Annotated in this window: 54 protein-coding genes, 1 tRNA gene and 1 pseudogene (2 of these 56 running past the window's edge); 24 read left to right on the forward strand and 32 right to left on the reverse strand. The window is 73.6% G+C overall.

Annotation, left to right across the window (positions count from 1 at the left end; translation table 11 throughout):
• Positions 1-720 carry the 3' portion of a hypothetical protein gene (locus K1Y72_RS06400; RefSeq protein ID WP_220164150.1) on the forward strand. It extends 39 nt beyond the left edge of the window, so only the last 720 of its 759 coding nucleotides appear in the window; its start codon lies beyond the left edge, outside the window; the stop codon is at positions 718-720.
• Positions 721-817: 97 nt separating this feature from the next.
• Here K1Y72_RS06400 and K1Y72_RS06405 read toward each other — a convergent pair whose 3' ends face one another.
• Entirely contained in the window at positions 818-2,434 is a 1,617-nt protein-coding gene (locus tag K1Y72_RS06405) for an alkaline phosphatase D family protein (RefSeq protein WP_220164151.1), read from the reverse strand.
• A gap of 230 nt (positions 2,435-2,664) precedes the next feature.
• Between K1Y72_RS06405 and K1Y72_RS06410 the strand changes: the two genes are divergently transcribed.
• Together K1Y72_RS06410 and K1Y72_RS06415 are read left to right on the forward strand one after the other, a co-directional pair.
• Positions 2,665-2,817, forward strand: coding sequence for a hypothetical protein (locus K1Y72_RS06410; protein ID WP_220164153.1), 153 nt, complete (start codon positions 2,665-2,667; stop codon positions 2,815-2,817).
• Between the two features lie 105 nt (positions 2,818-2,922).
• Positions 2,923-3,204: a chitin binding peritrophin-A domain-containing protein gene (locus tag K1Y72_RS06415; protein WP_220164156.1), complete on the forward strand. Its 282-nt coding sequence runs from the start codon at positions 2,923-2,925 to the stop codon at positions 3,202-3,204.
• Positions 3,205-3,214: 10 nt separating this feature from the next.
• Here the strand turns inward: K1Y72_RS06415 and K1Y72_RS06420 are convergent, their stop codons facing one another.
• The 6 genes from K1Y72_RS06420 to dnaK all read right to left on the reverse strand — a co-directional run bounded on the left by K1Y72_RS06420 (position 3,215) and on the right by dnaK (position 12,427).
• Positions 3,215-5,452 (reverse strand): protein kinase domain-containing protein, encoded by a 2,238-nt coding sequence (locus K1Y72_RS06420; RefSeq protein ID WP_220164158.1) that lies wholly within the window; start codon positions 5,450-5,452, stop codon positions 3,215-3,217.
• Positions 5,453-5,533: 81 nt separating this feature from the next.
• Positions 5,534-8,128 carry an ATP-dependent chaperone ClpB gene (gene clpB, locus K1Y72_RS06425; protein ID WP_220164160.1) on the reverse strand — a complete coding sequence of 865 codons (2,595 nt, stop codon included), beginning with the start codon at positions 8,126-8,128 and terminating at the stop codon, positions 5,534-5,536.
• A 105-nt stretch (positions 8,129-8,233) separates the two neighbouring features.
• Positions 8,234-8,683 carry a heat shock protein transcriptional repressor HspR gene (locus tag K1Y72_RS06430; RefSeq protein ID WP_220164163.1) on the reverse strand — a complete coding sequence of 150 codons (450 nt, stop codon included), beginning with the start codon at positions 8,681-8,683 and terminating at the stop codon, positions 8,234-8,236.
• 5 nt (positions 8,684-8,688) lie between these two features.
• Complete coding sequence (gene dnaJ, locus K1Y72_RS06435) at positions 8,689-9,864, reverse strand: molecular chaperone DnaJ (protein WP_220164165.1); 1,176 nt, start codon at positions 9,862-9,864, stop codon at positions 8,689-8,691.
• 86 nt (positions 9,865-9,950) lie between these two features.
• Positions 9,951-10,571 carry a nucleotide exchange factor GrpE gene (grpE, locus tag K1Y72_RS06440; protein ID WP_220164167.1) on the reverse strand — a complete coding sequence of 207 codons (621 nt, stop codon included), beginning with the start codon at positions 10,569-10,571 and terminating at the stop codon, positions 9,951-9,953.
• Positions 10,572-10,573: 2 nt separating this feature from the next.
• Positions 10,574-12,427, reverse strand: a complete 1,854-nt coding sequence (gene dnaK, locus K1Y72_RS06445) for a molecular chaperone DnaK (RefSeq protein ID WP_220164169.1) — start codon at positions 12,425-12,427, stop codon at positions 10,574-10,576.
• Between the two features lie 315 nt (positions 12,428-12,742).
• Here dnaK and K1Y72_RS06450 point away from each other — a divergent pair, with 315 nt between their 5' ends.
• The 3 genes from K1Y72_RS06450 (at position 12,743) to K1Y72_RS06460 (ending at position 14,695) form a co-directional block, all read left to right on the forward strand.
• The gene (locus K1Y72_RS06450; protein ID WP_220164172.1) at positions 12,743-12,949 is read left to right on the forward strand and encodes a hypothetical protein; all 207 of its coding nucleotides are present in this window, start codon (positions 12,743-12,745) and stop codon (positions 12,947-12,949) included.
• Between the two features lie 106 nt (positions 12,950-13,055).
• On the forward strand, positions 13,056-13,649 hold the full coding sequence (locus K1Y72_RS06455; RefSeq protein ID WP_220164174.1) for an RNA polymerase sigma factor: 594 nt from the start codon (positions 13,056-13,058) through the stop codon (positions 13,647-13,649).
• Between the two features lie 2 nt (positions 13,650-13,651).
• Positions 13,652-14,695 carry a CU044_5270 family protein gene (locus K1Y72_RS06460; RefSeq protein ID WP_220164176.1) on the forward strand — a complete coding sequence of 348 codons (1,044 nt, stop codon included), beginning with the start codon at positions 13,652-13,654 and terminating at the stop codon, positions 14,693-14,695.
• A gap of 112 nt (positions 14,696-14,807) precedes the next feature.
• Here K1Y72_RS06460 and K1Y72_RS06465 read toward each other — a convergent pair whose 3' ends face one another.
• The 3 genes from K1Y72_RS06465 to K1Y72_RS06475 all read right to left on the reverse strand — a co-directional run bounded on the left by K1Y72_RS06465 (position 14,808) and on the right by K1Y72_RS06475 (position 18,002).
• Positions 14,808-16,349: a 3-hydroxyacyl-CoA dehydrogenase gene (locus K1Y72_RS06465; protein WP_308286931.1), complete on the reverse strand. Its 1,542-nt coding sequence runs from the start codon at positions 16,347-16,349 to the stop codon at positions 14,808-14,810.
• 217 nt (positions 16,350-16,566) lie between these two features.
• Entirely contained in the window at positions 16,567-17,259 is a 693-nt protein-coding gene (locus tag K1Y72_RS06470; protein ID WP_220164180.1) for a hypothetical protein, read from the reverse strand.
• 164 nt (positions 17,260-17,423) lie between these two features.
• On the reverse strand, positions 17,424-18,002 hold the full coding sequence (locus K1Y72_RS06475) for a TIGR03086 family metal-binding protein (RefSeq protein ID WP_220164183.1): 579 nt from the start codon (positions 18,000-18,002) through the stop codon (positions 17,424-17,426).
• A 270-nt stretch (positions 18,003-18,272) separates the two neighbouring features.
• Between K1Y72_RS06475 and K1Y72_RS06480 the strand changes: the two genes are divergently transcribed.
• Positions 18,273-20,417 (forward strand): (Fe-S)-binding protein, encoded by a 2,145-nt coding sequence (locus tag K1Y72_RS06480; protein ID WP_308286932.1) that lies wholly within the window; start codon positions 18,273-18,275, stop codon positions 20,415-20,417.
• Positions 20,418-20,545: 128 nt separating this feature from the next.
• Positions 20,546-21,274 (forward strand): ZIP family metal transporter, encoded by a 729-nt coding sequence (locus K1Y72_RS06485; protein ID WP_220164185.1) that lies wholly within the window; start codon positions 20,546-20,548, stop codon positions 21,272-21,274.
• 3 nt (positions 21,275-21,277) lie between these two features.
• On the opposite strand, the gene dcd is transcribed toward K1Y72_RS06485, so the two are convergent.
• On the reverse strand, positions 21,278-21,853 hold the full coding sequence (gene dcd / locus K1Y72_RS06490) for a dCTP deaminase (RefSeq protein WP_220164188.1): 576 nt from the start codon (positions 21,851-21,853) through the stop codon (positions 21,278-21,280).
• A 111-nt stretch (positions 21,854-21,964) separates the two neighbouring features.
• Here dcd and K1Y72_RS06495 point away from each other — a divergent pair.
• Positions 21,965-22,038 (forward strand) — tRNA-Gly (locus K1Y72_RS06495).
• A 363-nt stretch (positions 22,039-22,401) separates the two neighbouring features.
• Here the strand turns inward: K1Y72_RS06495 and K1Y72_RS06500 are convergent.
• Together K1Y72_RS06500 and K1Y72_RS06505 are read right to left on the reverse strand one after the other, a co-directional pair.
• Positions 22,402-22,788, reverse strand: coding sequence for a hypothetical protein (locus K1Y72_RS06500; protein WP_220164190.1), 387 nt, complete (start codon positions 22,786-22,788; stop codon positions 22,402-22,404).
• The gene (locus tag K1Y72_RS06505) at positions 22,781-23,014 is read right to left on the reverse strand and encodes a hypothetical protein (protein WP_220164191.1); all 234 of its coding nucleotides are present in this window, start codon (positions 23,012-23,014) and stop codon (positions 22,781-22,783) included. The genes K1Y72_RS06500 and K1Y72_RS06505 overlap by 8 nt, the downstream gene beginning before the upstream one ends.
• A gap of 320 nt (positions 23,015-23,334) precedes the next feature.
• On the opposite strand from K1Y72_RS06505, the gene K1Y72_RS06510 reads away from it, so the two are divergent.
• Positions 23,335-24,816, forward strand: coding sequence for a helix-turn-helix domain-containing protein (locus K1Y72_RS06510; protein ID WP_220164192.1), 1,482 nt, complete (start codon positions 23,335-23,337; stop codon positions 24,814-24,816).
• A gap of 62 nt (positions 24,817-24,878) precedes the next feature.
• Positions 24,879-25,193, forward strand: a pseudogene (locus tag K1Y72_RS37555) (flavoprotein); the annotation flags it as partial.
• Between the two features lie 356 nt (positions 25,194-25,549).
• Here K1Y72_RS37555 and K1Y72_RS35975 read toward each other — a convergent pair.
• Entirely contained in the window at positions 25,550-25,828 is a 279-nt protein-coding gene (locus K1Y72_RS35975; RefSeq protein WP_258572091.1) for a hypothetical protein, read from the reverse strand.
• Positions 25,829-26,001: 173 nt separating this feature from the next.
• Here K1Y72_RS35975 and K1Y72_RS06520 point away from each other — a divergent pair, with 173 nt between their 5' ends.
• Complete coding sequence (locus K1Y72_RS06520) at positions 26,002-26,262, forward strand: hypothetical protein (protein WP_220164195.1); 261 nt, start codon at positions 26,002-26,004, stop codon at positions 26,260-26,262.
• Between the two features lie 134 nt (positions 26,263-26,396).
• Here K1Y72_RS06520 and K1Y72_RS06525 read toward each other — a convergent pair whose 3' ends face one another.
• The gene (locus K1Y72_RS06525; protein WP_220164196.1) at positions 26,397-26,726 is read right to left on the reverse strand and encodes a hypothetical protein; all 330 of its coding nucleotides are present in this window, start codon (positions 26,724-26,726) and stop codon (positions 26,397-26,399) included.
• Between the two features lie 257 nt (positions 26,727-26,983).
• On the opposite strand from K1Y72_RS06525, the gene K1Y72_RS06530 reads away from it, so the two are divergent.
• Complete coding sequence (locus tag K1Y72_RS06530; RefSeq protein WP_220164197.1) at positions 26,984-27,562, forward strand: TetR/AcrR family transcriptional regulator; 579 nt, start codon at positions 26,984-26,986, stop codon at positions 27,560-27,562.
• 8 nt (positions 27,563-27,570) lie between these two features.
• Positions 27,571-28,089 carry an SDR family oxidoreductase gene (locus K1Y72_RS06535; protein ID WP_308286933.1) on the forward strand — a complete coding sequence of 173 codons (519 nt, stop codon included), beginning with the start codon at positions 27,571-27,573 and terminating at the stop codon, positions 28,087-28,089.
• Between the two features lie 46 nt (positions 28,090-28,135).
• On the opposite strand, the gene K1Y72_RS06540 is transcribed toward K1Y72_RS06535, so the two are convergent.
• Positions 28,136-29,404 (reverse strand): lipase family protein, encoded by a 1,269-nt coding sequence (locus tag K1Y72_RS06540; RefSeq protein ID WP_220164198.1) that lies wholly within the window; start codon positions 29,402-29,404, stop codon positions 28,136-28,138.
• A 239-nt stretch (positions 29,405-29,643) separates the two neighbouring features.
• Here K1Y72_RS06540 and K1Y72_RS06545 point away from each other — a divergent pair, with 239 nt between their 5' ends.
• Positions 29,644-31,431, forward strand: a complete 1,788-nt coding sequence (locus tag K1Y72_RS06545) for a 5'-nucleotidase C-terminal domain-containing protein (RefSeq protein ID WP_220164497.1) — start codon at positions 29,644-29,646, stop codon at positions 31,429-31,431.
• 9 nt (positions 31,432-31,440) lie between these two features.
• Here K1Y72_RS06545 and K1Y72_RS06550 read toward each other — a convergent pair whose 3' ends face one another.
• A complete protein-coding gene (locus K1Y72_RS06550) occupies positions 31,441-32,223 on the reverse strand; it encodes an SAM-dependent methyltransferase (RefSeq protein WP_220164200.1) in 783 nt (260 codons plus the stop codon).
• A 262-nt stretch (positions 32,224-32,485) separates the two neighbouring features.
• Between K1Y72_RS06550 and K1Y72_RS06555 the strand changes: the two genes are divergently transcribed.
• The 3 genes from K1Y72_RS06555 to K1Y72_RS06565 all read left to right on the forward strand — a co-directional run bounded on the left by K1Y72_RS06555 (position 32,486) and on the right by K1Y72_RS06565 (position 33,672).
• Positions 32,486-32,695: a hypothetical protein gene (locus tag K1Y72_RS06555; protein ID WP_220164536.1), complete on the forward strand. Its 210-nt coding sequence runs from the start codon at positions 32,486-32,488 to the stop codon at positions 32,693-32,695.
• Between the two features lie 112 nt (positions 32,696-32,807).
• Positions 32,808-33,215 (forward strand): ATP-binding protein, encoded by a 408-nt coding sequence (locus K1Y72_RS06560; protein WP_220164202.1) that lies wholly within the window; start codon positions 32,808-32,810, stop codon positions 33,213-33,215.
• Between the two features lie 109 nt (positions 33,216-33,324).
• On the forward strand, positions 33,325-33,672 hold the full coding sequence (locus K1Y72_RS06565) for an STAS domain-containing protein (RefSeq protein WP_220164204.1): 348 nt from the start codon (positions 33,325-33,327) through the stop codon (positions 33,670-33,672).
• A gap of 75 nt (positions 33,673-33,747) precedes the next feature.
• On the opposite strand, the gene K1Y72_RS06570 is transcribed toward K1Y72_RS06565, so the two are convergent.
• From K1Y72_RS06570 to K1Y72_RS06580, 3 genes are all read right to left on the reverse strand, one after another.
• Positions 33,748-34,530 (reverse strand): choice-of-anchor P family protein, encoded by a 783-nt coding sequence (locus K1Y72_RS06570; protein WP_220164207.1) that lies wholly within the window; start codon positions 34,528-34,530, stop codon positions 33,748-33,750.
• Between the two features lie 38 nt (positions 34,531-34,568).
• Positions 34,569-35,384 (reverse strand): L,D-transpeptidase, encoded by an 816-nt coding sequence (ldt-CoaP, locus tag K1Y72_RS06575; protein WP_220164209.1) that lies wholly within the window; start codon positions 35,382-35,384, stop codon positions 34,569-34,571.
• Between the two features lie 397 nt (positions 35,385-35,781).
• Complete coding sequence (locus K1Y72_RS06580; protein WP_220164211.1) at positions 35,782-36,270, reverse strand: MarR family transcriptional regulator; 489 nt, start codon at positions 36,268-36,270, stop codon at positions 35,782-35,784.
• A gap of 97 nt (positions 36,271-36,367) precedes the next feature.
• Between K1Y72_RS06580 and K1Y72_RS06585 the strand changes: the two genes are divergently transcribed.
• The gene (locus K1Y72_RS06585; RefSeq protein WP_220164214.1) at positions 36,368-37,516 is read left to right on the forward strand and encodes a PP2C family protein-serine/threonine phosphatase; all 1,149 of its coding nucleotides are present in this window, start codon (positions 36,368-36,370) and stop codon (positions 37,514-37,516) included.
• A 25-nt stretch (positions 37,517-37,541) separates the two neighbouring features.
• Here K1Y72_RS06585 and K1Y72_RS06590 read toward each other — a convergent pair whose 3' ends face one another.
• The 8 genes from K1Y72_RS06590 to K1Y72_RS06625 all read right to left on the reverse strand — a co-directional run bounded on the left by K1Y72_RS06590 (position 37,542) and on the right by K1Y72_RS06625 (position 44,718).
• On the reverse strand, positions 37,542-37,991 hold the full coding sequence (locus K1Y72_RS06590; RefSeq protein ID WP_220164216.1) for a response regulator: 450 nt from the start codon (positions 37,989-37,991) through the stop codon (positions 37,542-37,544).
• Complete coding sequence (locus K1Y72_RS06595; RefSeq protein WP_220164218.1) at positions 37,984-39,681, reverse strand: sensor histidine kinase; 1,698 nt, start codon at positions 39,679-39,681, stop codon at positions 37,984-37,986. The genes K1Y72_RS06590 and K1Y72_RS06595 overlap by 8 nt, the downstream gene beginning before the upstream one ends.
• Entirely contained in the window at positions 39,678-40,883 is a 1,206-nt protein-coding gene (locus K1Y72_RS06600; protein WP_220164220.1) for a PP2C family protein-serine/threonine phosphatase, read from the reverse strand. Before K1Y72_RS06600 ends, K1Y72_RS06595 begins: the two co-directional genes overlap by 4 nt.
• Before the next feature lie 390 nt (positions 40,884-41,273).
• A complete protein-coding gene (locus tag K1Y72_RS06605) occupies positions 41,274-41,582 on the reverse strand; it encodes a hypothetical protein (RefSeq protein WP_220164222.1) in 309 nt (102 codons plus the stop codon).
• A gap of 98 nt (positions 41,583-41,680) precedes the next feature.
• Entirely contained in the window at positions 41,681-42,094 is a 414-nt protein-coding gene (locus tag K1Y72_RS06610) for a gamma-glutamylcyclotransferase family protein (protein WP_220164225.1), read from the reverse strand.
• Positions 42,084-43,589 carry a pentapeptide repeat-containing protein gene (locus tag K1Y72_RS06615; RefSeq protein WP_220164227.1) on the reverse strand — a complete coding sequence of 502 codons (1,506 nt, stop codon included), beginning with the start codon at positions 43,587-43,589 and terminating at the stop codon, positions 42,084-42,086. Before K1Y72_RS06615 ends, K1Y72_RS06610 begins: the two co-directional genes overlap by 11 nt.
• 83 nt (positions 43,590-43,672) lie before the next feature.
• On the reverse strand, positions 43,673-44,311 hold the full coding sequence (locus tag K1Y72_RS06620) for a DUF3618 domain-containing protein (protein WP_220164229.1): 639 nt from the start codon (positions 44,309-44,311) through the stop codon (positions 43,673-43,675).
• Positions 44,308-44,718 (reverse strand): phage holin family protein, encoded by a 411-nt coding sequence (locus K1Y72_RS06625; protein WP_220164231.1) that lies wholly within the window; start codon positions 44,716-44,718, stop codon positions 44,308-44,310. The genes K1Y72_RS06620 and K1Y72_RS06625 overlap by 4 nt, the downstream gene beginning before the upstream one ends.
• A gap of 271 nt (positions 44,719-44,989) precedes the next feature.
• Here K1Y72_RS06625 and K1Y72_RS06630 point away from each other — a divergent pair, with 271 nt between their 5' ends.
• Positions 44,990-47,074 carry an RNA degradosome polyphosphate kinase gene (locus K1Y72_RS06630; protein ID WP_220164233.1) on the forward strand — a complete coding sequence of 695 codons (2,085 nt, stop codon included), beginning with the start codon at positions 44,990-44,992 and terminating at the stop codon, positions 47,072-47,074.
• Positions 47,067-47,969 (forward strand): NUDIX hydrolase, encoded by a 903-nt coding sequence (locus K1Y72_RS06635; protein WP_220164235.1) that lies wholly within the window; start codon positions 47,067-47,069, stop codon positions 47,967-47,969. Before K1Y72_RS06630 ends, K1Y72_RS06635 begins: the two co-directional genes overlap by 8 nt.
• Here the strand turns inward: K1Y72_RS06635 and K1Y72_RS06640 are convergent.
• Entirely contained in the window at positions 47,966-49,492 is a 1,527-nt protein-coding gene (locus K1Y72_RS06640) for a CYTH and CHAD domain-containing protein (RefSeq protein ID WP_220164237.1), read from the reverse strand. The genes K1Y72_RS06635 and K1Y72_RS06640 overlap by 4 nt on opposite strands.
• A 145-nt stretch (positions 49,493-49,637) precedes the next feature.
• Here K1Y72_RS06640 and K1Y72_RS06645 point away from each other — a divergent pair, with 145 nt between their 5' ends.
• On the forward strand, positions 49,638-51,284 hold the full coding sequence (locus tag K1Y72_RS06645) for an SDR family oxidoreductase (protein WP_220164239.1): 1,647 nt from the start codon (positions 49,638-49,640) through the stop codon (positions 51,282-51,284).
• 198 nt (positions 51,285-51,482) lie between these two features.
• Here the strand turns inward: K1Y72_RS06645 and K1Y72_RS06650 are convergent, their stop codons facing one another.
• Both K1Y72_RS06650 and K1Y72_RS06655 read right to left on the reverse strand, forming a co-directional pair.
• Positions 51,483-52,223: a putative protein N(5)-glutamine methyltransferase gene (locus tag K1Y72_RS06650; RefSeq protein WP_220164241.1), complete on the reverse strand. Its 741-nt coding sequence runs from the start codon at positions 52,221-52,223 to the stop codon at positions 51,483-51,485.
• A 470-nt stretch (positions 52,224-52,693) separates the two neighbouring features.
• Entirely contained in the window at positions 52,694-53,152 is a 459-nt protein-coding gene (locus K1Y72_RS06655; RefSeq protein WP_220164499.1) for a GNAT family N-acetyltransferase, read from the reverse strand.
• 149 nt (positions 53,153-53,301) lie between these two features.
• Between K1Y72_RS06655 and K1Y72_RS06660 the strand changes: the two genes are divergently transcribed.
• Positions 53,302-53,631, forward strand: coding sequence for a WhiB family transcriptional regulator (locus K1Y72_RS06660; RefSeq protein ID WP_220164243.1), 330 nt, complete (start codon positions 53,302-53,304; stop codon positions 53,629-53,631).
• On the opposite strand, the gene K1Y72_RS06665 is transcribed toward K1Y72_RS06660, so the two are convergent.
• Positions 53,632-54,591: an NADPH:quinone oxidoreductase family protein gene (locus K1Y72_RS06665; RefSeq protein ID WP_220164245.1), complete on the reverse strand. Its 960-nt coding sequence runs from the start codon at positions 54,589-54,591 to the stop codon at positions 53,632-53,634. It abuts the gene before it with no gap.
• Between the two features lie 107 nt (positions 54,592-54,698).
• On the opposite strand from K1Y72_RS06665, the gene K1Y72_RS06670 reads away from it, so the two are divergent.
• Positions 54,699-55,247: the 5' portion of a rhomboid family intramembrane serine protease gene (locus K1Y72_RS06670; protein WP_220164247.1), read on the forward strand. It continues 81 nt past the right edge of the window; the window shows 549 of its 630 coding nt (coding positions 1-549); it begins with the start codon at positions 54,699-54,701; its stop codon lies off the right edge, out of view.

The following is a 55,247-nucleotide window of genomic DNA, read 5'->3' on the forward strand; positions in this document are numbered from 1 at the left end:
CCCGAACCCCGGCCCGACGACCTGCGCGAGCGGTGGCGGACGCGGAGCGCCGGCGGCGGCTGGTCGCTGCCCGCCGACTGGTGGACGCCCGCCGTGGAGACGGTCGTCTCGGCGGTCTGCCAGGGCGAGGGGATGGGCGTCGCGTGCGTGCGGCTCGGCCGGGCGCGGGGCCGCGCCGGCGTCGGCATCGGCGAGACGCTCGACGACCTCGGCGCGCTGTTCGCCGAGCTGCGCTGGCCCGACCCGCCCCTCACGCTGGTGCGCTGCGCCGCCGAGGGCTGGGTCGAGGCGGGCCTGCCGCCGCCCGCCGCGACCTGCGAGGACCCGCTGACCGGCCTGATGACGCCCGCCTACCTCGGCAGCCGGCTGACCGAGCTGTACCGGACGGCCGCCGCGCTCGGCGGCGCGCCGGGCACGGCCGCCGCCGACACCCACGCCCTCATGCTCGTCGAGCTGCCCGGCGGCCTGGAACCGTGGCGGCGGCTCGCCCGCGCCGTCGTCGTCGGCCACGAGCTGCGGGCGCTGTTCCAGGGCGGGGAGACGCTCGCGCTGCTCGGCTCGGGGCGCGTCGCCGCGCTCGTCCCGGCCGGCCTGGACCGGCCCGTCGCCGAGGTGCGGCGCGCGCTCGCGCTCGCCGTCGGAGAGACGGACCTGGTGGTGCGGTCCGAGCCGATGCCCGCCACGCTGCCGGCGGCGCTCGACCTGGTCCGCACGCCCTGACCGCCACCGGCGCCGGCGCCCCGCGAGGGGCTGGGGGGACGGCGCCGGTGGTCATCGAGGGGGCCCGCCGCGGCGAGGGGGCGCGGCGGGCCCTCCCTCACCCGGTGACGCGCACCTGCGCGAGCCGCTTCACGGCGGTCTCGGAGGCGGGCGTGTCCCACTGGACGCGGCACTCGCGCCCGTCCACGCGCACGGTCGCGACGGCGTTGTCGAACCAGGGGCCGTCGGTCAGCCGCCACTTCAGCGGCGGCCGCGGCACCTTGGCCCAGCGCGCCAGCAGGCGCGGGATCACCGCGAGGCCGCGCATCGTGCCGACGCGCTGCGCGAACCGGAAGCTCGGCGGCAGCGGGTTGCGCAGCGGCGAGCAGACGAGCTGCACGATCTCGGACGCGGTGCCGGGGGAGGTCACCCGCGCCACGTAGGAGTAGTGGACGTCGCCCGACAGGAACGCGATGGTCGCGGGCGCGGCGCCGCGCTCGCCCCGGCCGACGGCGACGATGTCGCGGGCGACCCGCTCGAAGGACGCGCCGAACGCGCCCCAGTGCTCCAGGTCGGCGCCCTGCCGCAGCTTCTCGCCGTAGGTCCCGGCGCGGCGCCCCCAGGCGCCCTCGGCGACGGCCTCGTTCCACGCCTCGGCGTGGTGGATCGTGGGCGCCAGCAGGTAGGGCAGCGAGCTGGCGACGAGCAGGTGGTCGACGCCGCCCTGGAGCCGCCCGTCGAGCCAGGCGAACTCCTCGTCGTCGAGCATGCCGCGGCGCTCGGGGGTCAGCAGCCGCGAGCAGCGGCTGTCGACGACGACGAGGCGGGTGCCGCCCCAGTCGTGCGCGTAGCTCCACCGGGCGGAGGACGGCTCCTTGTCGGCGCGCTCGGCGAACGCGTCCAGCAGCGCGCCGGCGTCCTCGCCCTTCTCGGCCGCCTCGCGGACCGCCCGGTAGACGGCGTCGCCGGCGCGCTCCGCCGGGTCGAGGTTCCCGAGGTGCTGGTAGACCCAGTAGGAGGCGATGCCGCCGACGATGCGGTCCCGCCACCAGGACGTCTCCCACATCTGCCGCCGCCACGTGTGGGAGGTGTTCCAGTCGTCCCGGACGTCGTGGTCATCGAAGATCATGAAGGTGGGCAGGGTGGACAGCAGCCAGCGGACCGCCGGGTCCTCGCGCCAGGCCAGCGCGTACAGGCGGGTGTAGTCCTCGTAGTCGGCGATCTCGTCGACCGGCTCCTGCCCGGCGGGGCGCCGGGCGTGCACGAACTGCCGCATCTCGTCGCTGATCTCGTCGGCGTACACCTGGTCGCCGACCATGAGCAGCGCGTCCGGCCATTCGGCGGTGCCCTCGGTCAGCCCGTGCGCGAGGGCCGACAGGACGTCCACCCCGTACATCTCGACCGTTCCGGGCGACCGGCGGCAGGACCCGAACGACAGGGCGAGGCCGCTGCCGGGGTCCAGCGTCCGCAGCGCGCTCGGCGGGAACCGGGTGCTCTCCTCCGGCCAGACCCGCTCGCCGTCGAGCGCCACCTCGTAGGGGATCCGCGCGCCGGCCGGCAGGCCGCCCACCTCGACCAGCGCGTAGTGGTGCCCGTGCACGGTGAACGTCGGCGCCGCCGCGTCGACGCCGTCGCCGGTGACGCGCACCTCGCACGGCCGGGCGGTCTCCACCCAGATCGTCGCGGTGTGCTCGCCGACGTGCCGGAGCAGGGGCCCGATTACCAAAGCGGTCATTCCGCCTCTCTAGCGGACCGCGCCCCTCCCCGTCCAACGGTTCGAAGGACTTACCTCCGTGCGGTCCGTACTCAGCCGCGTCCCATCGGCTACGCCGCGCTCGTCATCGCGGTGACGGGAGTCACCGGCGGCGGGTGGAGGTAGCCCCACCCCTGTTCGGGGGCCCCGCCTATGTCGGGCCGGGACCGCGACGCTTAGCGTCGGAGGGACGGGTGAGGTGAGGGGGTTCCATGGAGGCTCAGAACCGGCGGCGCGGCGGCAGGGCGCGGCGGAGGACGGTCGCGGCGCTGGCCGTCGCCGCCCTCGCGGCCGCCACGGCGGCGCTCCCGCCGTCGCACCGGCCGCTCGACCGCCTGCCGATCCCGCCTTCCGCCCATCGGTGAACCATCCGTGACCGATCGGGCACCCTTCGTGTTTAGCGGCGCCGGCCGCCGGGTACTCGTCCGCCGGGCGCCGGCGGACGGCGCCCGGTACCGAGAGGTGGTGCGATGCGGAAGTACACCCCGTTGCTGGTGGCCGCGGCCCTGCTGGCCGCCGCCACGCCGGCCGCGGCGGCCCCGCCGCCGAAGCCGGACGTGCTGGACGGCCCCTGCCCGCCGCACGGCAGCCGCATCGACGACTGGGTGTACATCACCGACCCGGGCGACCCGGCCCGCTTCTACCAGTGCGGCGGCGACGGGATGCTGATCACCTTCCAGTGCGGCGCGGGCACCGTCTTCGACCGGCGCCTGGCCTTCTGCGACTTCCCCGAGCGCGCCCGCCGCACCTGACGGGCCCGCCTCACTCGTCCAGCCGCCGCGTCGCGACGGCCGCGCCCTCGGCGAGCAGCCCCGCCGCGCCCTGGTCGGGACGGCCGAGCAGGGACAGCAGGATCCGCCGCGGCGACGGCCGCCCGGCCGGGTCCAGCCGCAGCGCCGCCTCCACCAGCGCGGCGAGCGCCGGCGAGGCCAGCCGGTGGAAGTCGCCGAGGTCCTGCACGCCGTTGACCTTGTTGTACATGATCTCCGGGATGGGGCCGGAGCCGTGCGGCGGCCGCCCGATCGCCGCGTACACGAGCGTGCACGCCCACGCGAACACGTCCGCGGCCGGGCCGACGTTGCCGCCGCGGAACTGCTCGGGCGCCATGTAGGCGGGCGTCCCGATGATCTGCCCGGTGACCGACGCCGAGGTGTCCAGGGCCCGCGCGATGCCGAAGTCGATGACGCGCAGCCCGTCCGGCGCGAGCAGCACGTTGTCGGGCTTGAAGTCGCGGTGCACGATGCCCGCCTCGGCGATCGCGGCGAGCGCGGTGATGGTGCCGATCGCCAGCCGGTCCAGGGCGGCGCCCGCCCGGGTGCCGCCCTCCTCGATCGACTCGCGCAGCGACGGCCCGTCCACGAACTCGCTCACCACGTACGGGCGGCGCCCCTCCACGCCCGACTCCAGCACCTGCGCGGTGCAGAACGAGGCGACCCGCTGCGCCGCCGCGACCTCCCGCTCGAACCGCTCGTGCGCGGCCGGGTTGCGGGTCACCTCCGCGTGCAGCATCTTGATCGCCACCAGGCCGCCGGCCGGCGCCTCGCCGAGGTAGACGACGCCCTGCCCGCCCTCGCCGAGCCGCCGCACGATCCGGTAGCGGCCGAGCTGGCGCGGGTCGCCCGGCCACAGGTTCTCCTCCCGGACCGGGACCGGGCCGGCCGGGGCGGGCAGCCCGGCGAGGTCGACGAGCACGCCCGCGACGTCGCCCGCGGTGAGCTCGGTCGTCGCCGGCGGCCGCGCGCGGTGCCGCTGCAGCGCGTCGTGCAGCGTCGCGAGGTGCGCGGCGTTGCCGGCGACCGCGTCGGTCAGCAGGTCCAGGTAGGCGTCGGGGGCGTGCGGCCGCTCGGCGGCGGCCGGCAGCATCGTGGTGTCCATCCGCAGCTGCGCGGCGGCCTCGTCCAGCAGGTCCAGGGCCTTCTCCGGCTGGGCGCCCGGCAGGTGCCGCGCCGACAGCGCGGCGGCCGCGACGAGCGCGTCGTCGCCGATCTCCAGCCGGTGGTGCTCCTCGTAGCGCGGCCGCATCGCGCGCAGCACCGCGAGGACGCTGTCGGCGCTGAGGTCGCTCACCTGGAGCAGCCGGAACCGGCGCATGAGGTCGGGGTGCCGGCGCAGCCAGGCGGTGTGCGAGCCGGGCGTCATCGTGGCGACGACGCGGAAGCCGCCGTGCTCCAGCAGCGCCGCGAGCGCGACGGCCGCGGGGCCGTCGGCGTCGGCGGACGACAGGTTGTCCAGCACGAGGATGCCGCCCCGCAGGAGGCCGGGCAGCTCGTCCAGCCGCTCGCGGGCGGCGGGGCCGGTCCCGCCGAGCACCTTCGGGTCGAGCGCCGCCATCCGCGCCGGCGCGACCAGCGTCGCGAGCGCGTTCAGCATGGCGCGCTTGCCGATGCCCGCCTCCCCGACGAGCAGCGGGTTCGCCCGGTCGCGCCGGTTGAGGACGCTGATCAGCCGCCGCAGCTCCTCGTCCCGGCCGAACGCCGGGCCCGCGCCCTCGGCGAGGTCGGTGAGGTGCGGCGGCAGCGGCTCGGGCGCCGGGACGGGCGCCGCGGCGGGCGCGGGCCCGGGGACGAGCGTCGCGGCCTGGGCGCGGGCGATGCCCTCCCGCAGCCGCCGGGTGTCGGCGCCCTCCTGCCCGAGCAGGAACCGGCAGATGTTGTCGGCCTCGAACAGGCCGATCAGCAGGTGCGCGGACTCGATCCGCGGGTCGCCGAGCTCGCGCGCGTGCTGCGCGGCGATCGTGGTGACGAGGACGCCGCTGCGCGCCAGCCGGGCGTCGCGGCCCGCCGCCCCGCCGGGGCCGGGCGGCAGCGCCTCGACCCGGCGGAGCGCCGCCGCGCGCAGCGCCTCGGGGTCGGCGCCGATCGAGCGGAGCAGCGCCGCCGCCTGCCCGGCCAGCGACGGCAGCAGGTGGATCGGCTCGGCCAGGGCGCGGCCGGACGCGGTGGCCAGCGCCACCGCGTCCAGGATCGCCCGCTCCGCGCCGCCGCTCAGTTGGATGGTCACGCTCGTCGGCTCTCCGCCCGGGGGAAATGATCCGTTCCAGGTGTCATTGTGCCCCCTGGGGGAGCGGCCCGCCCGGCCCGGTCAGGCCGTCGGGACGCCCTGGGCGGTGCCGACGGTGAGCCGGTCGGCCGCCGGGTCCAGCTCGACCAGCACCTCGTCGCCGTCGCGGACCGCGCCCGACAGCAGCGCCCGCGCGAGCTGGTCGCCGATCGCGGTCTGCACCAGCCGGCGGAGCGGCCGCGCCCCGTACAGCGGGTCGTAGCCGGTCAGCGCGAGCCACTCGCGGGCGGCGTCGGTGACCGTCAGCGTGAGCTGCCGGTCGCGGAGGCGCCGCGCCAGCGCGTCGATCTGCAGGTCCACGATCCGGGTCAGCTCGGCGGTCGACAGCGCGTCGAACAGGATCACGTCGTCGAGCCGGTTCAGGAACTCCGGCTTGAACGCCGTGCGGACCGTCGCCATGACCGACTCGCGCTTGGCGGCGTCGGGCAGGTCGGGGTCCACCAGGAACTGCGACCCGAGGTTGGACGTCAGGATCAGGATCGTGTTGCGGAAGTCGACGGTGCGGCCCTGCCCGTCGGTCAGCCGGCCGTCGTCCAGGACCTGCAGCAGGACGTCGAAGACCTCCGGGTGCGCCTTCTCCACCTCGTCGAGCAGCACCACCGAGTAGGGGCGGCGCCGGACGGCCTCGGTGAGCTGGCCGCCCTCCTCGTAGCCGACGTAGCCGGGCGGGGCGCCGACGAGCCGCGCCACCGAGTGCTTCTCGGCGTACTCGCTCATGTCGATGCGGGTGATGGCCCGCTCGTCGTCGAACAGGAACTCCGCGAGCGCCTTCGCCAGCTCGGTCTTGCCGACGCCGGTCGGGCCGAGGAACAGGAACGACCCGGTCGGCCGGTCGGGGTCGGCGACGCCCGCGCGGGCGCGCCGCACCGCGTCCGACACCGCCTGCACGGCGGCGGACTGGCCGATGAGGCGGCGGCCGAGCTCGTCCTCCATGCGGAGCAGCTTCTCGGTCTCGCCCTGCATCAGCCGCCCGGCGGGGATGCCCGTCCAGGACGCCACCACGTCGGCGATGTCGTCCGGGCCGACCTCCTCCTTCACCATCGCGTCGCGCTCGTCGGCGGCCTGCGAGGCCTCCTGGAGCCGCTTCTCCAGCTCGGGGATCTCGCCGTAGGTGAGCCGCGAGGACGTCTCCAGGTCGCCGTCGCGCTGCGCCCGCTCGGCCTCGCCGCGGGCCGCGTCGAGCCGCTCCTTGATCTCGCCGACGCGGTTCAGCGACTCCTTCTCGCGCTGCCAGCGGGCGACGAGCCCGTCCAGCTCCTCCTGCTTGTCGGCGAGGTCGCGGCGGAGGCGCTCCAGCCGGGCCTTGCCGGCGTCGGTGGCGTCCTTGGCGACGTTCAGCTCCTCCATCTTCAGCCGGTCCACGGCGCGCTGCAGCTCGTCGACCTCGACGGGCTGGGAGTCGATCTCCATGCGGAGCCGGGACGCCGCCTCGTCCACCAGGTCGATGGCCTTGTCGGGCAGGAACCGGGCGGTGATGTAGCGGTCCGACAGCGTCGCCGCGGCGACGAGCGCCGAGTCGCTGATCTGCACCTTGTGGTGCGCCTCGTAGCGGCCCTTCAGCCCGCGCAGGATCGCGATGGAGTCCTCCACCGACGGCTCGCCGACGAGGACCTGCTGGAAGCGGCGCTCCAGCGCCGGGTCCTTCTCGATCCGCTCGCGGTACTCGTCCAGCGTCGTCGCGCCGATCATGCGCAGCTCGCCGCGCGCCAGCATCGGCTTCAGCATGTTGCCGGCGTCCATCGCGCCCTCGGCGGCGCCCGCGCCGACCATGGTGTGCAGCTCGTCGATGAACGTGACGACCTGCCCGCCGGACTCCTTGATCTCGGTGAGCACGGCCTTCAGCCGCTCCTCGAACTCGCCGCGGTACTTGGCGCCCGCGACCATCGAGGACAGGTCCAGCGAGACCAGCCGCTTGCCGCGCAGCGACTCGGGCACGTCGCCCGCGACGATGCGCTGCGCGAGGCCCTCGACGACGGCGGTCTTGCCGACGCCCGGCTCGCCGATCAGCACCGGGTTGTTCTTGGTGCGCCGCGACAGCACCTGCACGACGCGGCGGATCTCGGTGTCGCGGCCGATGACGGGGTCCAGGCCGCCGGCGCGGGCCCGCTCGGTGAGGTCGACGCCGTACTTCTCCAGCGCCTGGTAGGTCTCCTCGGGGTTCTCCGAGGTGACGCGCTGGTGCCCGCGGACCTTCTCGAACGCGTCCAGCAGCGCCTGCGGCGTCGCGCCCGCGTCCGCCAGCAGCGTCGCGACGGGGCCGCCGTCGGCGGCGAGGCCGACGAGCAGGTGCTCGGTGGAGACGTACTGGTCCTGGAGCTCCTCGGCGCGGTGCCCGGCGGTCGCGAGGACCCGCTGGAGCTGCCCGGAGATCCGCGGCTCGGGGACGGTGGAGCCGCTCGCCTTCGGCAGCCGCGACAGCTGCTCCTCGGCCAGCCGGCGGACCACCGCCGGGTCGGCGCCGACCGCCTCCAGCAGCGGCGCGGTGGTGCCCTCGGGCTGCGCGAGCAGCCCCGCCAGCAGGTGCGCCGGCTCGATCTGGGGGTGGCCCTCGGAGGCGGCCCGCCGGATCGCGACCGACATCGCCTCCCGGCTCTTCAAAGTCATCTCGTTGTTCATGTCTGCAAGCTCCCCGTGATGAGAAACCGGTGCCGGGCCCCGCCGCGCGGCGGGACCGGGCGCGCGCCACCTGCCGGTGCGCGGAAGATCGGGTGGGGCCGGGACCTAGTCCTGGCTACGTTCGTGCCAGACGACGACGCTGGTGCGGCGGATCGGGACCAGGTCGGAACCGGGGGCCCCGCCGGTGTCACCGCCGCGCCGCTGCTGCTGCGCGAGGCGCGCGGCGACGGCCCGCGTCGATTCGAGTTCGCTCGCCATCTCCTCCAGGGCGCGGTGCGCCTTGGCCAGCTCGTCGTGGAGCCGGACGTTGTCGCGCTGGAGATGGAGGATGTGCTTGATGCCCGACAGGTTGACGCCCTCCTCCTGGGAGAGCCGCTGGATCTCCCGGAGCAGCACGATGTCGCGCATGGAGTAGCGGCGGCCCCGCCCGGCCGTGCGGCCGGGCGAGACCAGGCCGAGCCGGTCGTAGGTGCGCAGCGTCTGCGGGTGCAACCCGGACAGCTCCGCCGCCACGGAGATCACATAGACAGGGGTGTCATCCCCGAAGACGTCCATTTCACCTACTCCTCCCGGGCCTTGGCGAGCAGCTCGCCGCGCAGGTCGTCGCCCTCGCCCTCGGCGCGCAGCTGCTCCAGCGCCGCGCGCGTCCGCTCGTCGAGCTTCTGCGGGATCTGCACGTCCACGGTGACCAGCAGGTCGCCCTTGGTGCCGTCGCGGCGGGCCGCGCCGCGGCCCTTGACGCGCAGCACCCGGCCGTTCGGGGTGCCCTCGGGCAGCCGCAGCGTCACCGGCTGGCCCTGGAACGTCGGCACCTTCACCTCGCCGCCGAGGGCGGCCTCGGCGAACGTCACCGGCACGTCCAGCGTCAGGTTGTCGCCGCTCCGGCCGAACACCGGATGCGGCCGCACCTTGATGTTGACGTACAGGTCGCCGTTCGGGCCGCCGTTCTCGCCGGGCGCGCCCTTGCCCTTCAGCCGGATCTTCTGCCCGTCGGCGACGCCGGCGGGGATCCGCGCCTGGATCGTGCGCGAGCCGACCGCGCGGCCGCTGCCGTTGCAGGTCGGGCACGGGTCGTCGACGACGAGGCCGCGGCCGTGGCAGATGTGGCACGGCTCGGAGAACCCGAACTTGCCGAGGTTGCGGGTCTCCTGCCCGGTGCCCTCGCAGTTCGGGCAGACCCGCGGGACGGTGCCGGACTTGGCGCCGGTGCCGTGGCAGGTCGGGCACGCCTCCTCGCTCGTCAGCTTGATGGGGACGGTCACGCCGTTCATCGCGCGGGCGAACGTCAGCGTCACGTCGGTCTCGACGTCGGTGCCGCGCCGCGCGCGGCGCGCGCCCGTCCCGGTCGTGGTGCGGGTGCCGCCCCGGTTGAAGATGGTGCCGAAGATGTCGCCGATGCCGCCGCCCTGCTGGCCGGCGGTCCCGGTGCCCTGCTGGCCGAACAGGTCGCCGAGGTCGAAGCCGAAGCCGCCGCCCCCCGGCTGCCCGCCGCGGAACCCGCCGGGCATGGAGCGCACCGCGTCGTACTCCTTGCGGCGCTTGTCGTCCGACAGCACCGCGTGCGCCTCGGAGATCTCCTTGAAGCGCTCCTCGGCCTCGGCGTCGCCCTTGTTGGTGTCGGGGTGGTACTGGCGGGCCAGCTTGCGGTACGACTTCTTGATCTCGTCCTGCGTGGCCGTCTTCGAGACACCGAGGACCTTGTAGTAGTCCTTGTCCAGATAATCCTTGGTGCTCACGGCGCCCCGCTCTCCTCAGCTGCCACAGCGTTGTCTCGATCCTGCCCCGCGGCGGCCCCGCCCAGAAGGGCGGGGCCGGCCGGGGTTCACTGCTCTTCGGTGCCCGCGGCGCCCGGCGCGGGCGCCTCCTCGGGCTCGGCGACCGCGACGCGCGCGGGCCTCAGGATCCGCTCGCCGATCCGGTAGCCGGGCTGCAGCACGTTCACCACGCTGGTCTCGGTCACGTCGGGCGAGTAGGAGTGCATGAGGGCCTCGTGCACGTTCGGGTCGAACGGCTCGCCGACCTCGCCGAACCGCTCCAGGCCGAGCTTGCCGGTGGTGGCCTCCAGGGCCTCCCCGACCGACTTGAAGCCGCCGGTCAGCTCGCCGTGCTCGCGGGCCCGGCCGAGGTCGTCCAGGATCGGCAGCAGGTCGTTCAGCACGCTGCCGACCGCGTGCTCGCGGAGCTGGCCCTTGTCCCGCTCCACCCGCTTGCGGTAGTTGGCGTACTCGGCCTGGAGCCGCTGGAGGTCGGCGGTGCGCTCGGCGAGCCGCTGCGTCAGCTCGGCCGCCTCACCGCCGTCCGCCGCGGGCGCCTCCCCGGCCGGGGAGGCCGGGGGCGGCGTCGCCGCCGCGTCCCGCACCTCGCCCGTCAGCGGGTCGATCCGCCGGTTGTCGCGGATCACCGGGCCCTCCTGCTCCTCGCCCCCGTTCTCGGGAGAGGTCACGATCAGGCACCGCCCTTCGGCTTGTCGTCGTCCACGATCTCGGCGTCGACGACCTCGTCGTCCTGCGGCGCGTCCTGCGCGTCCGCGGTCGGCGGGGCGTCGGACGCGGCCGCGCCCTCGGCGTTCTGGGCGTACATCGCGGCGCCCATCTTCTGGCTGACGGTGGCGAGCTTCTCCGCGCTCGTCTTGATCGCGTCGGTGTCGGTGCCCTCCAGGGCCTTCTTCACCTCGGCGACGGCGTCGGAGACCTCGGTCTTCAGCTCGGCCGGGATCTTCTCGTCGTTCTCGCGCAGGAACTTCTCGGTGGAGTAGGCGAGGGTGTCGGCCTGGTTGCGGACCTCGACCTCCTCCTTGCGCTTGCGGTCCTCCTCGGCGTACTGCTCGGCCTCGCGCTGCATCTTCTCGATGTCGTCCTTCGGCAGCGCCGAGCCGCCGGTGATGACCATCGACTGCTCGCGGCCGGTGCCCTGGTCCTTCGCCGAGACGCTGACGATGCCGTTGGCGTCGATGTCGAAGGTGACCTCGATCTGCGGGACGCCGCGCGGCGCCGGCGGCAGGCCGGTGAGCTGGAAGGTGCCGAGCTTCTTGTTGTAGGCCGCGATCTCGCGCTCGCCCTGGTAGACCTGGATCTCCACCGACGGCTGGTTGTCGTCGGCCGTGGTGAAGGTCTCCGAGCGCTTGGTCGGGATCGTGGTGTTCCGCTCGATGATCTTGGTGAAGATGCCGCCCTTGGTCTCGATGCCGAGCGACAGCGGGGTGACGTCCAGCAGCAGGACGTCCTTGACCTCGCCCTTCAGCACGCCGGCCTGGAGCGAGGCGCCGATCGCCACGACCTCGTCGGGGTTCACGCCCTTGTTCGGCTCCTTGCCGCCGGTCAGCTCCTTGACGAGCTCGGACACGGCGGGCATGCGGGTGGAGCCGCCGACCAGGACGACCTGGTCGATGCCCGACACCGAGATGCCGGCGTCCTTCAGGACGTTGTTGAACGGGGCCTTCGTGCGCTCCAGCAGGTCCGCGGTGAGGCGCTGGAACTCGGCGCGGGTGAGCTTCTCGTCCAGGTGCAGCGGGCCCTCGGCCGAGGCCGTGATGTAGGGCAGGTTGATCTGCGTCTCGGACGAGCTGGACAGCTCGATCTTGGCCTTCTCGCCCGCCTCGCGGAGGCGCTGCAGGGCCATCTTGTCCTTGGACAGGTCCACGCCGTTGGCGTTCTTGAACTTCTCGACCAGCCAGTTCACGACCGCGTTGTCCCAGTCGTCGCCGCCGAGGTGGTTGTCACCGGAGGTGGCCTTGACCTCGACCACGCCGTCGCCGACCTCCAGGAGGGACACGTCGAAGGTGCCGCCGCCGAGGTCGAAGACGAGGATGGTGGCCTCGTTCTCCTTCTCCAGGTGGTACGCGAGCGCGGCCGAGGTCGGCTCGTTGATGATGCGCAGGACGTTCAGGCCCGCGATCGTGCCGGCCTCCTTGGTCGCCTGGCGCTGGTGGTCGGAGAAGTACGCCGGCACGGTGATGACCGCGTCGGTGACCGTCTCGCCCAGGTAGGCCTCGGCGTCCCGCTTCAGCTTCTGCAGCACGAACGCGCTGATCTGCTGGGGGGTGAAGTCCTTGCCGTCGATGGTGGTCTTCCAGTCGGTGCCCATCTCGCGCTTCACCGACCGGATGGTCCGGTCCACGTTGGTGACCGCCTGGCGCTTGGCGACCTCGCCGACCAGCACCTCACCGTTCTTGGCGAAGGCGACGACGGACGGCGTGGTCCGCGACCCCTCCGCGTTGGCGATGACGGTGGGCTCGCCGCCCTCCAGGATCGCGACGACCGAGTTGGTCGTCCCGAGGTCGATGCCGACCGCACGTGCCATGTCTCTCGTCCTCCGTCGTTGCTCTTGCCTGCTATCGCCGTCCGGCCGGACCCCGGCCGGTGGAGTGTCCGTGCGTCAGGGTGCCGCGCGCCGGGCGACTTGTCAAATGACTTGAGTCGACCGCACTCAACTTTGCTGACGTCTCTCTCAACAGGACGCCTGAGCGCCCTATTCCGGTTCCCGCACGGCTTCTTCTCAGGGACGGTTTCCGCCCCGCGACGGAGCCCCCGTCCTCCCCGGGGACGACGCGCCTGCCCCCAGGTCGTCCCCCCACGGACGACCTACCCGCCGCTCCCCGCCAGAAAGCCGGCGGCGATGGCCCAGCAGGGGAGCTACAGCGCGCGCGACGTCCTCGTCTTCGACCAGGGGACGGGCGCGCTGCTCTCCCGCCAGACCGAGCTGGTCGAGCCGGGCGGCCCCTGCAGCGCCCGCAGGCCCGGCTTCGTCATCGACTACGCCGCCACCCGCGCCGGCGGCTGGACCGGCGGCCGCCCGCAGCCCCCCGCGGGGGCGCCCTCCTGACCTCGCGGGCATGGGAGCGTGAAAGCGGTCGGTCCCACCGGCGGAGTACCGGTGAGACCGACCGCATGGAGGCAACCGTGCCCTACCCCCCGACCGGGGCGGCCGCGTGACGGCCGTACCCGACACCGATCCGCGCGCCGGTACCGATACCGGCGCGGACGCGGACGGCGCCGCGCTCGCCGCGTCGCTGCGCGACCCCGAACGCTTCACCGAGATCTACGACCGGCACTTCGCCGCCGTCCACCGCTACGTCGCCGGGCGCCTCGGCCCCGACGCCGCCGAGGACGTCGTCGCCGAGACGTTCCTGGCCGCCTTCCGCCGCCGCGCGTCCTTCGACGCCGCGCGCGGCGCCGTCCGGCCCTGGCTGTTCGGCATCGCGACCAACCTCGTCGCCGGGCACCGCCGCACCGAGACCCGCCGCTACCGGGCGCTCGCCCGGGTCGGCGCCGAGCCGCCCGCCCCCGGCCACGAGGACGGCGTCCTGGCGCGCGTCGCCGCCGCGGACGCGCGGCCCGGCCTGTCCCGCGCCCTCGCCGCGCTGAAGCAGCGCGACCGCGACGTCGTGCTGCTCGTCGCGCTCGGGCGCCTCTCCCACGCCGAGATCGCCGCCGCCCTCGGCGTCCCCGCCGGGACCGTCGCGTCCCGCCTCAACCGCGCGCGCCGCGAGCTGCGCGCCGCCCTCACCCCCCAAGGACGATGACCATGGACGAACTGCAGATGATCGCCACCCTGCTGGACGAGGAGCCGGCCCCGCGCACCGCCGCCGCGGGCCGCGCCCGGCTCGTCCACGAGATCGCCGAGCCGGCCCGGCCGCGCCGCCGGGTGCCGCGCCCCGCCTGGGCCGGGCTCGGCCTCGCGGCCACCGCCGCCGCCGTCACCGGCGCGGTCGCGCTGTCGTCGGGCACCACCGCGCCCCGCGCCCCGGACCCGGCGGCGGCGCAGCCGGTGTCGGCGCGCAGCGTCCTGCTCGCCGCCGCCGGGACGGCCGAGGCGGCCCCGGCGGACGGCCGCTACTGGCACGTACGGGCGGTCCGCCACCTGCGCGTGCAGGTCGGCCCGAAGAGCAACCGGTACTGGCTGGTGAAGCGGCAGGTCGAGGAGACGTGGACGGACCGCACCGGCCGCTCCTGGTCGGGCGTCCGCGCGGTCGGCGCCGCCCCCGCCTCGGCCGCCGACACCCTCGCCTGGAAGCGCGACGGCGCGCCGCGCGTCTGGAAGCTCGGCCGCGCCGACACCGCCCGCCAGGAGATGCTGACGCTGTCCGCCGGGCCCGCGCCGGGCGCCCTCGTCCGCTCCGCCGGCACCTCCTTCGCTCTCTGCGAGCGGCGGATGACGGTCGCGCAGGCGCTCGCGCTGCCCGCCGACGCCGCCGCGCTCCGCGCTCGCCTCGGCCTCGCCGCCAAGGGCGGCTGGACGAAGGGCTGCCTCGCCGGCCTGCTGACGAGCGCGCCCGTCACGCCGAAGGTCCGCGGCGTCGCCTACCGGGCGCTCGCCGCGACGCCCGGCGTGAAGCTCACCGGTCCCGCCGCCGACGCCTACGGCCGCAAGGGCCTCGGCCTCGTCCTCGCGCCGGCGGGGACCGACCCGGTGTTCCGCCTGCTCATCGACCCGAGGACCGCCCTCGTGCTGGCCGAGCGCGTCGAGCAGACCGGCCCGCGCGCCGCGCTGCCGGGCAAGTCCCAGGTGATCGACTACCTCCAGGCCGGGTGGACCGACGCCGCCCCGCGCGTCCCCGCCCTGCCCTGACCACCCGGTCACCTCTCGTTGAGATGCGGCGTGTTGCGCACTCCGAAGATCGAAAGTGCGCAACACGCCGCATCTCGACCGGCGGTGACCACCCGGTCGCGGGCGGCGGCGGTCAGTCCAGCAGGCTCGCCGGCGACGTGCCGGGCCCGGTCAGCGGCAGGCCGAGCCCGGCGCGCTCGGCGAGCCAGCGCGACGGCCGGTAGCGCGGGTCGCCGGTCGCCTCCGCGAGGCCGCGCAGCACCTCCAGCACGGTCCCGGCGCCCGCGTGGTCGCCCCACTCCAGGGGGCCGCGCGGGTAGCCGAGGCCGAGCCGGACGCCGGTGTCGATGTCGGCGGGCGAGGCGAGGCGCTGCTCGGCGATGCCGCAGCCGACGTTGACGATCGAGGCGAGCAGCCGCTGCGCCACCGGCGCCGGCGCGTCCCGCACGACGGTGACCGCCCGGCCCGTCCCCGCGAGCGCCGCCCACGCGGCGCGGCCAGCCGCCGGATCCACGCCCGGGTGGACGGCGAGGACGACGCGGGCGAAGAACCCGCCGAGCGGGTCCACGCCGAGCGTCCGCTCGACCGGCAGGCCCGCGTCGCGCGCCGCGTCCAGCGCCGACCGCCCCCACGGAGCGACGAGCGCGACGGCGCCCGCCGACGGCGCGTCGCCCTGCTCGACGGTGACGCCGCTCGTGCCGAGCAGCGCGCCGAGCGTCTCGCGGACGTCCTCGGCCAGCCAGACCGGCCGCGCTTCGGCCTTCGGCGCCTCCCGCTCGGCCGGCTCGTCCTTCGTCCCGTCGCGGTAGACGTAGAAGCCCTCGCCCGTCTTGCGGCCGAGCAGGCCCGCCTCCGCGCGGGCGCGCAGGAGCGCGGACGGGCGGAGGCGCGGCTCCCCGTAGAAACCGGCCCAGATGCTCTCCAGCACCGGATGCGACACGTCCAGGCCGGTGAGGTCGAGCAGCTCGAACGGTCCCATCTTCAGGCCGAGGACGTCGCGCGCGATCCGGTCCACGTCGGCGGGCTCGGCGACCCCCTCCGACAGGACCTGCAGCGCCTCGGTGACGAGCCCGCGCCCGGCGTGGTTGACCAGGAACCCCGGGGTGTCGGGCGCGCGGACCGGCTCGTGCCCGAGGCGCCGCACCAGGTCGGCGAGGTCGTCGACCAGCCCCGGCGCCGTCCGCGCGCCCGGCACCACCTCCACCAGCCGCATCAGCGGCACCGGGTTGAAGAAGTGCAGCCCGACCAGCCGCGACGGGTCGTCCAGCGCGGCGCCGATCGCGGTGACCGACAGCGAGCTCGTGTTGGTGGCGAGGACGGTCGTCGCCGGTGCCGCCTTCTCCAGCGCCGCGAACAGGTCGCGCTTGGCGCCGAGGTCCTCGCGGACCGCCTCGATCACCAGGTCGCAGTCCTGGAGCGGGGTGAGCGGGTCGCCGACGGGGATCAGCCGGTCCATCGCCGCCTCGGCGTCCGCCGCGCTCATCCGGCCCTTGGCGACCTGCCGCGCGAACACCTCGCCGAGCCGCTGGACGGCCGCCACGATCGCGTCCATCCGCACGTCGGCGAGCTCCACGGTGAGCCCGCCCGACGCGGCGAGCTGCGCGATCCCGCGCCCCATCACCCCGGTCCCGACCACCCGGACCCTGGACACCCGCTCAGCCCACCGCGCCATCATCGCCTCCGCAACCCCGGGAACCTTCCGGCCACCGGATATACCCCGCCCAGCCGCCGGAACCCCGCGCGACGACAGCACCCCGCGCGCGAGTGCGCTACCTGACCGGCGGAGGCGATGCCGCAGGCGAGCCTCCGCCGGTCAGATCGCGAAGCGAGGTCGCACTCGCCAGAGGCGCGGTCGAAGTGCGAGCCGCCAGGCGAGTACTTCGGGCCGGGACTCAGTAAGTACTGCTGTGCAGGGTCCAGTCGGCCTGGAAGTGGTTGCTGGTGGCGTTGGCGGGGACGCCGATCAGGGTGTCGACGGCGAGGTCCTGGCCGTTGCAGTTCTTCGCGGCGGGCAGCGCGTACACGCTGTCGTAGGCCTTCAGCTTCCAGGCCAGGCCGTCGGCGTCCACCCACGGCAGCACCCACTGCAGATCCGTCTTGATCTTCGCGGGGCCGATGGTGCAGGACGCGCCGAGGCCCGTCCCGAGGATGCGGGCGGTGAGGCCGAGCTCGTGCGGCACGAGGGCGCCCGGCGCGACCGTCCCGGTCGGGCTGATCTCCACCTTCCAGCCGAGCGGGTGCGGGATCTCGGCGGGGGTGCCGGCGATGCCGGTCACGAACGGGATCGGGTCGGCGCGGAGCGCGCCCACCTTCGCCACGGCCTGCCCGCCCACCTTGCCCTGAGCGACCGTCAGCTTCACCGGCGCGGTCGTGTGCGCGCTCATCTTGTTGAACCGCAGCAGGGTGTCGGACGAGGTGAGCGCGTAGCACGTCCAGGTGCCGGCGTCGGCGCCCGCGGGCAGCGCCGGGCAGTCGGCGAACAGGGCGCCGGCCGGCGCGGCGGCCGGCGCGGCCTGCGCGGGCGCGGCGGTGACGGCGGAGACGGCGGCGGCCAGCAGGCCGAGCGCGGCGAGGTGTCGCTTCATGGTCCACTCTCAGGTCAGCAGGGGCGGGGACCGGACAGAGCCGGGCACCCCCGCCACCGCACGTCCGGAAGGGTGAGAGTAGTCACTTTCCGCCTGGTTTTACAGAGCACCCCGCGCGCTCCCGGGACCGGAGCGGCCCGGGAGCGCGCGTGCGGCGGGGCGCGTCAGGCGGGGCTCCAGCCGGGGTCGCGGCCGTTCAGCCCGACGAGCTCGTCGAGCGCGGAGGCGTCCGCCGGCACCTTCACCACCGGGCCGAACGGGGTGCCCGCCGGCCGGTCGTCGCCGGAAAAGGCGCGCATGTGCTCCAGGCAGGCGGCGACGTCGTCCGCGCCGGGCTCGTAGGGCAGGCCGGCGGCGCGGGCGACGTCCCAGCCATGCACGACCAGCTCGTTGAGGGTGACCATGGCGGCGACGCCCGCGGGCAGCTCCAGGCCGCCCGCCGTCGTCATGCCCGTCCGGGACGCCGGGTCGCGCCAGGCCGCGGCGAGGCCGTCCAGCCGGTCGGCGAAGTCGGCGCGCCAGCCGTCCGGCAGCCGGGACGCGTCGCCGGGCGGCGGGGACTGCGCGGGCTCCTTGCGGGCGGTGACGGCGAGGCCGACGCTGAGGCCGCCGATGTGGTCGACGAGGTCGCCGAGGGTGTAGTCGGGGCAGGGGGTCGGGCCGGGCAGCGCCGCGTCGGGCACGGCGGCGAGGAGGGCGGCCACCCGGCGCGCGGCCGGGCCGAAGTCGTGGGTCTCGGTCATGCCGGTACCGACTCGCGCGGGCGCCGGAACCGAGCGGTCCCGGGGCGTCCGTCAAGGTTCGGTCCGGCCTTGAAGATCATTCGGTGGGCGGGGTTTGCCCCTGCCGAAGCCACGCATATATAAAGCGCTCACGTGATCGCGTTCCGTGTCCGGCGGGCGGGTCGACCACACGTAAGCTACCGCCGAGTAGTATTCGGGGCCGGATGATGGACCGGACTGTCGCGCGCCCTACGCTGACAGCCCACGCCCGTACCTCAGGAGGACGGAACAGTGCTCTACTGGATCACGTTGCTCGTCGGGCTTGCCGGGACGGCGGTCGCGCTCGCGCTCGCCGGCAAGCGCGTGTTGTTCCTATGGAACCTCTTCAAGAGCGGCCAGCCCGACCCCGACCGCGTGCTCCAGGTCAAGCGCGACCCCAAGGGCGACGTCGAGGGCCAGGTCACCGAGGTCCTCGGCCAGCGCAAGCTGCTGAAGTGGACCGTGGCCGGCGCCGCGCACGCCGCCGTCATGTGGGCCTTCTTCCTGCTCGCCACCGTCTACCTCGAAGCCGGCGTCGCGCTGCTGTTCGGGCTGGACAAGCACATCCCGTGGCTGCAGACGTGGGGGCCGATCGGCTTCGTCCAGGACACCATCGCGCTCGCGTGCGCGCTCGGCCTCCTGGTCTTCGCCATCATCCGGATCAAGAACTCGCCGAAGAGGCTCGACCGCAAGTCCCGGTTCAAGGGCTCGCACACCGGCGGCGCGTGGGTCATCCTCTTCATGATCTTCAACGTCGTCTGGACGATGTTCTTCTTCCGCGGCGTCGAGTGGGCCAACGGCAACCTCGCCTACGGCAAGGCCGCCTACTTCTCCTGGCTCGTCGGGCACGCGTTCAAGGGCCTGTCGCACGACACCCTGGACGTCCTGGAGGCCGTCGGCCTGCTGCTGCACATCGGCGTGGCGCTCGTCTTCCTCGTCATCGTGGTGAACTCCAAGCACCTGCACATCTTCATCGCCCCGCTGAACGTCATGTTCAAGCGCCGCCCGGACGGCCTCGGCGCCGCCCAGCCGATGATGAGCAAGGGCAAGCCCCTCGACTTCGAGGAGGCCGACCCCGACGAGGACACCTTCGGCCGCGGCAAGATCGAGGACTTCACCTGGAAGGGCTACCTCGACATGGCGACCTGCACCGAGTGCGGTCGCTGCCAGTCCCAGTGCCCGGCCTGGAACACCGGCAAGCCGCTGTCGCCGAAGATGGTCATCCTGGAGCTGCGCGACCACGCGTTCGCCAAGGCCCCCTACCTGCTCGCCTCCGAAGAGGAGCGGGAGAAGTTCACCGACGAGCAGAAGACCGCCATGCAGGTGGACAGGGAGCTCGTCGCCGAGGACGGCGTCATCCACCCCGACGTCCTCTGGTCCTGCACCAACTGCGGCGCCTGCGTCGAGCAGTGCCCCGTCGACATCGAGCACATCGACCACATCCTGGACATGCGCCGCTTCCAGGTCATGATCGAGTCCTCGTTCCCGTCCGAGGCCGGCGTCATGCTGAAGAACCTCGAGAACAAGGGCAACCCGTGGGGCATGTCCGAGATGAAGCGCCTCGAATGGATCGAGGAGCTGGACTTCGAGGTCGAGGTCGTCGACGAGAAGCTGCCCGCGGACACCGAGTACCTGTTCTGGGTCGGCTGCGCCGGCGCCCTGGAGGACCGCGCCAAGAAGACCACCAAGGCCGTCGCCGAGCTGCTGCACATCGCGGGCGTCAAGTTCGCCGTGCTCGGCCCGATGGAGGCCTGCACCGGTGACCCGGCGCGCCGCCTCGGCATGGAGTTCGTCTTCCAGATGCTCGGCCAGCAGAACGTCGAGACGCTGAACGAGGCCGGCGCCAAGAAGATCGTGGCGACCTGCCCGCACTGCTTCAACACGCTCGCGAACGAGTACCCGCAGATCGGCGGCGAGTACGAGGTCGTGCACCACACCCAGCTCCTCGCGCACCTGGTCGAGGAGGGCAAGCTCACGCCGGTCAACGCGATCGACGAGAACATCACCTACCACGACCCCTGCTTCCTCGGCCGCCACAACAAGGTCTACAAGCAGCCGCGCGACATCATGGCGACCGTCCCCGGCGTCAAGACCCAGGAGATGCACCGGCACAAGGAGCGCGGCTTCTGCTGCGGCGCCGGCGGCGCGCGCATGTGGATGGAGGAGCGCATCGGCAAGCGCATCAACACCGAGCGCGTGGACGAGGCGCTGGAGACCGACCCCGACACCGTCTCGACCGCGTGCCCGTTCTGCCTGGTGATGCTGGGCGACGCCATCAACGAGAAGAAGAACCAGGGCGAGGCCAAGGAGTCGCTGGAGGTCGTGGACGTCTCCCAGCTGCTGCTCCGCTCCGTCAAGGAGGGCGCCGCCCCGGCGGAGCCCGTCGCCGCCGAGTAGGGCCGGCGTAGGCGCGACACCGGGCCCGGCCCCGTCCCCCTTCCCGGGGGGGCGGGGCCGGGTCACGTTACGGTCCCGCTCGGGGGAGTCCCTGGAACCGTCCCTTTCCCCGCTGGTAGGACCGGGGGATGGCGGTGCTCCTCTCCCTCGCGGCCCTGGTCATGACGCTCGCGGGCGGGCTGCTCGCCCTCCGCGTCCGCGACCACCGGCACCTGGTGCTCGGCCTCGCGGGGGGCCTCATCCTCGGCGTGGTCGCCTTCGACCTGATCCCCGAAGCGCTGCGGATCACCGGGGCGCGGCTGCTGCACGTCCCCGTCCCCATGATCGGCTTCGCGGCGGGCTTCGCGCTGCTGCACGTCGTCGAGCAGGCCGCCGCGATCCACCGGGCGCACGAGCGCGAGTACGCGCCCCACACCCACGCCCACGGCCGCTCCGGCCCGCTCGCCGCGGCCGCCCTCGTCGGCCACAGCCTCGTCGACGGCCTCAGCATCGGCCTCGGCTTCCAGGCGGGCGCCTCGTCCGGCCTCGTCGTCGCCCTCGCGGTGATCGTCCACGACCTCGCCGACGGCTTCAACACCGTCACCGTCGCCTCGCTGCACCGCACCGACCGGCGCCCCGCGATCCTCCTGCTGCTCGCCGACGCCCTGGCCCCCGTCGCGGGCACCCTGATCGCCCTGTCGGTCCCCGTGCCGCACGCCCTGCTCGGCCCCTACCTGGGCTTCTTCGCGGGCGTCCTGCTCTACCTGGCGGCCGCGGAGATCCTCCCCGAGGCGCACAGCGGCCACCCGCGCGTCCTCACCCTCTGCACCACGGGCCTCGGCGTGCTCCTCGTCCTCGGCGTCGTGGGAGCCGCCTGACGCCTAGAGCTTGGTGATGTGGAAGTTCAGGTAGGACCGCGACGGCGTCGGCCCCCGCTGGTTCTGGTACCGCGACCCGTACTTCGCCGACCCGTACGGGTAGTCGGCGGGCGAGCTCGTCCGGAACAGGCACATCTGCCCGATCTTCATGCCCGGCCACAGCTTGATCGGCAGCGTCGCCACGTTCGACAGCTCCAGCGTCACGTGCCCCTGGAACCCGGGGTCGATCCACCCGGCCGTCGAGTGCGTCAGCAGCCCGAGCCGCCCGAGCGAGCTCTTGCCCTCCAGCCGCGCCGCGAGGTCGTCGGGCAGCGAGAACGCCTCGTAGGTGGAGGCCAGCACGAACTCCCCGGGATGCAGCACGAACGCCTCGTCCGGCTCCACCTCGACGAGCCGCGTGAGGTCGCTCTGCTCTTCGGCGGGGTCGATGTGCGGATACTTGTGGTTCTCGAACACCCGGAAGTACCGGTCGAGCCGGCAGTCCACACTGGACGGCTGGACCATCTCGGCCTCGAACGGGTCGATCTTCACCCGCCCGGACTCGACTTCGGCCCTGATATCGCGATCGGAGAGCAGCACGTCAGAAAGGTACCGGCTCCGCGCCCCCGCCGCCGCCACGTCCCGCCGGTGCCCACCCGCCCCCGACTTTCCGGTACGATGACCGCACGGCGGCACCCCGGTACCGCCGGCGCGGATGTAGTTCAATGGCAGAACTTCAGCTTCCCAAGCTGATAGCGCGGGTTCGATTCCCGTCATCCGCTCCACTCCCGAAGGCCCAGGTCACAGCGGCATCCCCGCAGACCTGGGCCTTCGTCGTTCCGCCGCTCCGACCGCGCCGTGCGATCAGCGTGCGATCAAGCCACCGGGACGAGGGTCCCCGCCGCCCCGGCCGCCCCGGCCGCCCCGGCCGCACGACCCTCGCGCGCCTGTCCCTTCCCCGTCCCGCCCCTGACCCCCTGGTCACCCTCGGTTGAGATGCGGCGTGTTGGCCTCTTTCGATCTTCAAAGTGCCCAACACGCCGCAAGTCAACGAACGACGACCAGGCGGTCATCACGACAGCGGGACGGTCGGCCGCCCGCCCGGACCGTCATCTCCGGTAATTTCTGATCAGTGGGCCGACGGCTCGCTAGTCCTTGGACGGCGGACCGTCGCGTGCCCGCGCCGGCAGCGTGCCGCGTTCGAGGTCGAGCAGGTCACCGCGGGCATGCCCCAGCAGCAGCCGCGCCCCCTCGAACGTCTGCGCCCCCACGTTCAGGTTGACCAGCGCCCCATCCAGCACCAGCACCTCCAACGGCGAGCGTTCCGCGGCCGCCGCTCGGCCACCAACAGCCGTTCCAGCTTCGCCAATACCGGCTGCATGGCGTCCAGGGCATCGCACAGGTACTCCAGCGCCTATCCCCGCCTCGACCACCGGCAGGCGCGCCTGCCGGTCGACGGCGAGCGCCAGCTTCTCGGCCTGACCGCCGAAGGCGTCCAACCGCGCCTCCAACGGCCCCCGCTCGATTTCACCCACCGGCCCGCGCCCTGCATCCGTTCGGCCAGGGCCACCGGTCGGCCTGCACCACCGCATCCCGCAACTCCCGCGAGCTGACCGCCTCCACCAATCGCAACCCACCCCGCGCCCGCACCAACGCCCACCATGTTCCCGTGGCGTGCCCGTGCCAGGCCGACACCACCTGGCCGCAGAACTCCCGCTCCAGCCCCACCACCCGCAAACGCTCGACCAGACCGAGCGCCACCGGCGCCTACTCCTCAGCCGCACCCACGGCAACGCTGATCCTGTCGGCCGTCACGCCGCCCGCCCTTCGTTCAGAGGACGACCCCCAAAACCCGGCGCCCGTGCGGCCTTCACGTCCTGCCTGGACATGTCATGGCGCGGGCCGAAGGAACTCCGTCCGCCGGCCACATCGTTCGTGTGTCTCGCCCTGCTGGTCGCTCCCCGCTTCATGGCGACCACCCTCGGAAATCTGCGGTGCTCGTCCCATTCCCGGGCGGTATCACCAGGTGGGATATACGCTCGGTCAGGACGGCACACGCGTCAGGCGTGCGAGGAGAGCCGATGCCGGGACGGGCGTCAGATCCGATCGTCGTCCCGGAGTCCCTGTGGCAGCGGCCGCAGATGATCCAGGCTCTGCGCGACCGCGACATCCGAACCGTCTTCCTCCTGCTGCGCCAGTACGCCGGCGCGAGCCAGACCCAGATCGCGATCGCCTGCGCGATGACGCAGGGCAGGGTCAGCCGGACCATGAAGCAGGGCGGCCGTCAGATCTGCAGCCTGGAGGTCTTCGAGCGCATCGCCGACGGCTTGCGGATGCCCGACCCCGCCCGCATGACGCTCGGCCTGGCCCCAACGGACTTCATCCCCACCCAGCCGCCGACCTCAGCCACGATGGTCATCACCTCGCGGGATGAGCCGGGGGGTTTGGCACCAGCCACCCCACCGGGTTCCCTGGACACAGATCCGGTCCTGCCCGGAGAAGGGGACACGGTGCGCAGAAGGACGTTCGGCAAGCTCGCCGGTGCCAGCGCGCTCAGCGCGATCCTCGCCGATCCACCCACCGGCGGTACGCCACTGCAAGGAGTCGAGGCCTTCGCCGCGGCCCTGACCGACCAGCCCGGCACCGGCAGCGACCCGGGTCCGGCAGTTCTCAGCCTGTCCCGTTTGTCCAAAGCCGTCGCCGCCGCCAAGCGCAACTACCAGGACTGCCGCTACTCCACCGTCATCGACGGGCTACCGACTTTGCTCACCGACCTGCGCACCGCATCCGGCACCCACGAAGGCGACGACCGTCTACGCGTCGAAGCGCTCTCGGCCGAGGCTCACCACGTCGCCGCGAGCATCCTGCTCAAGCTCGACCACGAGGGCTTGGCGTGGATCGCCGCCGACCGCAGCATGCAGGCCGCCCGCAACAGCCAAGACCTCATCACCATCGGCTCCAATGCCCGCATCCTCACCCACGCCCTGATGAACGACGGCCATTACGGCGCCGCCACCAACACAGCAGGCACCTATGCCCAGCACATCGACCACCAGGCCGACGAGTACACCCCCGACTTCCTCTCGGTCTACGGCGCGCTCCTCCTGCGCGGAGCAGTCGCCGCCGGCCACCGCAGCGACCGCCACGCCTCAGCAACTTTGCTGGACGAAGCCCAGGAAGCCGCCCGACGACTCGGCGGAGACTTCAACCTGCGCTGGACCGCCTTCGGCCCCACCAACGTCCAGCTCCACCGCGTCAACATCGCGCTCCAGCTCGGCGACGCCGGTTCCGCCATCGACCAAGCCCGCACCACCGACCTGGACCGCATCCCGCTCACCGAGCGCAAGGCAACGCTCCTCATGGACACCTCACGCGCCCTCGCCCAGTGGGGCAAGCACGACAAGGCTTACGAGGTCTTGCGCGCCACCCATCACCTCGCTCCCGAAGAAGTGACATCACGCCCGTCCGCTCACCGAATGCTGGCCAGCCTCATGACCGCTTCTCCGCCAAGCACTCAAATACGGATCCGGGAGTTCACGGCGGAGATCGGGATGAGTTCGTGAGCGAGGAAGAAAATCGAAGAATCCTCTATCTCATCGTCTGTGCCGCGGGTCCGGCGGTCGACGTGGGAAAGCTGGTCGACCTTGCCCGGGAGGGGGGTTGGACGGTGCAGGTCATCGCCACCCCATCCGCCCTGGACTTCATTGATGTGGCCGCCCTCGAAGTCCAGACCGGTCGCCCTGTCCGCAGCCGGTACCGCAAGCCCGGCGAACCGCATTCTCCCAGGGCCGACGCCATCATCGTCGCCCCGGCGACCTTCAACACCATCAACAAATGGGCGGCGGGGGTGAGCGACACCTACGCTCTGGGCGTCCTCGCGGAAGCCCTCGGGCTGAGCATCCCTGTCGTCGTGCTGCCGTTCGTCAACACGGCCTTGGCGAGCCGTGCTCCCTACCGAAAGAGCATCGAAATCCTGTTGGCCGAGGGGGCGTTGATTCTTCAGGAGGAGTCGGGTAACGCACCCCACCCGCCAGGTAGCGGCAGTGCCGCATCCTTCCCTGGAAGCGGGCTTTTCTATCGCTCAAGGAGTTCTAGCAATGCGCAGGGCTCTCTCGGTGGTCAGCGAAGGGGTCGACCACTCCCTAGTGTGAAGGCCTGCCTCGCAACTCACGTGTCTCGAACGCCGGATCGGCCCTCTCCCCGAGGAATGGGAACGTTGCCTCGCTCTACATCCGCTCTAGCGTCTTGCTGCTGGATCAGAGGCCGGCTCGTTCACCGGCGGGGAGCGCTGCCGCTTCAGTCGTCCTCGGTCTCGGTGAGTCCCATGGCGGAGGCGAACGACTGGATGAACTCGCGCTCCTGCTCGTTCGTTTCGGTCGCCGCGAGTTCTTCGAGGGCGGCGATCAGACGCTGTTTGTCGGTCTCGGTGAGCCGGCCGAGCAGATGGGCCGCGTTCTCCATCTGCTCGAGCGCCGTGTCGTCCTCCAGGACCTCGTCATCACAGGTCTCGAAGAACCAGGTGTATCCGACCACGACCTTGAGAAGCTGCGTCAGCAGCTCGGGGGATTCGTCCATCGCAGCATCTTGCCGGACGTGACGCCTTTTGGGCTGAGCAAAGCCGGATCCGTAGTGCGTTGAACCGGCGTGCGCCATCAGGGGTCCAGCACGCCATCGCCCGTCGCGGGGCGACGACGACGGGCGCGCCACCGTCTTATCGTGAGTGCATGTCTGCTACTCCAGAGGAACGTATGGCGCACTGGAAGCGCTGTATCGGCGAGCGTCCCAAGTGGCCTTTTCACACGCCCACGCGCTGTACCGATCCGGGCAGCATCGAGGCTCTGCACGATCACCTGATGGAGGTGCACGGTGTTCCGCCGTACTACCTCACCGGGTGGTACCCCGAGATCAACACCTGGGAGCAGCTCGTGCGCCGTCATGAGGCCGAGCACGGACATGCCGGGCAGGCGGCTCACTCGCACGCCGAGGTCCCGGACATCAGCATGTCCTGATGCGGTTGGCGATGCGGGCCGGGCCGGGCTTGAGGGTCCGGCCCGGCGCGCATGGCCGTCGCGGCGCGATGGAAAAGACCCAGCGTGATCCGGGCCTGCGGCGTTCATGGGGCTTTCTCGCGCGCCTGTGCCTGCTATGCGTTGTGAGAGGCGATCCACCGGCTCAGATCGACCCAGTAGTCATGCTGTTTGTAGTCGGGCGGGGTTTCCCGGACGGCGTCCCTGGAGTACCGCTCGGCGAGCGCCTTCGCGTACTCGATGGCCGCGATGCGGTTGACCAGGTCGTCCGAGTACCGGCCTTGCGGCGAGAGCGGCAGCGGGCCCGTCTTTTCGAGAACATCGTCGGTGAACGTGGTGGCGTCGGCGCTCCGGTGTTCTCGGGCTCGGCTCAGCCAGGCCATGATCTCCTTGTTGACGGCCTCGCGCTCTTCCTGCGCCCGCTGCTTCTTCTTGCTGGTGAACATCTCCACTCCGCGGTCTCTCGTGGATTTCGTGATCGGCTCGGGTTCTCGTTGATCTCATTTCCTGGGGGCGAAGGTGCCGAGAGGGACGGGTTGACCGCCTCAAAGTAGCTTTTCATTCCGGGCATGTCTGTCGATCCACTGTTATTTGTATGCATGAATATTGGGATTAAATACTCTTATGCCACATTTTGGTGTGGTCCCGTGGTGGCCAGGGCGTGTTCTTGACCTACAGGTACAGAACCGGGTGGGTTGGGGGCATGGCGAGGCCCAAGGAGTTCGATCCGGAGGTGGCGGTCGAGCAGGCGATGGAGGTGTTCTGGCGCAAGGGTTACGGCGCCACGACGCCCCAAGACCTGGTGGACGCGCTCGGAATCGGCAAGGGGAGCCTCTACAACGCGTTCGGGAGCAAGCACGGGTTGTTCGAGCGGGCGCTGCGTCGCTATCGCGATACGCAGACCGCGGCGTTGGTGGAGATGCTTGAACAGCCCGGCCCGGTCAAGGAGCGCCTCGGCCGGGTGTTGAGGTTGCTCGCCGAGATGGATCTGGCCGATCCGGACCGGCGCGGTTGCATGGCGGTGAACACGGCGGCCGAGCTCGCGAGGGCCGATCCCGAGGCGACCGAGCATGTTCGGCGCATGCTCGATCGCACTGAAGGGGCCTTCCGGGAGCTGATCCGGGAAGGGCAGCGGTCGGGGGAGATCGACGCGGGGCGCAACGCCGCGGCCCTCGGGAGCCTGCTCATGAACACCGTGGTGGGGACGCGGATCGTGGCGCGGGTCGCGGAGGGGCCGGAGCGGCTCGACCGGGTGATCAGCGCGGCGATCGACTGCCTCTGAGTCGGGATGTGGTTCTCCTGGGCAAGACGGCGGTCGTTACCGGCGCTAGTCGCGGGATCGGGCTGGCCACCGTGCGGACGCTGGTCGGTGAGGGTGTGCGGGTCGCCGGGGCGGCCCGGACCGTCACGGCCGAGCTGAAGGAGACCGGGGCGCTCGCGTTCGCGGCGGACCTCAGCACCGCTGAGGGTGTCGCCGGCTTCGTGGACGCCGCGCGGACGGAGCTCGGCAGCGTCGACTTCCTGGTGAACAACGTCGGGGCCGGGGACGACGTGCGGCTCGGCGGTGGCGGCGCTGACGGCGCTCGGGAAGTCGCTGGCCGAGGAGTTCGGGCCGCAGGGGGTGCGGCCGCGGGCGCCGAGCACGCGGCGTTCCTGGAGCGGATCCCGGCGGCCTTCGGCATCACGACGGGGCGGATCACCGAGCCCGAGGAGGTCGCGGCGCTGATCGTGTTCCTGCTGTCGGACGTGGCCGGCAACATCAGCGGCGCCGACCACCTGATCGACGGCGGGACGGTCAAGACCGTGTGAACCGGCGGGCGGGGGACGCCGCGCGGCGTCCCCCGCCCGGCCGCGGTCAGCAGTTGCCCTGGGTGGTCTTGCCGGCGAAGCGGTCGTTGAGGAAGCTCGTCACGTCCTGGGCGGCGGCCCAGTCGGTGGACAGGTGCTCGGACGGGTAGGCGTTCGTCCAGGTGGTGTTGACGCCGGCCTTGCAGTAGGCGGCGTGGGTGGCGTCCTCGGTCTCGTGCGGGATGATCTCCTCCAGCCAGCCGCGGTACTGGTAGACGGGGAAGCCGATCTCGTACGCGGCGCCCGAGCCCGCCGGGCCGATGCCGACGCCGAGCCGCTGCCGGTCGACGATCTCGCTCCAGGTGACGCCGCCCGGGCCCTTGAGGGCGTAGAGCTGGTCGAGGGTCAGCTTGGCGGTCGTGTAGTTCTCGACGCGGGCGCCGGCGAAGACCGCGAGGGTGCCGAGCAGGCAGTTGGACGTGGCGTCCTTGACGGCCTTGCGGCCCTGGTCGTTCAGCAGCTCGTCGAAGGGCATGTCGGGGTACTGGGCGTGCAGGCCGACGAGGGCGTCGGCGAGGAAGCCCGCGAAGATGGCGCCGTTCAGGGCCTTGGCGGTGACCTTCAGGTCGCCGGGGACGCCGCCCGCCGCGGCGCCGACGACGTTCAGCTCGGGCGCGTAGGACTTGGCGAGCTGGGCGCCCCACAGGGAGGCGTGGCCGCCCTCGGAGTAGCCGGAGATGCCGACCTTGCCGTCGGCCTGGAGGCCGCCGCCGGGGATCTGGCGGGACGCGCGGACGGCGTCGAGCAGCGCGTGCCCGGCGTTGGGACCGTTGACGTAGGTGTGGGTCGCGCCCTTGGTGTAGCCGACGCCGTCGGTGGCGGCGATCGCGTCGCCGGCCTTCAGGAACGTGGCGATGTTGTCGCCCTCGTACATGTCGACGTACTGGCCGGTGAGCTGCTTGGAGAAGGCGCACTGCGCGCCGGAGCCGAGCGTGCCGGGGGCGAACGCGACGGTCGGGCGCGAGCCGCCCTTGGTCCACGCCGCGGTGGGGACGGCGACGGTCCCGGTCACCGCGATCTTGGCGCCGGCCGCGTCGGTGCTGACGTAGCGGACCTTCCACGCCTTGTTGCCGGGCGGGTTCGAGACGCCGGCGAGCGTCACCTCGCGGCAGGCGAGGAGGTCGCCGGGGGAGCCCTGGACGGTGCCGGCGGCGTAGATCTGGTCGTCGGACGCGGTGCAGCCGGCGGGCGCGGCCGCTTCCGCCGGCGCCGCGGCGAGCGGGGCGGCGAGGGCGGCGCCGAGCGCGGCGGTGGCGAGGAGAGGGAGGTGGCGCATCTGGTCTCCTGACGGGGGTGGGCTGCCAGCACCCTGCCAAGGGGACGGGAACGGCGGGAAGGCACTCGGTGACGAAGCCCGCGCCCGCTATTAGCAGCGGCGTACAAAAGCCGGAGCGCGTCCCGCGGGCAAGGATCGCCAAGGGAGGGGCGCCGACTTGGGCGGAAGTCTCCCGTGCGCATTCGTCCGGTCTGCCCTACGGTCGGGGGGTTTGTTGTCATGAAGGAGTGCACGTGGACATGCGGGACATCCAGATCAGCCGGCGGCAGGCCCTCGGCGGTATGAGCGCGGCGACGGCGCTCGCGCTCGCCGGGTGGCAGGGCACGGCCGCGGCGGCGCCCGGCAAGGGGAAGGGCGTCACGATCACCGTGATGGGCACCTCCGACCTGCACGGCTGCTGCCTCAACTGGGACTACTTCAAGAACGCCGAGTTCGACGACGCCGCGCACAACGACATCGGCCTCGCCAAGATCTCCAGCCTGGTGAAGCAGGTGCGCGCGGACCGCGGCGCGCACCGGACGCTGCTGTTCGACTCCGGCGACACGATCCAGGGCACCCCGCTCGCGACGTACTACGCCAAGATCGAGCCGATCACGCAGACCGGCGAGATCCACCCCATGGCGAAGGCCATGAACGCCATCGGGTACGACGCGGTGACCCTCGGGAACCACGAGTTCAACTACGGCCTGCCGCTGCTGGACAAGTGGATCCGGCAGATGCGCGCGCCCGTCCTCGGCGCGAACGCCGTCAAGGACGGCAACGGGCGGCCCGCCTACGAGCCCTACATCCTCAAGCGGATGCACGTCCCCGGCCACGGCCGCCCGATCACCGTCGGCGTGCTGGGGCTCACCAACCCCGGCATCGCGATCTGGGACAAGGGCAACGTCGAGGGCAAGCTGAAGTTCCTCGACCTCGTCGAGACGGCGAGGAAGTGGGTGCCGGTGCTGCGCGCCAAGGGCGCCGACGTCGTCATCGTCACCGCGCACGCGGGCGACAACGGCCTGTCGTCCTACGGGACCGACCTGCCGGTCGAGAACGCCTCGGCGCTGGTGGCCGAGCAGGTGCCCGGCATCGACGCGATCCTGTTCGGGCACTCGCACAACGACGTCCCGCAGCGGTTCGTCACCAACACCGAGACGGGGCGGCAGGTGCTGCTCTCCGAGCCGTCCTACTGGGGCCGCCGCCTCAGCGTCATGGACTTCACGCTGGAGCAGAAGCGCGGCCGGTGGACCGTCACCGCCAAGTCCGCCATCTCGCTGAACAGCAACACCGTCGCCGAGGACCCCGCCATCGTCGCGCTGATCAAGCCGCAGCACGACACGACCGTCGCCTACGTCAACCAGCGGGTGGCGAGCAGCACCGCCGAGCTCAGCGCGGCCGAGTCCCCCTACAAGGACACCCCGATCCTGGACTACATCCAGAAGGTCCAGACCGAGACCGTCAAGGCGGGGATCGCCGGCACCGAGTACGCGTCGCTGCCGATCCTGTCGATCGCCGCGCCGTTCAGCCGGACGGCGGTGTTCCCCGCGGGGGACGTGTCGATCCGCGACATCGCGGGCCTGTACATCTACGACAACACGCTGCTGGCGAGCGTCCTCACCGGCGCGCAGGTCAAGGACTACCTGGAGTACTCGGCGAAGTACTTCGCCCAGACCGCGCCCGGCGACCCGGTCGACCTCGCCAAGCTCACCAACGCGGGCGGCACCCCCGACTACAACTACGACCAGTTCTCGGGCGTCGACTACGACATCGACATCGCCCAGCCGGTCGGGTCGCGGATCGTGAACCTGACGCTGGAGGGCGCACCGGTCGCCGCCGACCAGCGGTTCGTCGTCGCGGTCAACAACTACCGGCAGTCGGGCGGCGGCGGCTTCCCGCACATCACCGCCGCGCCCGTCGTCTACAACCGGCAGGTGGAGATCCGGCAGGCCCTCATCGACTACGCGACGGCCGCCGGCGTCATCGACGCCGCGACCTTCGCCGACGTCAACTGGCGCCTGGTCCGCGCCGGGACGCCGGTCTTCTAGCGGCGGGGCCTAGCCGCGCAGGCGGCCGACGCCGCCGACGATGTGGACGCCGCTCTCCGCGGTCGCGGAGGGGGCGGACACGTCGGGCCACCACGCCACCGGGACGATGCCGGGATCCAGCAGGTCGGCGTCGCCGAACAGGTCGCGGATCTCCGCCAGGGTGCGCGGCACGAACGGCGCGGTCGCCTTGTCGTAGACGTCGCGCCCGCCGCGCGCCGCCCGCGACCCCATGTCCTTGCTCGTGGCGTGGGAGAGCACCAGGTGGCTGCCGGCGGGCAGCGCCGACGCCAGCGCCGCGACGAGCGCGACCGGGTCGTCGGAGTCGCGGATGAAGTGCAGCACCGCGACGAGCAGCAGCCCGACCGGGGCGTCGAGGTCCAGCGGCGCCGCCGCGAGGATCGCCGCCGGGTCGCGCAGGTCGCCGTCGACCACCGAGGTGTCGGCGTTCGTGGCGAGGAGCGCCCGCGCGTGCGTGAGGACCGTCGGGTCGTTGTCGACGTAGACGACGCGCGCGCCGGGCGCGACCTGGTGGACGTTGCGCTGGGTCGGCAGCCCCGACCCGATGTCGAGGAACTGGCGGACGCCGAGTCCCGACAGGTGCCGCACGGCCCGCCCGAGGAAGTCGCGGTTCTCGCGCGCGACGAGCTGCGCCGTCGGCTCGACCGCGATGATCCGCTCGGCCGCCTCCCGGTCGGCGGCGTAGTTGTCCTTGCCGCCGAGGAAGTAGTCGTACATGCGGGCGGGGCTGGGGACGGAGGTGTCGATCCCGTCCGGCGGTGCGTCCTGGCCCATGGGGGCGGGCTCCTGTTCCGGGAAGGTGGCGGAGGGCCGATCTCGGGGACATTCTGCACCACCGCGGCGGGCGAGGGAACGCCGTCCGCGCGGACGCCGCCGCTCCGCGCCGCGGTAAAAATCCGCGGACAATTCCGTGGAAAAGCGGCTCCGCGGCAAAGGGGGATCAGTGGCGGGGCCATCGTCCGGCGAAGCCGGTCGGATAAAATGCGGCACCTGCTATAGCCGCCTGGGGGGACCCGAAATGGGGATGGAAGAAGTCGTGAGGCAGTTGCGGATGGCGATCCACGACGCCCGCGTCGCGTTCGACTGCATCGGCCTCGGGGAGATCGAGCGCGCGCAGACCTGCCTGATCACGGCGCGGGCCGCGATGGACGCCGCCGACACCGTGCTGCGGCACGGGCTGGCCAGCTCGCCGGCGCCGCAGGTGGCCGCGGAAGGGGTCGCGGCGATGGCCGCCATAGCCGAATAGTGTCGCTTGCGTCACCTTTCCTGCGCGCGGGTCGGCACCGTCACCGTAACGCGCGTTTCTCCCCGTCCCTCACGGGCAGTCTGGCTCTATCGAGGGATGACGGAGGGGTGCCATGAAGGTCGTGCTGGAAATGACCTTGCCGAGGGACGCCGGCAGCGCCCCGCTCGCCCGGCACACGCTCGACGCGTCGCTGCGCGGCCTGGGGGTGGCCTCCGAGGTCCGCGCCGACATCGCGCTCGCGCTCGGCGAGGCGTGCGCCAACGTGATCCAGCACGCCGAGGCCAGCCGCGAGTACGAGGTGCGGGCCCGGATGGACGGCCTGCGCTGCGTCGTTGACGTGATCGACGGCGGCCGGGACGGCGCGCCGGACGTCGCCGGCGCGGCGGCCGGCGCGCCGCTCACCGCCGAGCACGGCCGCGGCCTCCAGCTCATCCGGTCCTTCACCGAGGAACTGCGCATCATGGACCGGCGGCACAAAAACGGCGCCATTGTGCATTTCGAGAAATCGCTCGCCGGATGAGCGCCGGAAAGGCGACCCGGCCCGCCAAGCGGCACCAATCGATCGGCGTCCTTCGCTAGGCTCGACGCCACTACCCCGCGTCAGCGGCCGATCACGTCCAGGAGACACCGTGGACTTCAGTGCCGACCACCGCCTCTACGGCGAGCACACCATCGTGGCGCTCGCCGGCGACATCGACGTCAACACGAGCCAGCGCCTGCGCGCGACCCTCCTCGGCCTGGTGGAGGGCGGCTCCCGGCACCTGGTGATCGACATGACCGGGGTGGAGTTCCTGGACTCCACCGGCCTCGGCGTGCTGGTCGGGATCTTCCACCGGCTGCGCGCGGAGAACGGCACGCTCGTCATCGCCGGCGGCAGCGACCGGGTCCGCTCGGTCTTCCACGTCACCCAGCTCACCCGCATCTTCCCGCTGCACCCGAGCGTCGAGGACGCCGTCACCGCCGCCCGCCCGGCCTGACCGGTCCCAAGGACGACGAGGCACGACGGCCCGGGACGCGCGCAGCGTCCCGGGCCGTCGTGCGTCCGGCGGGCGTCAGCCGGTGACGGGCAGGTCGCCCTTGACGGGAACGGGCCGCGGCGCCGTCCCGGCGACGGGCTTGCCCTTGACGGGCTTGGCGGGTCCGGCGGGCTTGGGGTCGGCCGGCGGCGTCGACTCGGGGGTCTTCGGGCCGTCGTGGTGCCCGTGGCAGCCGCAGTGCCGCTTGGACGGCCTGCCGCAGGTCGCCGACGCGACGCGCAGCGACTCGGGCCGCCCGGCGACCGGCAGGTCCAGCGCGATCGCGGTGACGGTGAGGCGCCCGTCGGCCTCCCGCCACTGCTTGTTCAGCGTGAGCGCGACCCGGCCGAGCTTCGGCACGTCGACCGGCACGACGGTGTTCGGCGGCGGGTCCACCGCGAGCGGCCGGCCGCCGATCATCGCGCCGGCCAGCCGCGCGCTGCCGCGCCCCGCCTGGCAGCGGGCGGTGACGGCCTGCGCGAGCAGCCCGGCGTCGGGCACCCGCAGGTCGGCGACCTGCGCGTGGGCGCGGTCCCGGGCGGCCTTCACGTTCAGCGCGCCCGCGTCGAGCATCTTCGTGTGGTTCTCGCGGAGCAGGCTCTTGCGGACCTCGCCTCCCGGCGACTGCACGGCGGGCAGCGTCGGCACCGGCACCGGGCCCGTCGCGGTCAGCCCGTAGGCGGAGCCGCCCGCGTCCGTGCCGGGCGCGCCGTGGCCGGGCGCGGGGGTCGCGGCGGCGGGGGCGGCGGCGGCCACCCCGAGGGCGGCGGCGATGACGCTCGCCTGGGCGAGCCGGCGCGCGGCCTTCGTATAGGACATGGATCTCTCCATCTTCACGTCGACGGCCGACCTCGCGGTCAGCCGGAGATGAGCACGAGGGTTCCGAGCGGAACCTCGGACAGCTTCCGCAGCGCGTCCGCGGGCACCCGCACGCAGCCGTGCGAGACGGCCTTGCCGAACACCGCCTTGTCGGGCCAGCCGTGCAGGGCGACGGTGCCGGGACCGCCGCCGAAGGAGTCGAGCGTCGCCGAGTGCGCGCCGAGCGGCAGCACGAGCGGGCTCGGGGACTCGCGCGCGGGCGCGAGCTGCGCCAGCACGAACGTGCGCCCCTGCGGCGTCGGGGTCTTGGCCGCGCCGGTCCCGACGGGCCAGGACCCGACCTTCGCGCCCTCCTTGGTGAGGGTCAGCCGGTGCTCGCCGAGCTCCACCCGCACCGCGTACGGCGAGCGCGCGGTGCGCAGCCCGGCGGTGCGGCCGTCGATCCAGCCGCTGGACCCGTTCGGGCGGCTCGGCAGCAGCACGCGCTGCCAGTCGCCGGAGGTCTCCACCACCGGGACCCAGGTGGGGCCGCCGAGCTGGCGCGCGGGCAGCGTCGCGACGGCCTTGCCGCCGGGCCGGTCGAGGACGGCGAGCGGCGCGGCCGGGTGCACGACCGTGCCGTCGGTGCCGTCCTGGGGGTGGGCGTCCGCCGGGGCGGCGGGCGTGGCGGTGTAGGTGGTGGCCTCGGGGCCCTTGCCGGCAGCGGCGGCGGTGGTGCCGGACGACGCGCCCCCGGTGTCCGCGCGGCTCGCGGGCGAGGCGCCGCAGCCGGACAGCAGCAGCGCCGCCGCCGCGGGGAGCAGCAGGGCGCCCCCGTGCCGGGGGGTGCGGACGGGGGAGCGGCGTTCGATCATCAAAAGGGGCCTCCCGGAGGCGTCGCGCCCTTTCTCCGGAAATGCCGGAGTTCCGGAAATGCCGGAGCGGACGCTGGCGGTCGCCATCTGGCAGGGAGGCTAGCGGTGTCCATCGCGCCACGTTCGGCAGTCGGAAAAATGGGAACGTCTTTTCTTCGCCCCGACGGAAATGATCACACGCTAAAACATGCCATTACCGAATTGTCGGCTACAAATGCTCGGCTGCGCTCGTTGATGGGACGCTTGCCGGGATTGAGGCGTATGCTCCGTCTTCATGGGGAGTTCTGTCCCCTGCGGGCGGACGGGCGCAGCGGGCCCGGCGCGGACGCCGGACGGCGCGCGCCGGGGCGGGCGCGCGCACCGGGCCGCGCGCGGCGCCGGAGCGGGGCGGTTCCGGTCAGGCCGGCAGCGACATGGAGTCGTCCGGCTCACCCGGTTCGCCGGGCGACGCCGTCACCGCCTCCTGGAACTGCAGCAGCCCCCACAGCAGCGCCTGGCGCGCCGGGGACGACATGTCGGCGAGCACCCGGGCCAGCTCGGCCCGGCGCCGCACCTGCAGCCGCTCCAGCAGGCCGCGGCCCTCGGCGGTGAGCTGGACGGTGACCTCGCGCCGGTCGTCCCGGCCGGCGTCGCGGAGCAGCAGGCCGGACGCCTCCAGGCGGTCGCAGAGGCGGCTCGCCGAGGAGACCAGCGCGCCGAGCTCGGCGGCGAGCTCGCTGACGTTCATCGGACCGTGCTCCAGCGCGAGCAGCGCGCGCAGCTGGGTGGCGGGGACCGGCACGTCGGGGGCGTTGTGGGCGCGCGACCAGACGCTCATCAGACTGCCCGCGACCTCGTCGAGGGCGGTTGCCTGCTCGGCGGCTCCCGGGCCAGGCGTGGCGACCATGCCCCCCACTGTTACATACTGCGTCGGCCCTGGCATCTCACCGGCCCGACCCGGGGCCCGGCGAGCGGGGCGCCCTCACACATCCGGGCGGGAGAACATGCAGTCCACAGCCGTGCATGACGTCGAGCATGTCATCTGGAGCGCGCAACCGCACGAACTCCTGGACGCCGCCACGGCGGCGATCGTCCGGTACGCCGGGGCCGCCGGCGCGGAGGTGCTGCTCGCCGACTACCGGCAGGCGCGCCTCGTCCCGTCCGCCCTCGACCGGCCGCCGGTCGCCGTCGACGGCACCGACGCCGGGCACGCCTTCGCCGCGCAGGCGGTGGTCACCGCGGCCGACGGCCGCACCCTGCACCTGCCGCTCACCGTGCACGGCGACCGCGTCGGCGTGCTCACCGTCGCGTTCGGCGACCCCCCGGACGCCGGGCTGCGCGCCCGCCTCGCGGCGCTCGCGACGGTGCTGGGACGGGCCGTCAAGCTCGCCGAGGCGCAGACCGACCTGTTCCGCCGCATCCGGCGCCGCGCCCGGCTGACGCTCGCCGCGGAGATGCAGTGGGACCTGCTGCCGGGCCGGTCCTGCACGGCCGCCGAGTTCCAGCTCGCGGGGCAGCTCGAACCGGCCTACGCGGTGTGGGGCGACAACTTCGACTGGTCGGTGACGGGCGACCGGCTGACGCTGTCGGTCAGCAACGGGATGGGCTCGGGCACCGAGGCGGCCGCGCTCACCCACCTCGCGATCAGCGCGCTGCGCAACGCCCGCCGGTCCGGCGCCGACCTGCCCGAGCAGGCCGCCCTCGCCGACCAGACCGTCTACGCCCACCACCGCGGCGACCGGCACGTGGCGACGCTGCTGATGGACGTCGACCTCGCCACCGGCCGGGCCCGCGCCGTCGACGCCGGGTCGCCGCGGGTGTACCGGCTGCGCGGCGGCCGCACCGAGGCCGTGACGTTCGAGGAGCAGCTCCCGCTCGGCATGTTCGGCGACTCCCCCTACGAGACCGAGGCGTTCGCGGTGGAGCCGGGCGACCGGCTCGTCGTCGTCAGCGACGGCGTGCACGCCGCGCGGTCCGCCGGCGGGGCGCTGTACGGGGACGAGCCGCTCGCGCGGGCGCTCCGCGACACCCGGCTGCAGAACCCGCCGGAGGCGGTGCGGTCGCTGCTCCGGCGCTTCGGCGACCACCACGGCGGCGCCGAGCAGGCCGACGACGCGGTGATCGTCTGCCTGGACTGGACGGGCCGCCCGTAGGCCGGGCCCGCGCCGCCGGTACGGGTCAGCGGGGGAGCTTGACGACCGTGACGAAGAAGTCGTCGATCTGCCGGACCACCCGGATGAACTGGTCGAAGTCCACCGGCTTGGTCACGTAGGCGTTGGCGTGCAGGTGGTAGCTGCGCAGGATGTCCTCGTCGGCCTCGGAGGTGGTCAGCACCACGACCGGGATGCTGCGCAGCCCGGCGTCGGCCTTGACCTCCTCCAGCACCTCGCGCCCGTCCTTGCGGGGCAGGTTCAGGTCGAGCAGGATCAGGTCGGGGCGCGGCGCCCCGGCGTACCGGCCCTCGCGGCGCAGGAACGCGAGCGCCTGCTCGCCGTCGTTCACCACGTGCAGGCTGTTCTTGACCTTGTTGTGCTCGAACGCCTCGGTCGTGAGCAGCACGTCGCCGGGGTCGTCCTCCACCAGCAGCACCTCGATGGAGCGCCCTCCGGTCTGCCCGAGCTCAGTCATCGCCGTCCCTCCCCTCCGCCGGCGCGTCGCCGGCCGGTCCGGCCGCCGCCGGCATGGTCCACCGGATCGTCGTGCCGGGGGTGCCCTCGGCGCGGTCCTCCGGGCTGTCCAGCCAGATGCGGCCGCCGTGGTACTCCACGATCTTCTTGCAGAGCGCGAGCCCGATGCCCGTCCCGCTGTACTCCTCGCGCGCGTGCAGCCGCTGGAAGATGAGGAAGATGCGGTCGGCGTAGCGGGGCTCGATGCCGATGCCGTTGTCGGCGCAGGCGAACTCCCACTCGTCGCCCTTGCGCTCGGCGGTGATGCGGACGTGCGGTGCGACGCCCTCGCGGCGGAACTTCACCGCGTTGCCGACGAGGTTCTGGAAGAGCTGGCCGAGCTGGCTGCGGTCGCCGTGGACCGCCGGCAGCTCGGCGCGCTCGACGGTCGCGCCGGTCTCCTCGATCAGCGCGGACAGGTTGTCGACGGCGCGGTCCACGACGGCGTCCAGCGCGACGCCGTCCTCCATCGCCGACATCCGGCCGACCCGGGAGAAGCCGAGCAGGTCGCTGATCAGCGACTGCATGCGCTTGGAGCCGTCCACCGCGAACTCGATGTACTGGCGGCCGCGGTCGTCGAGCCGGTCGGCGTAGCGGCGGTCCAGCATCTGGCAGAACGAGGCGACCTTGCGGAGCGGCTCCTGGAGGTCGTGGCTGGCGACGTAGGCGAACTGCTCCAGCTCGGCGTTGGAGCGGCGCAGCTCGGTGGCCTGCTCGTCCAGCACGGCCCGCGCCTCGGTGGCGGCCCGCCACTCCTGCAGGATGCGGTTGCGCATGGCGTCGACGATGGCGGCCAGCTCGGCGATCTCGGCGGGGCCGCCGACGTCGAGGCCGTGCTCGTAGTCGCCCTGCGAGACGGCGCGGACCCGGCCGGTCAGCGACCGCACCGGGTGCAGCACGGTGCGGCTGATGACGAGCGCCAGCAGGATCGCGGCGAGGACCACGATCAGGAACGCCGCGCCGACCGACCAGTAGACGCGGACGGCGGCGTCGCGCAGGTTCTCCGACACCTTGCCGTGCAGCGAGGTGAGCGCCCCTTGCAGGGCGACGTTGGCGGCCCGGAACCCGGCGAACAGGTCGCGGCCCGCGGCCTCGGCCGCCTCGGAGATGCCCTGGCCCGAGCCCGCCGCGAGCGGTTCGGCGAAGCCGCGCCGCCACGCCGCGCTCGCCCGCTCGACCGCCTCCAGCCGCTGCCGGGTCGGCCCGGTCCCGGCGACGCCGGCGAGGTCGCGGCGGATCGAGGCCGCCGCGGCGGCCTCGTCGGCGATGGCGTCGCGGTAGTCGGCGAGGCGGGCGCGGTCGCCGTCGGCGGCGTAGTTGCGGATGGCGGTGTCCTGGCGGCCGACGGCGCTGCCGAGGCGGAACTGCTCCAGGGTGGCCGGGTCGACGTGGCCGGTGAGCCCGTCGCGGGCGTCGTTGTTGTGGACGAGCGCGATGGCGGCCTGCGTCAGGGCGAGGATCAGCACGGTGGTGAGCACCACCGAGCCGATCCGGTAGATCTGGGTGAGGGACAGGCGGGACAGCCCGGTCCGCGGGGCGCGGCGCCCGCCGGCCGGCAGCACCGGCGCCGGGGGCCCGCCGGGCTCGGGCGCCGCGGCGGGCGCGGTGGACGCGGTGGACGCGGCGGGGCCGGTCTCCTGGTCGAGGGTCATCGGCGGTCGTCCCGGGTCAGCAGCAGCACGGCGAGGTCGTCGGAGAGCACGTCGCCGTTCAGCCGCTCGGCCTCGGCGATGAGCCCGTCCACCAGGGTGCCGTCCCGCTCGCCGTCCCGCCACGCTTTCGCCGCGAGCTCCAGCAGCCCCGCCAGGTCGAGGCGCTCGTTGCCGCGGCCGATCATCCCCTCGATGAGGCCGTCGGTGTAGAGCATCAGCGCCCACGAGTCGCCGAGCCCGATCTCGGTGACCGGCCAGTCCAGGCCGGGCAGCAGGCCGAGCGCGGGGCCGCACGGGCCGTCGGGCAGCGGCCGCACGCCGGCCGGGTCGAACACCAGCGGGCGCGGGTGCCCGGCCCGCCAGATCCGGGCGCTGCGCCGGTCCGGCGGCAGCTCGAACATGCAGAGCGTCGTGAAGATCTCCTCGCTCCACCGCTCGTGCACCAGGACGGTGTCCAGGGTCTCCAGCAGGGCGCCGCCGGTGTGCCCGGCGAGCACCAGGGTGCGCCAGGCCATGCGGAGCCGGACGCCGAGCGACGCCTCGTCCGCGCCGTGCCCGCTGACGTCGCCGATGACGCCGTGCACGGTGCCGTCGGCGAGCTCGACGGTGTCGTAGAAGTCGCCGCCGAGCAGCGCGCGGGCGCGGCCGGGCCGGTAGCGGGTGAGGTGGCCGAGGCCGGTGTCGTGCAGGATCGGCACCGGCAGCAGGCCGCGCTCCAGCCGGGCGTTCTCCTGGCTGACGACGCGCGCCTCGACGAGCTGCTTCTCCGACTCGTCGGCGCGCTTGCGCTCGATGGCGTAGCGGATGGCGCGGGTCAGCAGGGCGCCGTCGACGTCCTGCTTGACCAGGTAGTCCTGGGCGCCCGCGGCGACGGCCGCGACGCCCATGTGGGCGTCGGCGAGGCCGGTCAGCACGAGCACGGCGGTCTGGGGGGTGCGCGCCAGCACCTGGCGGAGCACGTGCAGGCCGTCGGCGTCGGGCAGCGACAGGTCGACGATGATGCACTGGATGCCGGGGGTCAGCAGGAGCAGGGCCTCGGCGAGGGTCCGGGCGACGGTGATGTCGACGTCCGGCTCGGACTCCTTCAGCAGCTCCTCGAACAGGAACGCGTCCGCGGCGTCGTCCTCGACCAGGAGCAGCCGCAGGCAGTCGCCCGCCTCCAGGAGGCCCTCGCGGCCCCGGCTGCTGTGGAGCGCGGTCATACGGGACACGCTCTCATGGGCGCGCCCCGGCGGCGAACGGGCTCCCGACGCTTGTCATGGGGCAAAGATTAGAGCAGATCGGCGATGCCCGGGGGTGGCCGTGCTAGAGGGGCGGCCCCGCCGGCGGGGCCCGGGGCGCGGCCGCCGGGACGCCGCCGGTGCCGACCCGCCCGGCCCGGACGGCGGAACTACCGTGCTGACCTGCGGAAACGCGCGGTGGGGGGAGGCGGCGGCCCGGTCCGCAGGGGGCGGGCCGCCGATCCGCGGCGAAAGGTCATCGGAGGGGCGGGCGGTGCTTTGCGCGCCAATCGTGATCTGTGCAGGGGCGGCGAATCGGGGGAGCCGGAGAGGCGGCGGGGAATCGGGGGCGGGACCGGGGGAAGGGGCTCGCTAGGCGCTGCGCGGACCGATCCGGGCGGCCCTTTGCGCCGCCCGTCTCTGCACCGCCGCATTGTGCGCGCGGGTCATGCTCTCGCGGACCCGCGCCGCACCGCGCGCGGCGGTGGCGCGGTCGACCGACCGCCCGGCGTAGACGGCCAGCACCTCGGCGACGGGCGGGGGCGTGTAGTCCTCGCGGACCACGGGCATCGGCAGCGCGACCGCGGTGCTCGGCGCGGCCGGGGAACCCGGCACGGGGACGAGCGCGAGACGCGACTGGCAGTGCGGGCACTGCAACCCCGGAACAGTTTCTCTGCTCATGCCCACATCATTACCCGGGGGTCTGACAAAACAAGCCGCACATACTTTCGAGCCGCCGTTCCCGGAGCCCTTCCGGCGGTTAGTCGATCATCTTCCGGTCACTCGAAGGCGAGCCGCCACGGCCGCACCGAATCGACGAAGCGGCGCAGTTCCCGCTCGGCGAATCGCGCCGCGTCCCAGTCGAACGGCTCGGCCGCCCCGCGCCAGAGGTAGGCGCGGCCGCGCCGCCCCCCGTCCAGGGGCAGCACGGCCACGTCGTACTCGGCGTCCTCGTAGGCGTCGAGCAGCCGGGTCTCCGCGGCGTCCAGGCCGCTGATCAGCACGCCCTCGGCGACGCCGGACGGATCCGCGACGAGGCCCGGGTAGACGACGCCCGGCAGGGCGCGGACGCGCCAGCCCGCGGCGCGCGCGGGCGCCATCTCGGGAACGCGGCCGAGCAACATTTCCAGCACTTCGGGGAAGCGCAGTGTCCCGTAGGCGAACAGCCCGTCGGACGGCTCCTCATCGCTCATGCCACGGGACGGTAGACGGCCGCGCGGCGCGGGGGTGCGCGGTCGTGCGGTGCGCGGGGTGCCCGGCCAGCGCCGCCCCGCAGCAGGCCAGCGCGACGATCACCGAGAGCCAGCCGAGCGTCCGCCCGGCCCGCAGCCCGTACCCGCAGCTCAGCCAGAGCGCGTGCAGCAGCCAGCGGCGCCACGGGGCGGCCTCGCCGCGCCGCCGCATCTCCAGCGCGCTGTAGCGGAAGTCACGGGCGAGCGCGCCGTCGGAGGGCGCCGCGGCGCGTTCGAGCTGCCGGTACAGCACGGCGAGGCGCCGGTCGTAGGAGCGGTCGTGGGCGCGCCTCCGCCGGTGGTCGTCGGCGAGGACGGCGTGCCCGTGCCGGCGCCAGGGGGAGCGGACGGTCGCGAACGCGCACCGGCCGTCCAGCCGGAGCCCCGCCGGCGCGGGCGGACCCGCCGGGACCGGGCTGAGGAACCGGCAGCGCGACAGGTCGAGGTCCGCCAGCGTCAGGCCCTCCGCCGCGACGCCGCGGAGCGACAGGACGCGGACGGGCGGCGGGGCGTCCCGGTCCGGGCGGGCCGGCTCGCGGACGCCCGACAGGGGGTGCGCGAGGGCGCGGACGGTGAGGGGCCCGCCGAACGCGGCGCCCTCCAGGTCGAGGTCGGCGCCGCGCAGCCGGAACTCGCCGGCGCCGCGCGCGGTGACGCCGCGCGCCGAGACGTCCCCGGCGGCCGCGTGCACGTGCAGGGCGCCGTGCGCGGTGACGCCGGACAGCTCGACGCGCTCGGCGGCGGCGAGCGGCCCGAGCCGCACGTCGTGCCGGAACCGCGCCCGCTCGAACCGGGCGTGCCGGCCGACCTGGACGCGGCGGAAGGAGAGCGCCCCGCCGAAGCAGGCGCCGCGCAGCGCCGCGTCGCGGGCGAAGGAGGCGCGGTCGAAGGTGACCGCGCCCATGAACACGGCCCGGTCGAAGGCGGCCCCGGCGTCCCAGACGGCCTCGCCGAACAGGGTGTCGCCGCCGAACACCGCCTCCTCGAAGGACGCGTGCCGGGTGAACCGGGCGCCGTGGAAGGAGGCGTTCCCGGCGAACCGGGCGCCGCGGAACGAGACGTTGCCGAGGAAGTGCGCGCCGAAGAAGGAGATCCCGCCGACGGATCCGGCGCCGTCGAAGGAGGCGTCGCCCTCGAAGCAGGCCCCGGCGAGGGACGTCCGGGCGGGCAGCAGCGCCCCCTCGAACCGGGTGCGGCCGAGGTGCGGGCGCCCGTCCGGCCCGGTGACGGCGCGAAGCAGCGCCGCCAGCGGGCCGGGCGGGACGGTGACGCCGCGCAGGTCCAGGTCGGCGCCGGGCCGCAGCCCGGCCAGCAGCCGCTGGAACTGCTCCGGCCGCAGGTGCGCGACGCAGCCGTCGAACGGTCCTGCGGCGCGCCCGGTACAGCCGTGCGCGACGGTGCAGCGGGGCCAGCTCATCGCGGTGAGCGGGGGCCGGGAGGCTTCATGAGGGGTCACGATCTGGTTCTACCCGCGACCGCGCGCCCGGTGAAGGCACCGGCGGGTTCCGATGGCCTGTCCCGGCCCCCGCCCCGCGATGTCTAGCGGCGGGCCCGCTTGCGCGCGGCCTTCGCGGCCTTGCGCCCCGCCTTGTCGGCCTTGCGGCCGGCCTTCGCGCTCGCCTTGGTGGCCTTCGCGCCGGCCTTGGTGGCCTTGGCGCTCGCCTTGGTCGCCTTCCGGCCGGCGCGGCGGCCCGCGTCGCGGCCGAAGTCGGCCGCCTTCACCAGCGGCGACCGGTTGGCGGCGCGGCGCTTGCGCAGCTGCCGGACCACCAGCACCGCGGCGACGGCCCCGGCGATCGCGCCGGCGACCGGCTTCGGGCGCCTGCCGACCTCCTCGGCCGCGTGCACGACCGGGTCGGGGGCCTTCTCGCGGGCCTTCTCCTTGGCCTCGACGGCCTTGACCTGCGCCTGCGCGCGGGTCTCGGCGGCCTTGTCCTTGGCGACCGCGGCCTTGGCCTGCGCCTGCGCCTTCAGCTCGCCGGCCTTGCCCTGCGCCTGCTCCTTGATCTCGGTCACCTTGTCCTGCGCCTGGGTCTTCAGCTCCTGCGCCTTGTCCTGCGCGCGACCCTTGACGTCGGCCCGCGCGGCGAGCTCGTCGATGGTGTCGCCCAGCTCCCCGCGGGTCCGCTCGATCCGCTCCCGCTGCTCCCGCAGCTCCCGCTCCGCGTCGTCGCTCACCGGTGTCCCCTGCTCTTGATCTCCTGGACGTCCTCGCGGACGCTCTCCACTGCCTGCTCGGGCTTCGGCGGCGCGGCCGCGGCCATCCTCTTCTTCCCCACCAGCGCCAGCACGCCCGCCACCGCGAACAGCACGACGGTGACGATCAGCGCGGCGGCCCAGCCGGGCAGCGCCGCGGCGAGCGCGAGGATGAGGGTGGCGACGAGCGCGCCGCCGCCGTAGAGGGCGACGAGACCGGCACCGCCGAGGATGCCGGCGGCCTTGCCCGCCCGCGTCGCCTTGGTCTTCAGCTCGAGCTGGGCGAGCTGCAGTTCCTCGCGGACGAGCTCGGCGCTCCGCTCGCTGAGGGACTTGATCAGGTCGGCCGTCGGCACGCCGGCCAGGTCCGTACCCTGTCGATCGGTCATCGCGTCCTCCCGTGTTACTGGAACCGTGCCGTACCCACGGTCGGGGCGGCCTAACGGGCGCCGCCGAGACGGTGCCCCCGCCTGCACCGTTCCGTGCCGACGCCTTTGCCGTCCCGGCCGCCGCGGCCCGATGATCAGGCGTCTTTCCCGTTCCGCGCCGAATGTTCGACCCGGCACGGGGCATGATCGGAGGTAGCCGCCGCACCGTCCGACCCGCGGTCGAGTCCCGCCCGTTCGACTGCCGTTCACCTTCGCCGGGAATGATTACGTCATGAGCGTCAATCCAGGACATTTCACCCACGATGTGGAGCCCCTGCCCGACGACCGCTTCCTCGACCGGGAGGAGAGCTGGCTCCGGTTCAACCAGCGTGTCCTGGAACTGGCCGAGGACCCCGACCTGCCGCTGCTGGAGCGCGCCCGGTTCCTGTCGATCTTCGCCAGCAACCTGGACGAGTTCTTCATGGTCCGCGTCGCCGGCCTGGCCCGCCGGATGGCGACCGGCCTCGCCGTCCAGGCCGCGAGCGGCCGCCAGCCCCGCGAGGTGCTGGAGCGCACCGCCACCGTCGCGCACGAGCTGATGCTCCGGCACGCCGCCACCTTCAGCGACGACGTCTGCCCCGCCCTCGGCGCGGAGGGCATCCACATCCTGCGCTGGGCCGACCTGTCCGACACCGAGCAGGAGCGGCTGCACCGGGTGTTCCGGGAGCGGATCTACCCCGTGCTCACCCCGCTCGTCGTCGACAACGCCCACCCCTTCCCCTACATCTCCGGCCTCTCGCTGAACCTCGCGGTGATCGTCCGCGATCCGGAGACCGAGGCCACGATGTTCGCCCGGGTGAAGGTCCCGCCGGTGCTGCCGCGCTTCTTCGAGGCCTCCGCCGACCGGTTCACCCCGCTGGAGGACGTCATCGCCGCCCACCTCGGGCAGCTGTTCGTCGGCATGGAGGTGGTGGAGCACCACGCCTTCCGGGTCACCCGCAACCAGGACCTGGAGATCGACGACGACGTCAGCGAGGGGCTCCTCCAGGCGCTGGAGCGCGAGCTGCTGCGCCGCCGCTTCGGGCCCGTCGTCCGGCTGGAGGTCGAGCAGTCGATCTCTCCGGAGGTGCTGGAGCTGCTCACCGAGGAGCTCGCCATCACCGAGAGCCAGATCTACCGGGTGCCCGGCCCGCTGGACCTCGCCGGGCTCGCCGACATCGCCGACCTGGACCGCCCGGAGCTGAAGTACCCGCCGTTCGTCCCGGCCAAGGACACGATCCCCGGTGACGCCTCGATCTTCTCGGCGATCCGCGACCGCGACGTGCTGGTGCACCACCCCTACGACTCCTTCACCACCTCGGTGCAGCGCCTCATCGAGGACGCCGCCGCCGACCCCCGCGTCCTGGCGATCAAGCAGACGCTCTACCGGACCAGCGGCGACTCGCCGATCGTGGACGCGCTCATCGACGCCGCCGAGGCCGGCAAGCAGGTCGTCGTGGTCGTCGAGCTGAAGGCCCGCTTCGACGAGCGCGCCAACATCGCCTGGGCGCGCAAGCTGGAGCAGGCCGGCTGCCACGTCGTCTACGGCTTCGTCGGGCTGAAGACGCACTGCAAGCTCGCCCTCGTCGTCCGCCAGGACGCCGACGGCGTGCTCCGCCGCTACTGCCACATCGGCACCGGCAACTACCACCCGAAGACCGCCCGCCTCTACGAGGACCTCGGCGTCCTCACCGCCGACGCCGCGGTCGGCGAGGACGTCAGCGCGCTGTTCAACCACCTGACCGGCTACTCGCGCCAGTCCGGCTACCAGCGGCTCCTCGTCGCGCCGCAGAGCCTGCGCAACGGCCTCGTGGAGCGGATCGAGCGCGAGGCCGGGCACGTGCGGGCGGGCCGCGCGGGCCGCATCCGGGTGAAGTGCAACTCGCTGGTCGACGAGGTCGTCATCGACGCCCTGTACCGGGCGTCGCAGGACGGCGTCCCGGTCGACGTGTGGGTGCGCGGCATCTGCGCGCTGCGGCCCGGCGTGCCCGGCCTGTCGGAGACGATCCGGGTGCGCAGCGTCCTCGGCCGCTTCCTGGAGCACTCGCGGATCTTCGCGTTCGACAACGACGGCGACGCCGAGGTGTGGATCGGCAGCGCCGACCTCATGCACCGCAACCTGGACCGCCGCGTGGAGGCGCTCGTCACGGTGTCCGACCGCCCCCAGCGCGACGCGCTCGTCGACCTGCTGGACCGCGCCATGGACGACACCACCGGCTCCTGGTGGCTGGACGCCGACGGCACCTGGACGCGGCACCCGGGTCCGCCCGGCGAGCCGCTCCGCGACATCCAGACCTACCTGGTCAAGAGCCGCCGGTGGAGGACCGTCGATGGATGAGGCCGCGGTCGCGATCCGCGCCGCCGGGGCGGTGCTCTGGCGGGACGGCGGCGAGGACGGTGGGGCGGGCGTGCAGGTCGCGCTCGTGCACCGGCCCAGGTACGGGGACTGGTCGTTCCCGAAGGGCAAGGTCAAGCCGGGCGAGCACGTCCTGCGGGCCGCCGCCCGCGAGGTGACCGAGGAGACCGGGGTGGTCCCGCGGCTCGGCCGGCGGCTGCCCGCCAGCACCTACCTGAAGGACGGCCGCGTCAAGCGCGTCGACTACTGGGCGGCGCGGGCCGAGGCCGCGGCCCTGCCGCGGTTCGTGCCGAACGACGAGGTCGACCGGCTCGACTGGCTGAGCGTCCCCGCGGCCGAGGACCGGCTCAGCCACTCCCACGACGTCGACCTGCTGCGCGAGTTCGCCGCCGGCCCCGCGGCCACCCGGCCGCTGGTCATCGTGCGGCACGCCCCGGCGGGCGACAAGCGGCGCTGGGCCGAGCCCGACGAGCTGCGCCCCCTCGACCCGCACGGCCGCGCGGACGCCGCCGCCCTGGCGCGGCTGCTGCCCGCCTACGGGCCGCTGCGGATCGTGTCGTCGCTCACCGCGCGCTGCGTCGACACCGTCCTGCCGCTCGCCCGCCGCACCGGCGCCGGCCTGGACGGCGACCCGGCGTTCACCGTCGGCGCGACCGCCGCCGGGCGGGCCTGCGAGCGGCTGCTCGACCTGGTCGCCGACGGCGTCCCGACGGTGGTCTGCACGCACGGCGAGATCGTCGCCGACCTCGTCGCCGGCCTCTGCCGCCACCTCGGCGAGAAGGTCCCCGAGGACCCCTCGCTCCGCAAGGGCTGGTTCTGGGCCGCCCACATCGCCGGCGACACGATCGCCGCCCTGGAGCGCCACCAGCCGCGCTAGAAGATCGGGACCGTCAGGCCCGTCCACAGGTCGGCGAGGCGCTGCTTGGCGACGCCGGCGCGGCAGTGCTCGACGCCGTAGACGGCGCCCGTGGCGAACGCCTCGCCGCTCGTCTTCGGGCGGACGGCGTGCAGCCGCTCCAGCGCGACGACGCCGTCCTGGTAGTCGCCGAGGACCGTCTGGACGCGCTTGGCCTGCTTGGCGGCCCGCTTGGCGGGCTTGCCGAGCACGGGCTCGGCGAGTTCGGCGGCGTAGCGCGCGCGCTTGGCGGCCTTGCGGGTCTCGTGCCGGGCGATATCGGCGTCGTCGGCGCCGGTGATGGCGGCGTGCTTGCGCTCCAGCCGCCACCAGGACTTCTGGATGAGCCCGGGCAGCACGTCGGCGGCGGGCTTGCGGGCCTTCTTGCGGAACGGCGGATCGGTGACGAACGCGTCCAGGGCGTCGAGCAGCTCGTAGTAGCGCTCGGACGTCAGCGCGCGCATCGCCTTGCGGTGCGCGGCCGCCTGCTGGCGGGGCAGGGCGGCCGTCCAGGCGGGCTCGGGCTCGCCGAGATCGGCGAGGCGCCCGGTGAACCGCTCGCGCAGCACCTCCAGGTCGCGGGTCTCGCCGAGCACGTCGCCCCCGAGCCATTTCAGGCCGTCCTTCAGCGGACCGGTGCGCTCGGCGTCGAACAGGGACTCGTAGCTCTGCAGGGCGCTGCGGATGCGGCGCGCGGCGGTCCGCATCTGGTGGACGGCGCCGTCGGCGTCCTGCCGGGCGCGCGGATCGTGGTCCAGCAGCCGGACGAGGTAGGCGGCGATGTAGGCGACGACCGCGTCCCCGGCGGTGGCATCGGCGCGCCCGGCGCGGGCGGCGATGTCGGCGCGGGTGGTGTCGGCCTCGGTCGCGAGCACGCGCGACAGCTTGGACGCCGAGCCGGACCGGGACGCGCCCGCCCTCTTCAGCCGCTTGCCGACCGCCTTCAGCACGTCGGGGGAGCCGCCCTTGAGCTCGACCTCGACCTCCCGCCAGCGGAGCGCGCCGTCCGCGCCGCCGGTCTCGGCGCCGTCCTCGGGCGTGAACACGACCGCGCTCGTCTCGCGCAGGTCGCGGCCGGTGACGAGGTCGTCGGCGATCTCGGCGAGCGGCCGCCCCGCCTCGTCCAGCAGCAGGACGGTGGTGCGCGCGGTGTCCAGGGTGGCGACGGGGCGGAGCGGCTCGCCGCGCGCGACCGAGGCGACGAGGTCGGCGAGGCGCTTCGGCGGCCGGTTGGTACTGCCGAGCGGCGCGTGGATCTCCAAGCGGTTGCCGTCGGCGGCGGGCAGCTTCAGGTGCCAGCCGGCGTCCGTCCCGCCCTTGCGGCGGCGCAGGGTGATCTTCGCGGCGGCGAGCCGGAGGCCGGCGGTGTCGAAGTAGGACGCGTGCAGCTCGTGGCGTTCGGGCTCCCCGACGGACGCCACGCCGGGCAGGCCGTCCAGGTCGGGGACGGCGAAACCGGCGTCCGCGTCGTACTTGCGCTCGATCTCCACGTGCTCGTCGCTCACACCGCACTCCTTCATGTCCGTGCCGCCAGAGTTCTCGGTCCCTCCGGGTTCTCTGCCCCGAAGTGCGCGGCTCGAGTCCTGTGTAACGGCGGTCACGGTGCCGCGGCGTTGACCCGGCGCCCGGTCCGCCGCCTTAATTAACAGCATGTCCAATACTGTTCGCGGGGACGGCGCCGACCTCGCCGTCCAGCGGCGCGGCACCGCGGGCCCGGCGGTCCTGCTCGTCCACGGCTACCCCGACACCCACCGCGTCTGGGACGGCGTGGCGGACCGCCTCGCCGGCCGGTTCCGCGTCATCACCTACGACGTGCGCGGCGCCGGCGCCTCGTCCCGCCCGTCCGGGCGCGCCGCCTACCGGCTGGACCGCCTCACGGCCGACATGCGCGCCGTGCTGGACGCCGCCGCGCCCGGCGAGAAGGTCCACCTCGTCGGCCACGACTGGGGCTCCATCCAGTCGTGGGAGGCGGTCTGCACGATGCCCGATCGGTTCGCGTCCTTCACCTCGATCTCGGGGCCGTCGCTGGACCACGTCGGGCACTGGACGCGCGGCTTCCACCCGGCCCGCTCGCTGCGGCAGGCGCTGCACTCCTGGTACATCGCCTTCTTCCAGACGCCCGTCGTGCCCGAGCTGTCGTGGCGCACCGGCGCCGGGCGGCGCCTGCTGTCCCTGATGGACGGCGGCGCCGACTTCGGGCCGACGCTGCCCGCCGACGGCGCCCACGGCGTCAACCTGTACCGCGCCAACGTCCCCGACCGCCTCGCGCGCCCGCGCGAACGGCGCACCGACGTCCCGGTCCAGCTCGTGATTCCCGAGGACGACCCGTTCGTCACGCCCGCCATCGCCGAGGCGGCCCGCCCGCACGCGTCCGACCTGTGGATCCGCCGCGTGCAGGGCCGGCACTGGATCCCGGCGGCCCGCCCAGACCTCGTCGCCCGGCTGGTCGCCGAGCACATCGACCAGGTGACGGGCGCGATCGAGCCGCTGCGCCGCACGTCCCCGGCCGACTTCGCCGACCGGCTCGTCGTCGTCACCGGCGCGGGCTCGGGCATCGGCCGCTCGACCGCCCTCGCCTTCGCGCGGCGCGGCGCCCGCGTCGTCGCCGCCGACCTGGACGGCGCCGCCGCGAAGGAGACCGCCGCGCTCGCCGGGGCGTCCGCGCGCGCGTACGAGGTGGACGTGTCCGACGCCGCCGCCATGGAGAAGTTCGCCGCCGAGATCGGCGCGCCCGACGTCCTCGTCAACAACGCGGGCATCGGCATGGCCGGGTCGCTGCTGGACCACACGACCGAGGACTGGGAGCGGCTCCTCGGCGTCAACCTGTGGGGCGTCATCCACGGCTCGCGGCTGTTCGGGCGCCTGATGGTCGAGCGCGGCGAGGGCGGCCACATCGTCAACACCGCGTCCGCGGCCGCGTTCATGCCGTCGCGCACGCTGCCCGCCTACAGCACCAGCAAGGCGGCCGTGCTGATGCTGACCGAGTGCCTGCGCGCCGAGCTGGCGTCCGAGGGCATCGGCGTCACCGCCGTCTGCCCGGGGATCGTCAACACGGCCATCACGCGGACGACGTCCTTCGTCGGCCTGTCCGCCGACGACCAGGACGAGCAGCGCAAGCGCGCCGTCCGCGCGTACGGGCTGCGCAACTACGGCCCGGACCAGGTCGCCGAACGCATCGTGGCGGCCGTCCGCGCGAACAAGGCCGTCCAGCCCGTCACGCCCGAGGCGCACCTGGCCCGCCTCATCTCACGTGTCTCGCCCGGCGCCCTGCGCCTGCTCGCCCGCATCCGCCTCTGAAACGCAGAACGGGCGCCCCCTGTGGCGGGGGCGCCCGTCTGTCACGTCAAGGTCGGTGTGTGGGTCGCCTCTCGGCGAAAGGCTCAACACGGCTCCAGCCGGACGGTATTCCGTGAAGGCGATAGGTGAGGCCCGGGGACACCAGGCACACCGACCATCACCTGTAACGGCCCGGCCCCCGTCCTTGTTCCCGGCGCTTCACGCGGTCCTCGTGCCGATGACGACGGTGGCGTCGAGCTCGTCCGAACGGGCGATCCGCGCCTCCAGGCCGCCCGCCTCCAGCACGTCCACCGCCACGGCGGCCTGCCGGTCGCTCGCCTCCGTCAGCAGGTGGCCGCCGGGGGCGAGCCACGTCCCGGCCTCGGCGGCGACGCGGCGCAGCACCTCCAGCCCGTCGTGCCCGCCGTCCAGCGCGACGCGCGCCTCGTGGTCGCGGGCCTCGCCGGGCAGGAACGCCACCTCGCCGCTCGGCACGTAGGGGACGTTGGCGAGCAGCACGCGCACCCGCCCCCGCAGGGTCTCGGGCAGCGGCGCGAACAGGTCGCCCTCGAAGACCTCGCCGGGCACGTTCCGCCGGGCGCAGCGCACCGCCGCCGGGTCGATGTCGGCCGCGTACAGCTCGACGTCCACCGCGGCCCGCAGCGCGGCCCCGAGGGCCCCGGACCCGCAGCACAGGTCCACCGCGACGTCCCCGGCCCGCGCCAGCCCCGCGGCCCGCTCGACGAGGAACCCGCTCCGCCGCCGCGGCACGAACACCCCCGGATCGACGCGCACCCTGATCCCGCGGAACTCCGCCCAGCCGAGCACGTGCTCCAGCGGCAGCCCCGCGACCCGCCGCGCGACCATCGCCTCGTGGTCGCCGGGCGTCGCCAGGATGAGCTCCGCCTCCTCCTCGGCGAAGACGCACCCGGCCGCCCGCAGCCGCTCCACGATCCCCACGGTCGCCTCCCCACGGCTCCCGCGGACCGCCACCGCGCGACCGTCCCGGAGGAGCGCCCTCCGCCCCGACCATGATCACCGGCCGGGACGCGCGTCACGCTACCCGACGCCGCGGGCCGCGCGGTCCCCGCCTTGCGCCCGGCGCCGGGACCAGAGGACGCGCGATCTCCCTGCCCGCAGCACGGGCCCGGTGCGAACGATCCGCGCCGTTGCGTCCCGGCCGGCCAGTGGACGGGCGACCGCACGGCGGAGGGCGGACGCGTCCGCCCTCCGCCCCCACCCTGCCCGCCCCCCGGTTGCATCCCCGTTGCATCCGGGCCGCCGTTCCTCCCCGCCGCTCTCCAGCACCCCCGGGAAGCAGCCGGCGGCGCCCCCGGCGGGGTCCAGCGTGGCGTCGGCGACCACGCCAGAGGTGACCATGCGGGCGGCCACCCCGGGCGGATACCCGAATTCGCGTATCCGTCCGGGACCTAGTCGTCCTTGAGGTGGTACTTCATGCCCATGTGGGAGGGGCGGAAGCCGATCTTCTGGTAGAAGCGGATCGAGTCGGGGCGCTGGCGGTCGGTGGTGAGCTGGACGACGCGGCAGCCGCGGGTGCGGGCCTGGTCGATCGCCCAGGTGATCATGATCTGGCCGATGCCGCGGCCGCGCTGCTCGGAGGCGACCCGGACGCCCTCGATCTGGGCGCGCTCGCCGCCGGTGTAGGTGAGGCCGGGGATGTAGGTGAGCTGGAGGGTGCCGGCCAGCCGGCCGTCGACCTCCGCCACGACCACCGCGTTGTTCGGGTCGCGCTCGATGGCGGCGAACGCCGCGAAGTAGGCGTCCGGGATCACCTCGCCCGGGGTTTCGCGGGTGGCGCCCAGGGGATCGTCGGCGAGCAGCCGGACGATCTCGGGCAGGTCGTCTCGGGTCGCCTCGCGAAAGGTCACGTTCTCGACTGGCCGCACGTCAACAGGCTATCCGGACGAAATGCCTCATTGGTCACCATGACTTGTAGTACTACGCTTCGTAGTACTACGTTGAGTGGACCGATGCCCCACCCCCGAACTGCCGGCGCGGACCGTCGCAGGGAGATGTCATGCCGAACCCACACGCCAACGAGGAACACTGGAGCGACCACGCGATCTGCCGTGGCGCCGATCCGGACCTGTTCTTCCCCATCGGGTACGCCGCGCCGATCCTGCGCGAGCAGGAGGAGCGCGCCAAGGCCGTCTGCGGGCACTGCCCCGTCGTCGGCGCCTGCCTCAGCTGGGCGCTGCGGGTCGGGGAGCCGGACGGCATCTGGGGCGGGACGACGCCCGAGGAGCGCCGCCTGCTCCGCCGCGCCGCCGACGCGCCCGTCAGGCACCGGCTGCCGGCGATCTCCGTGCGCGGGGACGTCGAGGAGGACGCCCGGCACGCCGCCTGATCAGGGGACGAGCGCGACCTTGCCCGCCGTGCGGCGCCCCAGCAGGTCGTCCATCGCCCGCCCGGCCGACTCCAGCGGGACGGCGGTGGGCGCGACCGGCGCGAGGGCGCCGTCCGCGACGAGGCCGAGCAGCTCCTCCAGCAGGGCGAGCTGGCCGGCGCCGTCCGACAGCGCCCAGGCCCCCCAGTCCACCCCGACGACGCTGCGGTTGCGCAGCAGCACCTGGTTCAGCGGCAGGGACGGGATCGTCCCCGACGCGAACCCGATCACCACGTAGCGGCCGAACTCGCGGAGGGCGCGCAGCCCCGGTTCGGCGAGGGCCCCGCCCACGGGGTCGTACACGACGTCCACGCCGCCGCCCGACCACTCGCGGGCGGCGGTCTTGACGTCCCCGGCCGGGTCGAGCACCGCGTCCGCGCCCGCCGCGAGCGCGAGCGCCCGCTTCTCCTCCGACGACGCCGCCGCCAGCACCCGCGCGCCGAGCGCCTTGGCGACCTGGACGGCGGCGAGGCCCGTCCCGCCGCCCGCGCCGAGCACGAGGACGCGCTCGCCCGCCGCCAGGCGCGCCCGCGTGCGCAGCGCGAACAGGGCGGTGCAGTAGCTCTGGGTGAACGTCGCCGCCCGGACGGCGTCCAGCTTCTCCGGCAGCGGGACCGCGGCGGATGCCGGGACGGCGACCCGCTCGGCGAAGCCGCCGAGCCCGCACATGGCGAGCACCCGCGTCCCGACCGCGGGCGACGTCACGTCCGGTCCGGCGGCGACGACGGTCCCCGCCACCTCGCCGCCCGGGACGAACGGCAGCGGCGGCTTGATCTGGTACCGCCCGCGGACGAACAGCCCGTCGACGTAGTTGACGCCCGCCGCCTCGACGCCGATGACGACCTGGCCCGGTCCCGCCTCGGGCTCGGGGACGTCCGCGACCGCGACCGTCCCGAGCTCCGCACACCGCACAGCACGCATCGCCCCACTATGGCCGAATCCCGTTCGGGTCCGCTACGGGGACAAAAGCCGGATCGGGATCGTTCTTCCCGGTGACGGCAGGTCCCTCCCGATCTACGGTGGCGCGTATGAGCTACAGTCCGGTCCCCGAGAGCAGGCGGCGCGACGGCCTCGCCGTGCACGGCGCCCGCGCGCTCACCGCGGCCGCCGTCGTGCTCGGCATCACCGCCGTCATGTGGGTCCTGGAGCTGGTCGACGTCGTGCTCGGCGGCACCCTCGACCGGCTGGGCGTCCAGGCGCACGACGTGAACGACCTGCCCGACATCTTCACCGCGCCGTTCATGCACGGCTCGCTCGGCCACCTGGCGGGCAACACGCTGCCGTTCGTCGTGCTCGGCTTCCTCGCCGCGGTGCGCGGCATCGGCCGCTTCCTGGCGATGATGCTGGTCGTCACCGTGGTCGGCGGCCTCGGCGTCTGGTTCACCGGCAGCGGCAACACCCTCGGGTCGAGCATCCTGGTCTTCGGGTTCTTCGGCTACCTGCTCGGCCGCGGGGTGTTCGAGCGGCGGCTCGCCGACATCGCCATCGCGGTCGGCGTCGTCGCCGTCTACGGGACGCTGATCTTCGGGATCCTGCCGCAGGACCCGAACATCTCCTGGCAGGGCCACCTGTTCGGG

Origin of the sequence: Actinomadura parmotrematis, from assembly GCF_019458805.1 — a bacterium.
Taxonomy (GTDB): domain Bacteria; phylum Actinomycetota; class Actinomycetes; order Streptosporangiales; family Streptosporangiaceae; genus Spirillospora; species Spirillospora parmotrematis.

Coding starts and splice junctions, on each gene's coding strand:
- K1Y72_RS06580 (WP_220164211.1), bottom strand. CDS start 36,270: ATGGTCGCCACGCCTGGCCCGGGAGCCGCCGAGCAGGCAACCGCCCTC.
- K1Y72_RS06530 (WP_220164197.1), top strand. CDS start 26,984: ATGGCGAGGCCCAAGGAGTTCGATCCGGAGGTGGCGGTCGAGCAGGCG.
- clpB (WP_220164160.1), bottom strand. CDS start 8,128: ATGAACAACGAGATGACTTTGAAGAGCCGGGAGGCGATGTCGGTCGCG.
- K1Y72_RS06545 (WP_220164497.1), top strand. CDS start 29,644: ATGCGGGACATCCAGATCAGCCGGCGGCAGGCCCTCGGCGGTATGAGC.
- ldt-CoaP (WP_220164209.1), bottom strand. CDS start 35,384: ATGATCGAACGCCGCTCCCCCGTCCGCACCCCCCGGCACGGGGGCGCC.
- K1Y72_RS06415 (WP_220164156.1), top strand. CDS start 2,923: ATGCGGAAGTACACCCCGTTGCTGGTGGCCGCGGCCCTGCTGGCCGCC.
- K1Y72_RS06645 (WP_220164239.1), top strand. CDS start 49,638: ATGTCCAATACTGTTCGCGGGGACGGCGCCGACCTCGCCGTCCAGCGG.
- K1Y72_RS06610 (WP_220164225.1), bottom strand. CDS start 42,094: ATGAGCGATGAGGAGCCGTCCGACGGGCTGTTCGCCTACGGGACACTG.
- K1Y72_RS06585 (WP_220164214.1), top strand. CDS start 36,368: ATGCAGTCCACAGCCGTGCATGACGTCGAGCATGTCATCTGGAGCGCG.
- K1Y72_RS06550 (WP_220164200.1), bottom strand. CDS start 32,223: ATGGGCCAGGACGCACCGCCGGACGGGATCGACACCTCCGTCCCCAGC.
- K1Y72_RS06510 (WP_220164192.1), top strand. CDS start 23,335: ATGCCGGGACGGGCGTCAGATCCGATCGTCGTCCCGGAGTCCCTGTGG.
- K1Y72_RS06630 (WP_220164233.1), top strand. CDS start 44,990: ATGAGCGTCAATCCAGGACATTTCACCCACGATGTGGAGCCCCTGCCC.
- K1Y72_RS06635 (WP_220164235.1), top strand. CDS start 47,067: ATGGATGAGGCCGCGGTCGCGATCCGCGCCGCCGGGGCGGTGCTCTGG.
- K1Y72_RS06625 (WP_220164231.1), bottom strand. CDS start 44,718: ATGACCGATCGACAGGGTACGGACCTGGCCGGCGTGCCGACGGCCGAC.
- K1Y72_RS06405 (WP_220164151.1), bottom strand. CDS start 2,434: ATGACCGCTTTGGTAATCGGGCCCCTGCTCCGGCACGTCGGCGAGCAC.
- K1Y72_RS06430 (WP_220164163.1), bottom strand. CDS start 8,683: ATGGACGTCTTCGGGGATGACACCCCTGTCTATGTGATCTCCGTGGCG.
- K1Y72_RS06450 (WP_220164172.1), top strand. CDS start 12,743: ATGGCCCAGCAGGGGAGCTACAGCGCGCGCGACGTCCTCGTCTTCGAC.
- K1Y72_RS06540 (WP_220164198.1), bottom strand. CDS start 29,404: ATGCGCCACCTCCCTCTCCTCGCCACCGCCGCGCTCGGCGCCGCCCTC.
- K1Y72_RS06570 (WP_220164207.1), bottom strand. CDS start 34,530: ATGTCCTATACGAAGGCCGCGCGCCGGCTCGCCCAGGCGAGCGTCATC.
- K1Y72_RS06560 (WP_220164202.1), top strand. CDS start 32,808: ATGAAGGTCGTGCTGGAAATGACCTTGCCGAGGGACGCCGGCAGCGCC.
- K1Y72_RS06525 (WP_220164196.1), bottom strand. CDS start 26,726: ATGTTCACCAGCAAGAAGAAGCAGCGGGCGCAGGAAGAGCGCGAGGCC.
- K1Y72_RS06485 (WP_220164185.1), top strand. CDS start 20,546: ATGGCGGTGCTCCTCTCCCTCGCGGCCCTGGTCATGACGCTCGCGGGC.
- K1Y72_RS06470 (WP_220164180.1), bottom strand. CDS start 17,259: ATGAAGCGACACCTCGCCGCGCTCGGCCTGCTGGCCGCCGCCGTCTCC.
- dnaK (WP_220164169.1), bottom strand. CDS start 12,427: ATGGCACGTGCGGTCGGCATCGACCTCGGGACGACCAACTCGGTCGTC.
- K1Y72_RS35975 (WP_258572091.1), bottom strand. CDS start 25,828: ATGGACGAATCCCCCGAGCTGCTGACGCAGCTTCTCAAGGTCGTGGTC.
- K1Y72_RS06460 (WP_220164176.1), top strand. CDS start 13,652: ATGGACGAACTGCAGATGATCGCCACCCTGCTGGACGAGGAGCCGGCC.
- K1Y72_RS06665 (WP_220164245.1), bottom strand. CDS start 54,591: ATGCGTGCTGTGCGGTGTGCGGAGCTCGGGACGGTCGCGGTCGCGGAC.
- K1Y72_RS06410 (WP_220164153.1), top strand. CDS start 2,665: ATGGAGGCTCAGAACCGGCGGCGCGGCGGCAGGGCGCGGCGGAGGACG.
- K1Y72_RS06595 (WP_220164218.1), bottom strand. CDS start 39,681: ATGACCCTCGACCAGGAGACCGGCCCCGCCGCGTCCACCGCGTCCACC.
- K1Y72_RS06520 (WP_220164195.1), top strand. CDS start 26,002: ATGGCGCACTGGAAGCGCTGTATCGGCGAGCGTCCCAAGTGGCCTTTT.
- K1Y72_RS06600 (WP_220164220.1), bottom strand. CDS start 40,883: ATGACCGCGCTCCACAGCAGCCGGGGCCGCGAGGGCCTCCTGGAGGCG.
- K1Y72_RS06605 (WP_220164222.1), bottom strand. CDS start 41,582: ATGAGCAGAGAAACTGTTCCGGGGTTGCAGTGCCCGCACTGCCAGTCG.
- K1Y72_RS06465 (WP_308286931.1), bottom strand. CDS start 16,349: ATGATGGCGCGGTGGGCTGAGCGGGTGTCCAGGGTCCGGGTGGTCGGG.
- K1Y72_RS06660 (WP_220164243.1), top strand. CDS start 53,302: ATGCCGAACCCACACGCCAACGAGGAACACTGGAGCGACCACGCGATC.
- K1Y72_RS06590 (WP_220164216.1), bottom strand. CDS start 37,991: ATGACTGAGCTCGGGCAGACCGGAGGGCGCTCCATCGAGGTGCTGCTG.
- K1Y72_RS06475 (WP_220164183.1), bottom strand. CDS start 18,002: ATGACCGAGACCCACGACTTCGGCCCGGCCGCGCGCCGGGTGGCCGCC.